The sequence below is a fragment of the Faecalibacillus sp. MSK20_93 genome (genome assembly GCF_020589945.1).
Taxonomy (GTDB): Bacteria; Bacillota_I; Bacilli_A; order Erysipelotrichales; family Coprobacillaceae; genus Faecalibacillus; species Faecalibacillus intestinalis.
Genome location: NZ_JAJDKA010000002.1, coordinates 1 through 56,596 on the forward strand (window position 1 = coordinate 1; position 56,596 = coordinate 56,596).

At 37.8% G+C, this 56,596-nt stretch carries 64 protein-coding genes, 1 pseudogene and 1 riboswitch (1 of these 66 cut by a window edge); of the genes and pseudogenes, 51 read left to right on the top strand and 14 right to left on the bottom strand.

Annotation, left to right across the window (positions count from 1 at the left end; genetic code table 11):
* Nucleotides 1-180 precede the first annotated feature (180 nt).
* Nucleotides 181-366: a hypothetical protein gene (locus LJD34_RS00795; protein ID WP_032090409.1), complete on the bottom strand. Its 186-nt coding sequence runs from the start codon at nt 364-366 to the stop codon at nt 181-183.
* 99 nt (nt 367-465) lie between these two features.
* Here LJD34_RS00795 and LJD34_RS00800 point away from each other — a divergent pair, with 99 nt between their 5' ends.
* Nucleotides 466-1,014: a D-glycero-alpha-D-manno-heptose-1,7-bisphosphate 7-phosphatase gene (locus LJD34_RS00800; RefSeq protein WP_227358951.1), complete on the top strand. Its 549-nt coding sequence runs from the start codon at nt 466-468 to the stop codon at nt 1,012-1,014.
* 5 nt (nt 1,015-1,019) lie between these two features.
* Here LJD34_RS00800 and LJD34_RS00805 read toward each other — a convergent pair whose 3' ends face one another.
* The 3 genes from LJD34_RS00805 to LJD34_RS00815 form a co-directional block, all read right to left on the bottom strand.
* The gene (locus tag LJD34_RS00805) at nt 1,020-1,880 is read right to left on the bottom strand and encodes a Cof-type HAD-IIB family hydrolase (RefSeq protein ID WP_032090408.1); all 861 of its coding nucleotides are present in this window, start codon (nt 1,878-1,880) and stop codon (nt 1,020-1,022) included.
* A 77-nt stretch (nt 1,881-1,957) separates the two neighbouring features.
* A complete protein-coding gene (locus tag LJD34_RS00810; RefSeq protein WP_227358952.1) occupies nt 1,958-2,596 on the bottom strand; it encodes a ribonuclease HIII in 639 nt (212 codons plus the stop codon).
* Nucleotides 2,597-2,644: 48 nt separating this feature from the next.
* Nucleotides 2,645-3,295 (bottom strand): Crp/Fnr family transcriptional regulator, encoded by a 651-nt coding sequence (locus tag LJD34_RS00815; protein ID WP_227358953.1) that lies wholly within the window; start codon nt 3,293-3,295, stop codon nt 2,645-2,647.
* A gap of 85 nt (nt 3,296-3,380) precedes the next feature.
* On the opposite strand from LJD34_RS00815, the gene LJD34_RS00820 reads away from it, so the two are divergent.
* From LJD34_RS00820 to LJD34_RS00840, 5 genes are all read left to right on the top strand, one after another.
* On the top strand, nt 3,381-4,232 hold the full coding sequence (locus LJD34_RS00820) for a YitT family protein (protein ID WP_227358954.1): 852 nt from the start codon (nt 3,381-3,383) through the stop codon (nt 4,230-4,232).
* Between the two features lie 64 nt (nt 4,233-4,296).
* A complete protein-coding gene (locus LJD34_RS00825; RefSeq protein WP_032090405.1) occupies nt 4,297-4,887 on the top strand; it encodes a GNAT family N-acetyltransferase in 591 nt (196 codons plus the stop codon).
* The gene (locus LJD34_RS00830) at nt 4,888-5,424 is read left to right on the top strand and encodes a prolyl-tRNA synthetase associated domain-containing protein (RefSeq protein WP_032090404.1); all 537 of its coding nucleotides are present in this window, start codon (nt 4,888-4,890) and stop codon (nt 5,422-5,424) included.
* Nucleotides 5,417-5,974 (top strand): hypothetical protein, encoded by a 558-nt coding sequence (locus tag LJD34_RS00835; RefSeq protein WP_227358955.1) that lies wholly within the window; start codon nt 5,417-5,419, stop codon nt 5,972-5,974. Before LJD34_RS00830 ends, LJD34_RS00835 begins: the two co-directional genes overlap by 8 nt.
* The gene (locus tag LJD34_RS00840) at nt 5,964-6,716 is read left to right on the top strand and encodes a hypothetical protein (RefSeq protein WP_227358956.1); all 753 of its coding nucleotides are present in this window, start codon (nt 5,964-5,966) and stop codon (nt 6,714-6,716) included. Before LJD34_RS00835 ends, LJD34_RS00840 begins: the two co-directional genes overlap by 11 nt.
* Here the strand turns inward: LJD34_RS00840 and dnaK are convergent.
* From dnaK to LJD34_RS00860, 4 genes are read right to left on the bottom strand one after another with little or no spacing between them, the layout of a single operon-like run.
* Nucleotides 6,690-8,450: a molecular chaperone DnaK gene (gene dnaK, locus LJD34_RS00845; protein ID WP_227358957.1), complete on the bottom strand. Its 1,761-nt coding sequence runs from the start codon at nt 8,448-8,450 to the stop codon at nt 6,690-6,692. The two genes, LJD34_RS00840 and dnaK, sit on opposite strands and share 27 nt — an antisense overlap.
* A gap of 12 nt (nt 8,451-8,462) precedes the next feature.
* Entirely contained in the window at nt 8,463-9,086 is a 624-nt protein-coding gene (locus LJD34_RS00850) for a J domain-containing protein (protein WP_227358958.1), read from the bottom strand.
* Nucleotides 9,083-9,916 (bottom strand): DUF5685 family protein, encoded by an 834-nt coding sequence (locus LJD34_RS00855; RefSeq protein WP_032090400.1) that lies wholly within the window; start codon nt 9,914-9,916, stop codon nt 9,083-9,085. The genes LJD34_RS00850 and LJD34_RS00855 overlap by 4 nt, the downstream gene beginning before the upstream one ends.
* 2 nt (nt 9,917-9,918) lie before the next feature.
* Nucleotides 9,919-10,311: a hypothetical protein gene (locus tag LJD34_RS00860; RefSeq protein ID WP_052010899.1), complete on the bottom strand. Its 393-nt coding sequence runs from the start codon at nt 10,309-10,311 to the stop codon at nt 9,919-9,921.
* 214 nt (nt 10,312-10,525) lie between these two features.
* Between LJD34_RS00860 and LJD34_RS00865 the strand changes: the two genes are divergently transcribed.
* From LJD34_RS00865 to LJD34_RS00915, 11 genes are all read left to right on the top strand, one after another.
* Nucleotides 10,526-12,115, top strand: a complete 1,590-nt coding sequence (locus tag LJD34_RS00865) for a vWA domain-containing protein (RefSeq protein ID WP_227358959.1) — start codon at nt 10,526-10,528, stop codon at nt 12,113-12,115.
* Nucleotides 12,116-12,160: 45 nt separating this feature from the next.
* On the top strand, nt 12,161-13,912 hold the full coding sequence (locus LJD34_RS00870) for an ABC-F family ATP-binding cassette domain-containing protein (RefSeq protein WP_227358960.1): 1,752 nt from the start codon (nt 12,161-12,163) through the stop codon (nt 13,910-13,912).
* Between the two features lie 57 nt (nt 13,913-13,969).
* Nucleotides 13,970-14,863, top strand: a complete 894-nt coding sequence (locus LJD34_RS00875; RefSeq protein WP_032090397.1) for a PEP phosphonomutase — start codon at nt 13,970-13,972, stop codon at nt 14,861-14,863.
* Nucleotides 14,864-14,969: 106 nt separating this feature from the next.
* The gene (locus LJD34_RS00880) at nt 14,970-15,149 is read left to right on the top strand and encodes a hypothetical protein (RefSeq protein ID WP_227358961.1); all 180 of its coding nucleotides are present in this window, start codon (nt 14,970-14,972) and stop codon (nt 15,147-15,149) included.
* Between the two features lie 55 nt (nt 15,150-15,204).
* Complete coding sequence (locus LJD34_RS00885; RefSeq protein WP_052010897.1) at nt 15,205-16,065, top strand: diacylglycerol/lipid kinase family protein; 861 nt, start codon at nt 15,205-15,207, stop codon at nt 16,063-16,065.
* A gap of 10 nt (nt 16,066-16,075) precedes the next feature.
* Nucleotides 16,076-17,449: a UDP-N-acetylmuramoyl-L-alanyl-D-glutamate--2,6-diaminopimelate ligase gene (locus tag LJD34_RS00890; RefSeq protein WP_227358962.1), complete on the top strand. Its 1,374-nt coding sequence runs from the start codon at nt 16,076-16,078 to the stop codon at nt 17,447-17,449.
* Nucleotides 17,442-18,242: an HAD family hydrolase gene (locus LJD34_RS00895; protein WP_227358963.1), complete on the top strand. Its 801-nt coding sequence runs from the start codon at nt 17,442-17,444 to the stop codon at nt 18,240-18,242. The genes LJD34_RS00890 and LJD34_RS00895 overlap by 8 nt, the downstream gene beginning before the upstream one ends.
* Nucleotides 18,239-18,523, top strand: coding sequence for a hypothetical protein (locus LJD34_RS00900; protein ID WP_032090393.1), 285 nt, complete (start codon nt 18,239-18,241; stop codon nt 18,521-18,523). Before LJD34_RS00895 ends, LJD34_RS00900 begins: the two co-directional genes overlap by 4 nt.
* 65 nt (nt 18,524-18,588) lie before the next feature.
* Nucleotides 18,589-19,926, top strand: coding sequence for an MATE family efflux transporter (locus LJD34_RS00905; RefSeq protein WP_318532707.1), 1,338 nt, complete (start codon nt 18,589-18,591; stop codon nt 19,924-19,926).
* Between the two features lie 10 nt (nt 19,927-19,936).
* The gene (gene pepD, locus LJD34_RS00910) at nt 19,937-21,349 is read left to right on the top strand and encodes a beta-Ala-His dipeptidase (protein ID WP_032090391.1); all 1,413 of its coding nucleotides are present in this window, start codon (nt 19,937-19,939) and stop codon (nt 21,347-21,349) included.
* Nucleotide 21,350: 1 nt separating this feature from the next.
* The gene (locus tag LJD34_RS00915) at nt 21,351-21,923 is read left to right on the top strand and encodes a PolC-type DNA polymerase III (RefSeq protein WP_147579610.1); all 573 of its coding nucleotides are present in this window, start codon (nt 21,351-21,353) and stop codon (nt 21,921-21,923) included.
* 8 nt (nt 21,924-21,931) lie between these two features.
* Here the strand turns inward: LJD34_RS00915 and LJD34_RS00920 are convergent, their stop codons facing one another.
* The 4 genes from LJD34_RS00920 to LJD34_RS00935 all read right to left on the bottom strand — a co-directional run bounded on the left by LJD34_RS00920 (nt 21,932) and on the right by LJD34_RS00935 (nt 26,403).
* On the bottom strand, nt 21,932-24,280 hold the full coding sequence (locus LJD34_RS00920) for a homocysteine S-methyltransferase family protein (protein ID WP_147579611.1): 2,349 nt from the start codon (nt 24,278-24,280) through the stop codon (nt 21,932-21,934).
* Nucleotides 24,262-24,909 (bottom strand): vitamin B12 dependent methionine synthase, encoded by a 648-nt coding sequence (locus LJD34_RS00925; protein WP_227358965.1) that lies wholly within the window; start codon nt 24,907-24,909, stop codon nt 24,262-24,264. Before LJD34_RS00925 ends, LJD34_RS00920 begins: the two co-directional genes overlap by 19 nt.
* Nucleotides 24,890-25,777, bottom strand: coding sequence for a methylenetetrahydrofolate reductase [NAD(P)H] (metF, locus tag LJD34_RS00930; RefSeq protein ID WP_227358966.1), 888 nt, complete (start codon nt 25,775-25,777; stop codon nt 24,890-24,892). The genes LJD34_RS00925 and metF overlap by 20 nt, the downstream gene beginning before the upstream one ends.
* Before the next feature lie 86 nt (nt 25,778-25,863).
* Nucleotides 25,864-26,403, bottom strand: coding sequence for a DUF1836 domain-containing protein (locus LJD34_RS00935; protein WP_227358967.1), 540 nt, complete (start codon nt 26,401-26,403; stop codon nt 25,864-25,866).
* Nucleotides 26,404-26,544: 141 nt separating this feature from the next.
* On the opposite strand from LJD34_RS00935, the gene lspA reads away from it, so the two are divergent.
* The 3 genes from lspA to LJD34_RS00950 are packed head-to-tail and all read left to right on the top strand — an operon-like array spanning nt 26,545 to nt 28,394.
* The gene (lspA, locus tag LJD34_RS00940) at nt 26,545-27,045 is read left to right on the top strand and encodes a signal peptidase II (protein ID WP_022002754.1); all 501 of its coding nucleotides are present in this window, start codon (nt 26,545-26,547) and stop codon (nt 27,043-27,045) included.
* Nucleotides 27,020-27,925 carry an RluA family pseudouridine synthase gene (locus LJD34_RS00945; protein ID WP_119363577.1) on the top strand — a complete coding sequence of 302 codons (906 nt, stop codon included), beginning with the start codon at nt 27,020-27,022 and terminating at the stop codon, nt 27,923-27,925. Before lspA ends, LJD34_RS00945 begins: the two co-directional genes overlap by 26 nt.
* 1 nt (nt 27,926) lies before the next feature.
* Nucleotides 27,927-28,394, top strand: coding sequence for a deoxycytidylate deaminase (locus tag LJD34_RS00950; protein WP_022002752.1), 468 nt, complete (start codon nt 27,927-27,929; stop codon nt 28,392-28,394).
* Between the two features lie 26 nt (nt 28,395-28,420).
* Here LJD34_RS00950 and rnhC read toward each other — a convergent pair whose 3' ends face one another.
* Nucleotides 28,421-29,179: a ribonuclease HIII gene (gene rnhC / locus LJD34_RS00955; protein WP_227358968.1), complete on the bottom strand. Its 759-nt coding sequence runs from the start codon at nt 29,177-29,179 to the stop codon at nt 28,421-28,423.
* A 99-nt stretch (nt 29,180-29,278) separates the two neighbouring features.
* Here rnhC and LJD34_RS00960 point away from each other — a divergent pair, with 99 nt between their 5' ends.
* The 30 genes and pseudogenes from LJD34_RS00960 (at nt 29,279) to LJD34_RS01105 (ending at nt 55,382) form a co-directional block, all read left to right on the top strand.
* Entirely contained in the window at nt 29,279-30,049 is a 771-nt protein-coding gene (locus tag LJD34_RS00960; protein ID WP_032090382.1) for a CvpA family protein, read from the top strand.
* Between the two features lie 2 nt (nt 30,050-30,051).
* Nucleotides 30,052-32,355: an endonuclease MutS2 gene (locus LJD34_RS00965; protein ID WP_227358969.1), complete on the top strand. Its 2,304-nt coding sequence runs from the start codon at nt 30,052-30,054 to the stop codon at nt 32,353-32,355.
* Entirely contained in the window at nt 32,355-34,118 is a 1,764-nt protein-coding gene (uvrC, locus tag LJD34_RS00970; RefSeq protein WP_227358970.1) for an excinuclease ABC subunit UvrC, read from the top strand. Before LJD34_RS00965 ends, uvrC begins: the two co-directional genes overlap by 1 nt.
* 36 nt (nt 34,119-34,154) lie before the next feature.
* Nucleotides 34,155-34,358 carry a helix-turn-helix domain-containing protein gene (locus tag LJD34_RS00975; RefSeq protein WP_022002747.1) on the top strand — a complete coding sequence of 68 codons (204 nt, stop codon included), beginning with the start codon at nt 34,155-34,157 and terminating at the stop codon, nt 34,356-34,358.
* Between the two features lie 53 nt (nt 34,359-34,411).
* Nucleotides 34,412-35,548 carry a D-alanyl-D-alanine carboxypeptidase family protein gene (locus LJD34_RS00980; protein WP_052010896.1) on the top strand — a complete coding sequence of 379 codons (1,137 nt, stop codon included), beginning with the start codon at nt 34,412-34,414 and terminating at the stop codon, nt 35,546-35,548.
* Between the two features lie 49 nt (nt 35,549-35,597).
* Nucleotides 35,598-35,759, top strand: a complete 162-nt coding sequence (locus LJD34_RS00985) for a hypothetical protein (RefSeq protein ID WP_227358971.1) — start codon at nt 35,598-35,600, stop codon at nt 35,757-35,759.
* A 47-nt stretch (nt 35,760-35,806) separates the two neighbouring features.
* Nucleotides 35,807-35,970: riboswitch (M-box (ykoK) riboswitch) on the top strand.
* A 100-nt stretch (nt 35,971-36,070) separates the two neighbouring features.
* On the top strand, nt 36,071-37,402 hold the full coding sequence (gene mgtE / locus LJD34_RS00990) for a magnesium transporter (RefSeq protein WP_227358972.1): 1,332 nt from the start codon (nt 36,071-36,073) through the stop codon (nt 37,400-37,402).
* Between the two features lie 43 nt (nt 37,403-37,445).
* Nucleotides 37,446-37,997: a ketopantoate reductase family protein gene (locus tag LJD34_RS00995; protein ID WP_227358973.1), complete on the top strand. Its 552-nt coding sequence runs from the start codon at nt 37,446-37,448 to the stop codon at nt 37,995-37,997.
* Nucleotides 37,998-38,048: 51 nt separating this feature from the next.
* Nucleotides 38,049-39,422: a ParB/RepB/Spo0J family partition protein gene (locus LJD34_RS01000; RefSeq protein ID WP_227358974.1), complete on the top strand. Its 1,374-nt coding sequence runs from the start codon at nt 38,049-38,051 to the stop codon at nt 39,420-39,422.
* A gap of 309 nt (nt 39,423-39,731) precedes the next feature.
* Complete coding sequence (locus LJD34_RS01005) at nt 39,732-40,088, top strand: hypothetical protein (RefSeq protein ID WP_009901612.1); 357 nt, start codon at nt 39,732-39,734, stop codon at nt 40,086-40,088.
* Nucleotides 40,075-40,488, top strand: a pseudogene (locus tag LJD34_RS01010) (DNA cytosine methyltransferase); the annotation flags it as partial. The gene LJD34_RS01005 and the pseudogene LJD34_RS01010, both read left to right, overlap by 14 nt.
* Nucleotides 40,489-40,818: 330 nt before the next feature.
* Nucleotides 40,819-41,160 (top strand): DNA cytosine methyltransferase, encoded by a 342-nt coding sequence (locus LJD34_RS01015; protein ID WP_227359021.1) that lies wholly within the window; start codon nt 40,819-40,821, stop codon nt 41,158-41,160.
* Between the two features lie 4 nt (nt 41,161-41,164).
* Nucleotides 41,165-41,878 carry an antirestriction protein ArdA gene (locus LJD34_RS01020; RefSeq protein WP_173763182.1) on the top strand — a complete coding sequence of 238 codons (714 nt, stop codon included), beginning with the start codon at nt 41,165-41,167 and terminating at the stop codon, nt 41,876-41,878.
* A gap of 26 nt (nt 41,879-41,904) precedes the next feature.
* A complete protein-coding gene (locus LJD34_RS01025; RefSeq protein WP_227358975.1) occupies nt 41,905-42,942 on the top strand; it encodes a hypothetical protein in 1,038 nt (345 codons plus the stop codon).
* A gap of 91 nt (nt 42,943-43,033) precedes the next feature.
* Nucleotides 43,034-43,504 (top strand): PcfB family protein, encoded by a 471-nt coding sequence (locus LJD34_RS01030; protein WP_227358976.1) that lies wholly within the window; start codon nt 43,034-43,036, stop codon nt 43,502-43,504.
* Entirely contained in the window at nt 43,501-45,324 is a 1,824-nt protein-coding gene (locus LJD34_RS01035; protein ID WP_227358977.1) for a VirD4-like conjugal transfer protein, CD1115 family, read from the top strand. The genes LJD34_RS01030 and LJD34_RS01035 overlap by 4 nt, the downstream gene beginning before the upstream one ends.
* Before the next feature lie 85 nt (nt 45,325-45,409).
* A complete protein-coding gene (locus LJD34_RS01040; protein WP_016306504.1) occupies nt 45,410-45,625 on the top strand; it encodes a Maff2 family mobile element protein in 216 nt (71 codons plus the stop codon).
* A 40-nt stretch (nt 45,626-45,665) separates the two neighbouring features.
* A complete protein-coding gene (locus LJD34_RS01045) occupies nt 45,666-46,532 on the top strand; it encodes a VirB6/TrbL-like conjugal transfer protein, CD1112 family (RefSeq protein ID WP_005927637.1) in 867 nt (288 codons plus the stop codon).
* A 42-nt stretch (nt 46,533-46,574) separates the two neighbouring features.
* Complete coding sequence (locus tag LJD34_RS01050; protein ID WP_227358978.1) at nt 46,575-47,216, top strand: septation protein SpoVG family protein; 642 nt, start codon at nt 46,575-46,577, stop codon at nt 47,214-47,216.
* Nucleotides 47,217-47,258: 42 nt separating this feature from the next.
* Complete coding sequence (locus tag LJD34_RS01055) at nt 47,259-47,879, top strand: DUF7007 domain-containing protein (RefSeq protein ID WP_227358979.1); 621 nt, start codon at nt 47,259-47,261, stop codon at nt 47,877-47,879.
* A gap of 44 nt (nt 47,880-47,923) precedes the next feature.
* Nucleotides 47,924-48,310, top strand: coding sequence for a PrgI family protein (locus tag LJD34_RS01060; protein ID WP_158400879.1), 387 nt, complete (start codon nt 47,924-47,926; stop codon nt 48,308-48,310).
* Nucleotides 48,228-50,657 carry a VirB4-like conjugal transfer ATPase, CD1110 family gene (locus LJD34_RS01065; RefSeq protein WP_412531079.1) on the top strand — a complete coding sequence of 810 codons (2,430 nt, stop codon included), beginning with the start codon at nt 48,228-48,230 and terminating at the stop codon, nt 50,655-50,657. The genes LJD34_RS01060 and LJD34_RS01065 overlap by 83 nt, the downstream gene beginning before the upstream one ends.
* A 279-nt stretch (nt 50,658-50,936) precedes the next feature.
* Entirely contained in the window at nt 50,937-52,604 is a 1,668-nt protein-coding gene (locus LJD34_RS01070; RefSeq protein WP_217212287.1) for a C40 family peptidase, read from the top strand.
* Nucleotides 52,605-52,626: 22 nt separating this feature from the next.
* Nucleotides 52,627-52,893 carry a DUF4315 family protein gene (locus tag LJD34_RS01075; RefSeq protein ID WP_227079948.1) on the top strand — a complete coding sequence of 89 codons (267 nt, stop codon included), beginning with the start codon at nt 52,627-52,629 and terminating at the stop codon, nt 52,891-52,893.
* Complete coding sequence (locus LJD34_RS01080; protein WP_227079949.1) at nt 52,880-53,527, top strand: DUF4366 domain-containing protein; 648 nt, start codon at nt 52,880-52,882, stop codon at nt 53,525-53,527. The genes LJD34_RS01075 and LJD34_RS01080 overlap by 14 nt, the downstream gene beginning before the upstream one ends.
* 2 nt (nt 53,528-53,529) lie before the next feature.
* Nucleotides 53,530-53,721 carry a hypothetical protein gene (locus LJD34_RS01085; RefSeq protein ID WP_003500082.1) on the top strand — a complete coding sequence of 64 codons (192 nt, stop codon included), beginning with the start codon at nt 53,530-53,532 and terminating at the stop codon, nt 53,719-53,721.
* Nucleotides 53,722-54,123, top strand: a complete 402-nt coding sequence (locus tag LJD34_RS01090; RefSeq protein ID WP_227079950.1) for a cysteine-rich VLP protein — start codon at nt 53,722-53,724, stop codon at nt 54,121-54,123.
* Between the two features lie 99 nt (nt 54,124-54,222).
* Nucleotides 54,223-54,846 (top strand): hypothetical protein, encoded by a 624-nt coding sequence (locus LJD34_RS01095; RefSeq protein WP_412531080.1) that lies wholly within the window; start codon nt 54,223-54,225, stop codon nt 54,844-54,846.
* A gap of 12 nt (nt 54,847-54,858) precedes the next feature.
* Nucleotides 54,859-55,041: a DUF4316 domain-containing protein gene (locus LJD34_RS01100; RefSeq protein ID WP_003500078.1), complete on the top strand. Its 183-nt coding sequence runs from the start codon at nt 54,859-54,861 to the stop codon at nt 55,039-55,041.
* Nucleotides 55,041-55,382 carry a plasmid mobilization protein gene (locus LJD34_RS01105; RefSeq protein WP_015553878.1) on the top strand — a complete coding sequence of 114 codons (342 nt, stop codon included), beginning with the start codon at nt 55,041-55,043 and terminating at the stop codon, nt 55,380-55,382. The genes LJD34_RS01100 and LJD34_RS01105 overlap by 1 nt, the downstream gene beginning before the upstream one ends.
* 47 nt (nt 55,383-55,429) lie before the next feature.
* Here LJD34_RS01105 and LJD34_RS01110 read toward each other — a convergent pair whose 3' ends face one another.
* The gene (locus LJD34_RS01110; protein ID WP_227358981.1) at nt 55,430-56,293 is read right to left on the bottom strand and encodes a hypothetical protein; all 864 of its coding nucleotides are present in this window, start codon (nt 56,291-56,293) and stop codon (nt 55,430-55,432) included.
* A 152-nt stretch (nt 56,294-56,445) separates the two neighbouring features.
* On the opposite strand from LJD34_RS01110, the gene LJD34_RS01115 reads away from it, so the two are divergent.
* A protein-coding gene (locus tag LJD34_RS01115; protein ID WP_023042378.1) for a CD1845 family protein crosses the window boundary here: on the top strand, nt 56,446-56,596 show its 5' portion. The gene runs 140 nt beyond the window's last position; only the first 151 of its 291 coding nucleotides appear in the window; the start codon lies at nt 56,446-56,448; its stop codon lies off the right edge, out of view.

Consider the following 56,596-nt stretch of genomic DNA (forward strand, 5'->3'; position numbering starts at 1 on the left):
GTATTTGTTTGTTAAATTAATGACAATTTGTCGCAAATTAAATTGTAACTTAACAATCACATTATTATTCGATTTGTATTTCATGGGAATATTATACTATCAAAAGTTATCTGACGATATGATTTATTAATAAAATCTTAAAAAAGTTGCCTTATATCTCCACAGCTAAAGCCGAGAGCTTTACGGCAACATTTGGTAATATTTAATATATTCTTCAATTGCTTTCTTTAATTTAATAGAAATAATTTTCCTGTCTGAAACGAGTTCTTGACAAATAAGGGTTCTAATTCTTTCATTTTCTACAAGCAAATGATGAAAATATAAATCATTTGAATATTTTATAAAATTTTCTCTATTTTTGTTCATATAGATTCCTCCCTATATATATTCTTTTTTGAGGAGTTTTCTTCTTTTTAGTAAAAATAAATGATAAAATTTTAGAAATAGAAGCTTTGGAGGTAAAGTATGAATCAAAAGGTTAAAATGAAGCCATCCTATTTAAAAATTGCTTTTTTGGATAGAGATGGGACTCTTATTAAAGATTATCCAGATGAAAAATGGAGAGAAATTAAAGAACCTGAATTTTTAGAAGGTTCAATAGAAGGACTCAAGAGATTAAAAGAGATGGGATATGATTTTATCATTATAACAAATCAATATCTTATTAATGATGGAATTATTTCATTGAATGATTATCAACAGTTTACAGGAAAATTTCTAAAAAAATTAAAAGAAGAAAATATAGATATTCTAAAAATCTACTTTTGTCCGCATAATGAAAAAGATCATTGTCACTGTAAAAAGCCAAAACCTGGGATGATAGAACAAGCTAAAAAAGATTTTTTAATTGATATGAATAACTCTATCTATATAGGGGATAGTCAAGTTGATTATTTACTAGCAAAACATTTTAATTTAACTTTTTATGGAATAAATTATAATGGTGATAATGTTAAAAGTTATCGTAGTATTTTAGAAATTTCCAAACAAATAAAAAAGATTCAAAATAAATGAATCTTTTATAAGTTTTCTAAAGCATATTCAATAGCTTCACTAACAGCTCCATCTTTACAACTTGAAACAACTTTATAAGCTTTTTCTTGAATAACTTTTTCAGCGTTGTTTGGCGCAAAAGAATAAGGGAAACGTTCAAAGAGAGTAATATCATTCATACCATCTCCTAAAACAATAACTTCTTCTTTTTTGATGTTTAATAGGTCAATTACTTTTTCTAAAATAAGTCCTTTTTGCGCATTTTCATTTGTGATTTCAACATTATCAGGATATGAAGATAAATACGCAATCTTTTTCATATCTTTAAAATAAGGAAGGACCTTTTGTATTTCAGATTCATCATGTGAAAAAGCTTCTACTTTGATGATGTCTAAATCTTTTTTTATGAATTCATCAATCGAATCAAATTGTTGAATTTGACAGGCAGGAGAATCACTCATTGGACCTCCTGGTAAAAAATCTTCCATTTTATTTCCAAAACGGACACTACCGCGATAAGCAAAACGATCTCTTACGTAATCAGGTTTTAAAGTACTATAAAAACCATTTGTGGTAAAAATCATATACGGTGTATTATTTTCAATAAAGACAGGAAGAATTTCTTTAAGCATTTCTTTATCTAAATAACAATCCATGATGGCTTTTCCTTCTTTATTACAATATTGAGCACCATTTCCTAAAATGGCCGAACATTTTATACCTAAAGGGTCTAAAACACTTGTCACGCCATAATAATCTCTCCCTGAAGCCACAACAAATTCAATGCCTTTCGCTTGTGCTTTTTTTATACTTTCAATACATTTAGGATTGATGTAACCATGAGATAATAAAGTTCCATCAACATCACTGACAATCATTTTAATCATTTCTCTTTCCTCCGATAATCTTATTATATAAAAAATAAAGCATTATTTTATTTTTTTACTTATTAAGAAAAAAGAGTTTATTCAACTCTCTCTAAGATCTGTTTGTAGTTTGGAAAATTTGTTTTAGAAACTTTCCATAAAATATCTTTTCCATGTTCTTGTACTAAAGAAGTTCCAGCATCATTTGCGAGAATATTAAAACCACGAGGAAGTGTTGTATTTAATGATTGACACATGTTTTGATAATATTGAAGATAAGCATACTGAGAAAGAATATGCGCACATTTCATCGCTAAAGACATTTCTTCTTTTTTAAATTCAATATGACGAACAACAACGATTTTGCTTTTTAAATAACGATAATATTTTTTAGGTGCTAAAAAATCATCAATCGTTACTTTAGAAATAGGGTGTTCAATACGTTGAATAACATTGATCATCGCTTGATTATAAAGTTTTGCTTTAATACATGAAAGTTTTTGACCTTCTTTTACATATTGATTGTAATGACTATTATCAAGCAAAAGTAAACTATAGGTGAGTTTATCTTTTAATATCTTACCAATTTTTTCAATATCATTTGTAGACATTTCTTTATCCAATTCTAGTTCATTAAGTTCTTTTTCATCTTTTTGATCAACATAACAGGCAACGACACATAATGGTCCAAAGAAATCAAGTGAACCTGTTTCATAACATCCTACATGACTTTCCATTATAAATTCCTCCTCTTTATATCTTATTATAACATAACTTATTTTTGTTTAAACTAGTGTTGATAAATATTGCTCGTAGAGTTTATCTCGTTTTAAAACTTTGATATGACCATATTCAATTGAAATCAAACCCTCATCTTTAAATTGATTTAAAACCTTTGTAACAGTTACTCTTGAAATGGCAAGTGAATCCGCAATTTCTTGATGAGTATAGGGAATATCTCCAAAAAGTAAATTTTTTTCAATATTGTTTGTAGCACTTAATTCATATAAAAAAGCAGCTACTTTTTCAAATCGGTCATAAGTTTGTGCCCATTTTAAAAGCTGAGTTAAATGATTGCAGTTATCATTAAACATCTTAAATAGAGTAATCGTCAGATCAAGTGAAGATGATAAATAAGGATAAAGATCTTCAAGATGACAAGTAATAATTTCAACATCATTAATAGCCGAAACGGTTGTTGGGCGATAAGCATTTTCATAAAGTGAAGATTCACCAAAAATACGTCCTTTATCTAAAACATCGTAATTAATTTCATCACCATTTTTAGTAATATGGTAAACCCGTACGCGACCTTTTAAAACCAGACATAATTCATCAGCATGGTCATCTTGCATATAAATAATATCATTTTTTTGATAGTGTTTAATGGTACCAGCTTGTTTAAAATAATCAAAGAGTTCGTCATTAATTTTCATTTTTTTCACCTACTTGTTTAAATTGTAACATATGTTACATTCTTAAAAAAGAAAAATTGTTAGGATATATCCCGAGGTGAGAAATATGAAAAAAATTATTCAAATTATTATTGGTAATGTTTTAATGGCTTTTGCTATTAGTACTTTGATTTTAGATAATTCCATTGTGGTAGGAGGGGTTTCTGGTATTAGTACAGTTTTTCATTTTTATACAGGAATTTCTGTTTCCCTTTGTGTAGGAATTATTAATATTGCTTTATTTATCATTGGACTTTGTTTTTTAGGAAAAGCATTTGCGATGAAAACATTGGTTTCAACATTCTTCTTTCCTATTTTATTAGAATTCTTTAATCAACAACCCTATTTACATGGTTTATTAAATGATCAATTATTAATTTGTATTTTAGGAGGATTTTTATTAGGACTAGGAATTGGTCTTGTATTAAAAGCGGGAGGATCTACAGGAGGATTTGATATTTTAGCACTTATTGTTGAAAAATATTTTAAAATACCTGTGACTTTGCTTGTTAATGGGATTGATGCAGCAATTCTTGTTCTACAAATTTCATTCCATAGTGCTCCTGAAATCATTTATGGAATCATGACAATTTTAATTACAGCCTATATGATGAATTATTTATTATCATCAGGTAAAGGATGTGTCCAAGTTCTTGTAATGTCTAAAGAAATTGAACGTATGAAAACAATGATTTTAAATGATATGGACGCAGGTGTGACTTTATTAGATGGTAAAAGTGGTTTTTATGGAAATGAAACAGAAGTTGTTTTAACGATTTTACCTTATCGTAAACTTCCTGATTTAAAAGATAAAATTAAAGAAATTGATGAAAAAGCATTTATTATTGTTTCTCATGTAGAAGAAGTTAGTGGAAATGGTTTTACATATTCTAAAGAAATGCGAGAAGTTTTATCTTAGGTGTTCATTTTTATGGACATCTTTTTTAATTTGGTAGATAATAAGACAAACGGGGGAATGAGTTATGAAAATAGAGATCAGGTATGCAAAATTAGAAGATGCTGCAAGACTAGTAGAAATCTATTGTTATTATGTTGAAAAGACAGCGATTACTTTTGAATATGAAGTACCAGCTGTTGAAGAATTTCAACAAAGAATGGTACATGTCATGGAAAAATATCCATATTTAGTAGCTAAGGTGGATGATCAAATTGTCGGCTATGCTTATGCTGGTACTTTTAATGTTAGAGCGGCTTATGATTGGTGTGTAGAAACATCGATTTATGTAGATCATACTTTAAGAAAATGTGGGGTAGGGAAAAGACTTTATCAAGCTTTGGAAAAAGCTTTAAAAGCACAAAATATTACGAATTTAAATGCATGTATTTCTTCACCAATTCAAAATGATGAATATTTAGATACCAATAGTATTGATTATCATCATCATTTAGGATATCAAATGGTGGGAGAATTTCATCAATGTGGGTATAAATTTAAACGTTGGTATAATATGGTATGGATGGAAAAGTTTATAGGGGAACATCATGAAAATCAATTACCAATGATTCAATTTAATGAAATCAAAGATCAAGTGAATTTAAATGAGGTAGATTAAATGGAATTAGTAACAGGGAGACCACAAGATAAAAGAATAGATAAAGAAGAAAGAGTTTATGATTTACTCGATCAATTAAACATTGACTATCAACGCCTTGATCATCAAGAAGCAAATACCATGGAAGTATGTTTAGAAATAGAAAAAAACTTAAAATCAACAATTTGTAAGAATTTATTTTTAGTTAATTCAAATAAAAGTCAATATTATTTACTAATGTTGAAAGGACATAAAAAATTCAAAACAAAAGTGATTTCAAAACAAATCAACAGTTCACGTCTATCCTTTGGAAGTGATGAAAAAATGTTGGAATATTTAGATATTACACCTGGTTCAGTGAGTGTTTTAGGTTTAATGAATGATCATGAACATCATGTTCAATTATTGGTGGATAAAGATTTATTAGAAGATGATTACTTAGGATGTCATCCTTGTATTAATACAAGGAGTTTAAAAATAAAAATGAAAGATGTATTTGAAAAAATTATACCGGCTCTTCATCATGAACCTATCTTTGTAGAGGTTGATGATGAATAAAAAAGGAATCATCATTTATCTTGTCATGAAAGGACAAGATGAATTTGTAGAAAAGGCAAAAACTTACTTTCAAAAGAGTTCGTATCTTTTAGAGGTTATTGAAATTAATGATTGGCAAGATGAACTTTCTCTTGAATCAAAAACAGGAAAAGCATTATTCCATACAATTGAAACAATTAAACAAAAGAATCTTTCTTTAAAATGTTATATTAGTGGTTATTCACTTGCAGGGCTTTTTAGTCTTTATGCGATGCATGAATTAGATTTAGATGGAGCAATTAGTGTATCGGGTTCTTTATGGAAAGAAGGATGGTTGGATTATTTAAAAGAACATCCCATTTATCATAAGAAAATATATTTGAGTTTAGGAAGTAAAGAACATAAAACGAGAAATGTTTTAATGAAAAATGTGTTAAAAAATACTTTAGAGACATATGAGATTTATCAAAAAGAGAATCAATGTTTCTTTGAAAAGAATGTAGGCAATCATTTTTTTCAAAGTGAACAAAGGATGATGAAAGGGTGGGATTATATTCTTTATGAAAAATAGAAAATTAACAGAGAAAAGGCTATTATTTATTAAAAAAATATTATTTGTTTTAACAATTTTATTACTGATTTATCATGTGGGATGGACAATCTTTATTTTAGCTTATCGCCATCATATTGGTGATGTTTACATAAAATATGTGACAACTATGATTTTTCGTATTTTACAGTTTAGTGCGATGTTACTTGTTTTAGCGGCACCTAAGTTTTTAAAGAAATGGTTTAAGATCAATGTTCCTTTAGCACTTTATATTGTGATTGCACTTTTTGCGTTTAATGCTTTAGTTTTAGGAGATGGACTTGATTTTTATGGAAAATATCCATGGTGGGATTCTTTTTTACATTTCCATTCGGGAATTATTCTATCTTTTGTAGCTTTATGGTTTATACATATTATGATGGCAGAAAAAAGCAAATTTATTTATATGAATAAATATTTTACATGCTTATTTTTAGTGGTTTTCTCTTTAGGAATTGGAGCGTTTTGGGAAATTTTAGAATATAGTTGTGATGGGATTTTTCATACAAATGCTCAACAATATATGGCTTCAACAAAGGGAACACTTGTTTCTAAAAATGATATTCCTTTAAAAGGGCATGAAGCATTAAAAGATACGATGAAAGATTTAATGCTTGATTTAGGCGGCTCTTTGATTGTCGCAACGTATGGATTTGTAAGACATGATGAAATTGTCAAAAAAATATCGAGAGATCATTTATCTCCCGATGATATTTTGAGCTAGAGATTCTAAATGATTTTTAGAATCTTTTATTTTTTGTATTTCTTTGGATGAAGCTGTTTCATAATTGAATTTTCTTGTCATTTTCATTAAAGAAGAAAGTTCTGCTTTAATTTGTTTTCTTAATGCTTTATCCATTTCTTTTTTATGTGAGGCAAGACCATTTTGAACATTGATAATGAGAGTATCTACTTCATTTTTTAAAAGCATATTATCTTTTGTCACTTGGTCTTGGCTTTCATACATCTTAGCTTGTCTAATTGCTTCTTCAATATCACTATCAGACATTTTAGAAGAGCCTTCAATCGTCATACTTTGACTGTTTCCAGAGGCAAGGTCTTTGGCAGAAACATGAACGATTCCGTTACTATCAATATCAAAAGTAACTTCGATTTGTGGAACACCGCGCATCGCACGTTTGATTTTTTTTAGTTTAAATTTTCTTAAAGATTGATTATCTTTTGCGAGTGGTCTTTCACCTTGTAAAACATTGATTTCTACTTGTGTTTGAAAGTTGGCTGATGTCGTAAAGACTTGACTATGACTGGTTGGAACCGTTGTATTTCTTGGAATTAAAGGTGTAGCGACACCACCAACTGTTTCAATAGAAAGTGTTAAAGGAGTGACATCTAATAAAAGAACATCATTCTCTTCACCATATAAAACCATTTCACCACTTAATTTTCCAGCTTGAATCGCAGCACCCAAAGCCACACATTCATCTGGATTTAATGATTTACTTGGTTCCATGTTCGTAATTTCTTTTACTTTTTCTTGAACCGCTAAAATACGAGAGGATCCACCAACTAAGATAATTTTATTAAGATCCTGTGGTGTAAATCTGGCATCATTTAAAGCTGTTTGCATTGGTAAAACAAGACGGTCAATAAGTCCTTTTGTAAGTTCATTGAATTTTTGTCTTGTAAGTGTGATTTCTAAGTTTTTAGGTCCGTTTGTATCTTGATAAATAAAAGGCAAATTAATGAGGGTACTTAATTGACTTGAAAGTTCGATTTTAGCTTGTTCACTGGCTTCTAAAACGCGACTATAAGCGACGGTATCTTTTCTTAAATCAATACCTTCTTGTTTTAAAAAGCTTTCTAAAATAAAATCACAGATAGCTTTATTAAAATCATCCCCACCTAAATGATTATCACCAGCTGTTGATAAAACTTCGATTACACCACTACCAATTTCAATAATCGAAACATCAAAAGTTCCACCACCTAAATCAAAAACCATCACTTTTTGCCCATAAGCATTTTCAAGCCCATAAGCCAGTGCTGCAGCGGTTGGTTCATTAATGATCCTTAAAACTTCTAATCCCGCAATTTTTCCAGCATCTTTTGTTGCTTGCCTTTGGGCATCATTAAAATATGCTGGAACAGTAATAACCGCTTGGTTGACTTCTTCTTGTAAGTAAGCTTCGGCATCATTTTTTAATTTTTGTAAGATCATTGAAGAAATAAGCTGTGGAGAAAGTTGTTTTCCATCAATTTCTACATGATAATTTTGTCCCATTTCTCTTTTAATAGATGAAATCGTACGTTTTGGATTCATTGATTGTTGACGTTTAGCCAGTTCTCCAACAAGTTTCTTTCCATCTTTATCAAAAGCAACAATACTTGGTGTTGTCTTTTGGCTTTCTTTATTTTCAATAATTTTAGCTTTTCCATTTTCATAAAAAGCCATACAACTGTTTGTTGTTCCTAAGTCAATTCCAATAACCTTTGCCATAATTTTCTCCTTCTAACAACATAAAATAGGGTAATGATATCCGCCACCACAACAACATGACATCATACAATTTAAAAGCATAATCGAATAACAACAATTCATCATACTTGCTGGATTACCGTATTGTTGACTGGTTTGACGATATTGTCTTGTATTTCCTTGTAATTGATTTAATAATAAAATATATTGCATATTCATGGGTTCCATTTGAACAGCTGTTTGAGCATATTCCTGTGCACGAATATTATTTCCTAAACTATTTTCAGCTAAAGCAGCTAAATAAAACCACATACCTGTTTTATTTTGAATTTGATTTAAAACATTTAAAGCTTCTTGATAACGTCCACCTTGAATAAAACCACTAGCTTCTTGATAAGCTTCTTGGTCATTTCCATGATACTGATAGCCGCCGGTTGTTTGACTACCATAACTTTGTTGTCTAAAACCTTTTTTTCTTTCATCCATAATAGTTTTATATGCATTTTGGACTTCTTTAAATTTTTCAGTGTATTCTGCTTGATGAGGGTTTCCAATATTAGCGTCAGGATGATATTTTTTAGAAAGTGTACGATAAGCTTTTTTGATTTCATCATCACTGGCACTAGGGGAAATTCCTAGTATTTGATAAGGATTCATGATTTTTCCTCCATTCTTTTCTTTTTAATCAGTTCAAATTTTGTCCAAATACCACTATAGATAATATTTCGTAAAAGTTCAACATTTTCAATCAAAGGAAGCTTTTCAAAATAAAAACTGCTTCTAGAAATCATCATTTCTAAAATATTAAAACAATATTCTTGAAAGTGTTCTTCTTTAAATTTATTTTTAAAAGGATTGTAAGTTTGTTTTTTGATATCTTCTTCTACATCTTCAAAAGCATCAATCAAATAAATAAATTTTCCTAAATAAAATCCCATTTGATAAAGATCATCTTTAAAAACATCTTCTTGATAAACACAAATACTTGCCATGATATGACCAAAATGACCAGCAACTTCATCTAAATCTAAACAATGTGATTTTTCTAGATAATGAATTTGGTCTAAATGTTCTTTAATTTTTTCTACTTTATCAGGATATTTCTTTTTAATTCTATTAAATTCTTTTTTTAAAAGTTGTTTAAAAGTTTTACTTTTTAAAGAATTTTCATCTAAAACATCGTCTTCTAATTTATAGTACGTTAAAACAATATTCATATCACTGACATAATCCATATATTGATTAGTACGTACACTCTTTTTATGAAAAGGATGTAATGGGCAACGAATTAAATATTGTTTATCTGTCGGTTCATACAGACTAGAAAGCAAAATTCCTACAAAGTTTAAATCATAATTTAAAGTCAATTGACCACGGCGACCATGATTTTGTTTTAAAGATTGACATAAACCACAATAATATTCTTGATATTTATCATAATCTTTAATTTTTAATTCTGGTTTATTAATAACGACATAGCCAAACATAATTAAGTTCTCTTTTCAAATTTTTGATGACAACTTGGACAAGTCACAATAATTTTTCCTTTTCCTTTAGGAAGTCTTACCATTTGTTTACAAGAGGGACAACGGTAGTATTTATGACTACGATCGGAAAATCTTTTCTTTTGAAGATTAAAAAATTGTTGAACAGGTTTAATTGCTTTTAAGTATTTTTCATTTTCTTGATAACGTTTATATGTTTGTCTAGAAAACATACGATAGATAACTAAAAGCCAAATAAGATATCCAAGTGACATAATGATTCTATTATTAAAGAATATATTAAGGATAAATAAAGCGATGACAAAAAATAATGCATGATTATTTAAAGTATCTATTCCATATCTTCCTTGCATGAATTGAATTAATTTTTCTTTCATAAACATCTCTCCTTACATTGATGAGGTGATTATATGCTTGAATTATGTATTGAACATGAACTCTAAAAAATACGATAAATTGAAAGTCTTTGACATCTTCTTACAAGATAGGGCATAGCTTGTAAAAATATTTTTAATAATTATTTAAAAAGGCAATCAATCGACATGATTTGTATTTTTTTCTTTTTATTGTAGAGATGGAAAGGAGAAAAAAATGAAAAAATTAATATGTCTTTTAACAGTTTTTGTAAGTTTATTTTTTATGCAAGTTCCTGTTAAAGCAAGTGACATCAATTGGGATATTTCTAAATCAAAAACAGCCACACAACTTGATGAAAATTATCGAAGCCAGGTGACACTTTCGCTTCCTGCTAAAAGTGAAAAACTTGTTTCAGATGTTGTTTTTGTTTTAGATAAATCAACAAGTACACAAATTGAAAATCAAACTTTAGATATGTTGGAAAATTTACAAACACAAATTTCACAAACAAATGCTAAAGTAAAAGTCGGGATTGTTATTTTTAATAAAGAGGCAAATGTTTTTGGATGGTTTGATCTAGAAAATGATTTGGATGATATCAAAAAGGCGATTTTTAAAGAAATAACATCTGGAACGAATTGTCATGCAGGATTATTAGCAGGAAAAGAATTATTGGATCAAGATCAAGAGGTAGCAGCTAAACGTAAGTATATGGTCTTTGTTAGTGATGGTATTACTTATATGTATAATCAAAAAGCAACGGTTACAGCTTGGTCGTTTGAAAATGATGGCATTGTTGCAAGTTGGCCAGGACCTGATAATTGGAATTTAAAATATGGTCAAGAAGATCTTCCTGATTGGGATAATTATTTAACAGATGTAAAAGAAAAATTAGCCATTCAAGGAGATCAGTATGATTATCTTTATGGTGAGGCTCCAACAAATATAATGCCTCTAGAAGAATCTAAAGAAGGGTTAAATTCTGTTGATAAAGCTCTTTATTATACTGTTTCTACTTACCAAGCAATGAAAGATGAAGGATATCATTGTTATTCAATGCTTGCTAATGGATATAGTAATTATCCATGGGCAACATCTTTTATGAATTATTTATCTAAAGGACAAGAAATTTCTTTTAAAGATATTCAAAATGATATTTATTATTTATTGGATCAAGGAACTTATGTAGAAGACTTTATGGGTAAAGGAAAAGACAATTATGGAAATGATTATGATTTTGACTTTATAACAGATACAAAACAATTTTATATGATGGTTGGAAATCACAAATATGTTCCAGAATTCATCGAAGAAAATCATTATGGTTTTAATCATCAAGAAAATGGTTATGCTTATGAATTATTCTATTATCCTGAAGAAAAGGAATATTTTATTTGGAAAATGAATGTACCTGTGAGTCAATTCGAACATGTTCAACTTGTTTATACTTTACAACTTATGAATCCTCAAAAAAAAGCAGGAGAATATGGGGAATACGATGAAGATGGTCATCTTTTTAAAGAAGGATTAAAAACAAATACGCAAGCTATTTTACATCCTATTGATAGTTTTTCTAAAGAATTAGAACCTGAAGAATTTTTGTTCCCAACAGTTTCATACAAAGTAATAGAAACTAATGTTGATGAACCTGAAAAGCCAAGTGAAACAATTAAAACGGAAGTTAAAAAGTCAACACCTGTAACGACAAGTCCAGTTGCTACGGGAGATGATACAAAACAAGAATTTTGGTATGCATTATTGGGATTATCAATTTCAACACTTCTTCTTTTATTAATAAAACATTACAAGACAAGACGCGAGTAGTCGCGTTTTGTTTTTGTTTGTGGTATGATAGCGTGGGTGATGAAAATGTTAGTGTCAATGACAGATTTAACAAAATATAATGGAGAAAAGTGTATTTTAGATCGTATAGAATTACATATAGAAGATAAAGATAAAGTAGGAATCTTAGGAGTTAATGGGACAGGAAAATCTACACTTTTAAAGATTATTGCCGGTGTAGAAGACTATCAAGGTAAAATAAGTTATCAAAAAGATATCCGTATCAATTATTTGCCTCAAACGCCTCTTTATAATGAAAATGATAGTATTATGGAAACGGTCCATAAGCAATTGGATTCGAAAGAGATTCATGATTATGAAATCAAAGCACAATTAGGTAAGTTTGGTATTTTAGATGAAACACAAAAGATTAAAGAACTTTCAGGAGGTCAACTTAAAAGAGTAGCTTTAGCGATTGCTTTAATTAAACCTTGTGATTTACTTATTTTAGATGAACCAACAAACCATTTAGATAATGGTATGATAGAATATTTAGAAAAGTTTTTAATTAAATGGTCTAAAGGCTTACTCATGGTAACGCATGATCGCTATTTTTTAGAAAGAGTTGTTAATCGTATTATTGAAATAGATCATGGCCAAATTTATAAATATGAAGCCAATTATTCAAAATATCTTGAACTTAAACAAGTTCGTTTAGAAACACAACTTTCTAGTCAAAGAAAGAGAAAACTCTTTTTAAAGAAAGAATTAGAATGGGTACGTGCGGGTGTACAAGCACGTACAACTAAAAGCAAAGATCGTCTGCAAAGATTTGAAGAATTATCAAAAGTTAAAGATGTAGAAGTCAATGGAAAAGTAGAAATGATTCATACGTTCTCTCGTCTTGGTAAAAAGACAATCGAACTTCATGAAATTTCTAAAAGTTTTGAACAAAAGAAACTCTTTGATGAATTTTCGTATATGTTTAAACAACATGATCGTATTGGGATATTAGGAGATAATGGAACAGGGAAATCAACTTTATTAAATATTATTACAGGAAATTTAAAGAGTGATACGGGTTATGTAGAAATTGGCGAAACTGTTCGTTTTGGTTATTTTAAACAAGGATATGATGATCTTCCAATGAATAAGAAGGTCATTGATTATATTCAAGAAATCTCCAATGACTTTAAAGTAGATGGTCAAGGATTATCTGCTAAAGATATGTTAGAAAGATTTTTATTTGATGCTAGGTTACAACATACACCAATTTCTCGACTTTCTGGTGGGGAAAGAAGAAGACTTTATTTATTGCGTGTATTAATGATGATGCCTAATGTTCTTGTCTTAGATGAACCGACAAATGATTTAGATATTGATACTCTTAATATTTTAGAAGATTATTTAGATAATTTTGAAGGTATTATTATGACTGTTAGTCATGATCGATATTTCTTGGATCGTATTTGTGATGGTTTATTTATCTTACAAAATCAACATTTAAGATATGTTAATGGGGGTTATAGTCAAAATCTTGATACTACAACTAAAGAAGAAAAAGAAAAGAGTCAAGGGGCTTTAGCTTATAAACAAAGTAAACAAAAGAAAATCAAAATGACTTATATGGAAAAGAAAGAATTTGAAGAAATTGAAGATATCATTATGGATTTAGAAACAAATTTAAGTCAAATTGAAGAAAAGATGAATGGTGTTACTGATTTTAAAGAAATTGATGAACTTTCAAAACAAAGAGATGACTTGCAAAAACAAATTGATGAGAAAAATGAAAGATATCTTTATTTATTAGAATTACAAGAACAAATTGACAATCAATAATTGACTCTTGTATATACATATAGGATAATAGAGACATGAAAAGGAAGGTTTTAAGAAATGAAAAGATTATTAAGTTGTACAAGTAGTGAAATGTTGAAAATGGATGGACAAGAATTAAAACAAGCTATTCTTGCTAGTGAAGGAAGAACTGTGATGACAGAAACAGTTGTTGCGATTGAACCTTTATTAGGAGATCTTACAAATGCTGAACTTGCTGTTTCATTTGGAAGTGACATGGTTTTATTAAATTGTTTTGATTGTAATAACCCAGAAATCAAAGGGTTACCAGAATGTGATAATCCTGTAGAAAAATTAAAAGAAATCGTTGGTCGTCCAATTGGATGTAACCTAGAACCAGTTGATTTAGAAGCTGAATTAATGGAAGAAAGACGTGTGATTTCTACAGGTAGACAAGCAAGAAAAGAAACTTATATTAAAGCTCAAGAATTAGGTTTCAACTTTATTTGTTTAACAGGAAATCCAGGAGTTGGAGTTTCAAATCATTCAATTTGCGAAGCAATTAAAGAAGCTAAAAAATATTTTAAAGGATTAATTATTGCAGGGAAAATGCATGCAGCTGGAATCGATGAACCAATCGTTGATATGAATAGTATCAAAGAGTTCATTGAAGCAGGGGCAGATGTTATTTTAATGCCAGCAGTTAATACAGTTCCAGGTTTATCTGAACAAGAAGTGACTGAAGCTTGTCGTTATATTAAAGCTCATGGGGCTTTATCATTAAGTGCGATTGGTACAAGCCAAGAAGGTGCAGATGAAGGAACAATTCGTGAAATTGCTTTATTAAATAAAAGATGTGGAATTGATATTCAACATATTGGAGATGCAGGATTCTGTGGTATTGCCTTACCTGAAAATATTATGGCATTATCAATTGCGATTCGTGGTAAAAGACATACTTATCATAAAATTGCTTCATCAATTAATAGATAGAATGTCATTTATGTTTGAAAGATGTCATTTAAGTTATAAATAATGAAAGAACGATAGATTTATGATACATTAATCATAGATCAATTGTTTTTATATGGAGGTTATTATGAAAAAGGCTCTTATTATTGTATTTATAATGTATTTATTAGGGATGATTTTTTTATCAGGAAGTATTGGTGTTTTTTTTGAACCGGTTGAAGTTTTTAATAAAGCTATTGTTGTAGCTATTTTAATTATTGCTTTTATTATTTGTTGTCTTTATAGAAAGAATAAGAAAAGAAGATAAGATGGAGAGTGTTAATTGCACTCTCTTTTATGTTATAATGGATAAGGTGATAAACATGAAACATATCTTTATATTAAAACCAGATACTTCTAAAAGTTTGATTAATTGTATAGTAACAATGATGCAAGGAAAACGTTATGAATTACGCTATACCAAAGATTTAGATGATGCAAGAAAGATAGCCTTATCTTATCAAGATGAAAAGGAAGTTTGTCGTTTATATGCGATAGGTGGCGATGGTTTTGTTCATAAGGTGGTCAATGGCATGGTAGGATCTTTTCATGAACTCGTTGTCATTCCGCAAGGAACAGGTAATGATTTTGCTAGAAGCATCTACAAAAATTTAGATGCGATAAAGATTTTTAAAGAGTCATTAAATAAGCAAGCCAAAGCAATTGATGTGATTCAATGCAAAGAAGATTTATATTGTATCAATGTCTTTTGTTGTGGTTTAGATGCTGATGTTGGAAATCTAGTGAATACAAATCGTAAGACAACCTTATTTCCAAGAATTATGCAATATAGTTTAACGATTTTAAATAAGATTTTTCATTTAAAATTTTATCCAACCGATATTTATACATATAATAAAGATATTTATCAAGGTAATGTTTTGATTTGTACCTTTTGTAATGGTCATTATTTTGGGGGTGGCTATCAAGCTGGTTATTATTCATCTTTAGAAGATGGGATGATTGATATATCGGTGGTACCAGAAATATCTAAAAAAGAATTACCATATTATTTAAAAGGACTGATCACCAATACATTACATAAAACAAAAAAATTTCAACATTTTAAAGAAGATGATGTTTGGGTCAAAACCAATCAATATGTTAATATTGATGGTGAAAAATATGAACCAGGAACATATCACTTAAAATGTTTACATAAAAAAATTCAATTAGTTTATTAAGGAGATTACTATGGAAATAGATTTAAAAACAGATTCACGTAAAGTAAAACCAGGAGATACTTTTATTGCGATTAGAAATGTTAATCGTGATGGTCATGATTACATTCCTCAAGCTATTAAAAATGGAGCAACGAAAGTCATTGTAGAAGAAGGAAACTATGATGTTGAAACCATTGTTGTTGAAGATACAAGAGCATATTTAAAAGATTATTTGTATGAACATTATTATCCTTATTTCAAAGATATGAAATTAATAGGGGTTACAGGTACAAATGGGAAAACAACGATTGGTTATATGATGTATCAAATGATGACGATGCTTGATATTCCTTGTGCTTATATGGGAACAATTGGTTTTTATTATTGTGGGAACTTTATTAAAATGGTTAATACCACACCTGATGTAGATGTACTTTATGATTATTTTATTAAAGCAAAAGATGCGGGGTGTAAAGTACTTGTGATGGAGGTTTCTTCACATGCACTTGCGAAAGATCGTATTCATGGCTTAGAATTTGATGAAGTTGCTTTTACAAACTTAACACAAGATCATTTGGATTTTCATAAAACATTAGAAAATTATGCGAATGCCAAACAACTATTATTTAAAAAGACCAGAGGAAAGAAAATTGCTGTCATAAATGGTGATGATCCACATGCTTCACATTTTGAATTAGAAGGTAATCAAAATCTTTTGATTTCTGATCAAAAAGGTGATGTTCTTATTCAAAATATTGAATTTTCTCACTTAGGGACAACCTTTACCTTTAAATATCAAGAAAAAGAATATCAAACACATATTCAAATGGTAGGAAGATACAATGTTTATAACTATCTTACAGCGATGCTTTTAATTCATGAATTAGGATATGGAATTGATGCTATTTTAGCCTTAAATACAAAACTCAAAGCACCTAAAGGAAGAATGGAGTTAATCGTTTATGGTACAAATGGTATCTTTGTAGATTATGCCCATACCCCTGATGCCACTTTAAATGTTTTAGAAAGTGCTCAAGAATTTAAAAAAGGAAGAATTATTACGATTATTGGTTGTGGGGGAGATCGTGATACGACAAAACGACCAATCATGGGGGAAATTGCCTGTAAACATAGTGATCATGTCATTATTACAGATGATAATCCACGAACAGAAGACCCTCAAAAAATCATTAATGATATTTTAGTAGGTGTTAGTGGTGATTATGAGGTCATCAATGACCGTCATCTAGCGATTGCTAAAGGAATGAGTTTATTAAAAGAAAACGATATCTTAATGATTTTAGGAAAAGGTCATGAAGATTATCAAATTATTGGAACAGAAAAGATTCATTTTTCTGATCAAGAAGAAGTAGAAAAATATATAAGGGAGCATATACATGACTAAAATTGCATTTTTTGATGTGGATGGAACGATGATCAATGTTCCTCATCAATTATTAAAACCAACAGATAAAACAATTCATGCTTTAAAAGAATTTCAAAAACAAGGAAACTATATTGTTGTAGCGAGTGCAAGAGGGGTTAAACCAGAATGTTTAGACGAAATTCCTTTTGATGGCTTTATTGGTTGTGATGGAGGCTATATTGAATTTCATCAAGAAGTTTTATTAAATAACGTTTTTAGTGTGAAAGATTTAAACTTACAAAATAGTGTTTATGAAGCAACCAATGGTCAATATATTATCAGTGAAAGAGCGACAAGTTATTTCAGTGATGTAGATGGAGAACTCATCAAAAAACATTTAAGACTTTATAATGGGACAGATAAATTACCTGAAGAGTATAATGATGATTGGCGTTTTCAAGATATTAAAGCCAATACAGTAACAGCGCTTTTCTATAATGCAAAAGACTTACATGAAGCCTTAGATATGTTACCAAAAGAATGGTCCATCAATGCTTATGATACAGGACATATTCGTATGGATGTACATCCTCAAGGTTACACAAAAGGAACAGCGTGTGAGTATTTATATCAAAAATTAAATATTCCAAAAGAAAATACTTATGCTTTTGGTGATGGTGAAAATGATATTGAAATGTTTCATCTTGTAGGAACTTCTGTTGCGATGGGCAATGCGGATGATGAAGTTAAAAAACATGCTTCTACAGTGACTTTAACAGTGGATGAAGATGGTATTGCAGATTTCTTTGAAAAGGAATTTAATATTAAATGAGAATTAGAAAAATAAATTTTCAAGAAATAAATTTTGAGTATTGTCCTTATCCTCAGTCAATGTATGATTCCATAAAGAGAATAGGTTTATCTTTTCCTATTAAAGTTAATATTATTGATGGTCAATATTATTGTAAAGACGGGAACAAACGTCTTTCAATTATTCAAGATTTATTAAAAAATGAAGAAGGCTATGAAAGAAGAAGGGCAGTTCCTTATATTATTTATAATGATGGAAGTTCTAGATCTAATGATTGTTGGCGAGATCGCAACATGCATTAGATTTTTTTCATTTTTTGAAAGCATAAAACGAGAATAAATAAGAGGTATATAATAGATGCGAGGAAGTGATTATTTTGTTATTTAGTAATAGAGATTTAAAAAAATTGATAATACCTTTAATTATTGAACAGGTATTAGCATTGACAATTGGGATTTTTGATACGATGATGGTTTCCCAATGCGGGCAAAGTGCAGTTTCAGGAGTGAGTATTGTCGATGGGTTAAATGTGTTGATTATCAATATCTTTTCGGCACTAGCTACAGGAGGAGCTGTTGTTTGTTCGCAATATATTGGTAAAAAAGATGAAAAGATGGCTTGCCATAGTGCCAAACAGCTCTTATTTACCATCTTAGGTTTATCGCTTGTTATTATGGTTTTATGTATGATTTTCAATGGGAATTTATTGAATTTGATTTTTGGACATATTGAAAGTGATGTGATGGCTTATGCAAGAACTTATTTTTTCTTTTCAGCCTTATCTTATCCTTTTATTGGTTTATTTAATGGTGGGGCTGCTTTATTTAGATCAATGGGAAATAGTAAAGTGGCTATGACAAATTCATTTTATATGAATATTGGAAATATCGTTTTAAACTACTTCTTTATTTTTATTTTAAATATGTCAGTCAAAGGAGCAGCAATTGCTACTTTACTTTCAAGAATGTTCTGTTCATTTATTATTTTATATATGTTATTAAATAAAGAACATATTGTACATATTGATACGTATTTAAAATATAAGTTTGATTTTTCAACTGTCAAAAGAATCTTAAAAATTGGTATTCCAAATGGTTTAGAAAATGGAATGTTTCAAATGGGGAAAATCCTTGTTCAACGACTTGTTTCAACTTTTGGAACAGCTGCCATTGCAGCACATGCTGTTGCCTTTAGTTTAACGTCTATTGCCGTTGTTCCAGGAATGGCTTTAGGACTTGCTATTTTAACAGTTGTAGGCCAATGTATTGGGGCTAATGATTATCAGCAAGCTAAATATTATACGAAAAAACTGATGATTATTGCTTATATTTCTACGATTATATCGGCTGGTATTTTACTTGTTGGGGTTAGATATATTTTAAGATTTTATGCTTTACCACAAGATACTGCTAATTTAGCGGTTTCCATGGTCTCTCTTCACTGCGTTTTTGATTTCTTTGTTTGGCCAATGGCATTTTCTTTCCCAAATGCCTTACGTGCAGCCAATGATGCAACTTTTACAATGATCGTTTCTACATTTTCAATGTGGACTTTCCGTTTTGCTTTAAGCTATGTTTTTGCTTTGTATTTACACATGGGTGTCATTGGTGTTTGGTGGGCTATGATTGTTGACTGGATTTTTAGGTCAATTTGTTTTATGATTAGATATAAATCCAATAAATGGATGAATAGAACATTAGTATAGGGGAATATATATGGAAAAAGTAGAATATTATTTTAGAGAAATTTCAAAGATTCCAAGAGGATCTTACAATGAAAAAGCAATTTGTGATTATGTGGAAAACTTTGCAAAAGAAAGAAATATAAAATATGTAAGGGACAAAATGCATAATATCGTGCTTTTTAAAGAAGCAACAAAAGGCTATGAAGATCATGAAACAGTCATGTTAGAAGGACATATGGATATGGTCTGTGAAAAAAATAATGATAGTGATCATGATTTTTCAAAAGATTCTATTGAACTTATTGAAGAAGATGGTTTTTTACATGCCAATAAAACAACATTAGGAGCGGATGATGGTGTTGGTGTTTGTTATATGCTTGCTTTACTAGATGATGAAAGCTTAAAACATCCAGCTTTAGAATGTGTTTTTACCGTTCAAGAAGAAGTAGGACTTAATGGAGCAATGGGTCTTGATAAAAGTATTTTAAAAGCGAAAAAGATGATTGGACTTGATAGAGGGAAAGAAAAAATTATTACTGTAAGCTGTTCTGGAGGAAGAAGAGCTGTTGTTGAAAAAGGACTTTCTTATCTAAAAAACGAATCACCTTGTTATCAACTTTATGTGGGTGGCTTACAAGGTGGACATTCAGGAGGCGTTATTCATTTAGAAAGAGGAAACGCTAATGTGATTATGACACGTGTCTATTATCATCTTTCTTTAAATAACATTGAATTTTTATTAGGAAGTTTTAAAGGTGGTTTAAAAGATAATGCGATTCCTAGAGAATGTGTCAGTGTCTTTGCTTCAAATGATGATTTTAAAAAAATCAAAGAAGTTGTTTTAAAAGTAGAAAATGATTTAAAAGAAGAATTAAAAGAAAGTGATAAACATATATTTGTTCGTTTAGAAAAAGTAGATTCTTTAAATGAAGTGATTTCAGTTAAAGAAAGCCAAGATATTATTTCAATGATGTATTTAATGCCTAATGGTTTTATGCATAAATCTTTAAAAATGGATCTTACCAATATTTCTTTAAATATGGGTGTAGTGGAAATGAATGAAAAATTCAATATTTATTTTTCAATTCGTTCACCAATGGAATCAGCTAAAGATGAATTATCAAACAAATTGAGTTTAATTGCTTCAATGTTTAAGGCAAAATATGTTTTAGATAATAACTATCCAGGATGGAATTACGATGAAGGTTCAAAACTTAGAAAACAATATGTTGATTTTGTTAAAGAAACAGAAGGAATCACTTTAAAAGAAGAAGGAACACATAGTGGTCTTGAAACAGGTATTTTCAAAGGGGCACTTCAAGATTTAGATATTATTACTTTAGGTCCAGATATGTTTGATATTCATACACCCGATGAAAGATTAAATATGAATTCATTTTATAAATGTTATCAAAGATTAATTCATTTTTTAGAGAGATTATAAGATGTTAGAACTTATTAAAGTAAAATATGATCAAGATATCAAAAAACAATTAGAAAAAAGATTTATTGCTTTTGACGTAGAAACAACAGGTTTGAATCCAAAAGAGGAAAGAATTATTGAATTAGGAGCTGTTCTTTTTGAAAATGGACAAGCTGTTCAAAAATTTAATACACTTGTTAATGCAGAAGTAGAAGTTTCTGAGTTTATTTCTAATTTAACACATATTACTAATGAAATGTTAGAAAACCAACCAAGAGAAGAAAAAGCGTATAAAATGTTTCAAGAGTTTATGAAAGAAGCGCTTCAAGGAGAAGTTCTTGTTTGTGCTCATAATGCTCAATTTGATATGTCGTTTTTAAAGAAAACATTTGATCGGCTTCAATTAACAGGAAAGATCTGTTATGTAGATACCTTACAATTATCAAGAAAATATATTCATGGACCTTATAATTATAAACAAGGAACGATTGCTCATTATTTACATATAAAAAATGAAAATGCGCATCGTGCTTATGATGATGCTTATGTTTGTGGACAAATTTTAAATCATATAGTAAAAGGAAGTTTTCAATAAACTTCCTTTTAATGTACAATTTCATTAAGTAAATTGACGGCAGCCATGGCATCTTTTGTATAGTGATCCGCATGAATATCTTGTGCGATATCTTCTGTTAATACGGCACCACCAACAAAGATTGGACACATGTTTTCTTCTTGCTTTAATAAAGTAATCGTTTCTTCCATTGAAACAACCGTTGTTGTCATTAAAGCTGAAAGACCAATAGCTTTAGGATGATGCTTATGATAGGCTTCTAAAACGACCTCTGCAGGCACATCTTTTCCTAAATCAATGACTTGATAACCGTAACTTTCTAAAACAACTTTTACAATATTTTTCCCAATATCATGGATATCACCATGGACAGTCGCAATTAAAACAGGACCTTTAGAAGATTTCGTTGTTTTAAATGTTTGTTTGATCACATCAAATGCAATTTTGCTTGCTTCTGCTGATTGGATCAATTGAGGTAAAAAGATTTTACCTGTTTCATAGTCTTTTCCAATTTGGTCAAGAGCAGGAATTAAAATGTCATTGACGATTGTTAGTCCATCTTGACTTTCTAAGGCTGTTTCTGTTGCTTTTTTGACTTCATCTTTTAAACCGTGTAAGACAACATCGTTTAAAGAAAAGGATGTTGTTTGTTTTGGTAAAACGACTTGGTTTTGTGCTTGTTTTTGAATGTAGTTTGTAGCGTCTCGGTCATAATTATAAAGTACATTGAAGGCGTCGATTGTATTCATTAATTCTTGATCTAATGGATTGATAATTGGTAAATCAAGTCCTGCCGACATGGCCATTGCTAAGAATGTTTTATTAAGTAAAGGACGATTTGGTAAACCAAAAGAAACGTTACTTACTCCTAAAACAGTATGGACACCCAATGTTTTAACCATAGAAACAGCTTTGACTGTTTCCATAACTTCTTTTTGTTGGGCAGAAGCGGTTAAAACAAGACAGTCAATAATAATGTCTTTTTTATCAATGCCATATTCTTTTGCTTTATTAATGATTTTTTTAGCGATTTCAAATCTTTGCTCAGCTTTTGGAGGAATGCCATTTTCATCTAAGGCTAAGCCAATGACAACACCACCATATTTTTTTACAACAGGGAAGACGGCTTCCATGGTTTCATCTTTCCCGTTGACAGAGTTAATAAGTGGTTTTCCATTATAATAACGACAAGCTTCTTCAATTGCTTGGAAATTAGAACTATCAATTTGTAAAGGGAGTTGAATAACTTCTTGTAATAATTTAATAACATGCTTCATCACTTTTGGTTCATCAATACCAGGTAAACCGACATTGACATCTAAAACATGAGCTCCTGCTTGTTCTTGTTTGATGGCTTCTACAACAAGTTCATCATAACGTTCTTCTTTTAAAGCAGCTTTTAATTTTTTCTTTCCTGTTGGATTTAATCTTTCTCCACAAACAACAACATGTTTTCCAAATTCAACAGTTGTTGTTCCTGAAGAGACACGTGTCAACAAAGAAACTTCTCTTGGAGTCACTGTTGTTGGGCAGTTTTCTTTTAATTTTTGAATAAATTCAGGGGTTGTTCCACAACATCCACCAACGATAGCGATTCCTTTTTTGACAAGAGGAACGATTGCCTCAATAAATTCATCTGCTTTCATTGGATAAACGGTTTGTCCATCTTCTAAAAGAGGAAGACCTGCATTTGGTTGAATCATAACAGGAAAAGAGGTACTTTCTAAAATGCTTTCAATAATTGGAGCCATTTCATTTGGTCCTAAAGAACAGTTGATCCCTAAAGCATCCACTTTTAATCCTTCTAAGACATTGACCATTGTAAGAGGATCACAGCCTGATAAACTACGACCATTTGTTTCAAAGGTCATTGTTGCAAAAACAGGAAGATCACTACACTCTTTAACGGCTAAAATACTCGCTTTTAATTCATAAATATCTGTCATTGTTTCAAATAAAACAACATCAATATCCTCTTTTACAAGTTCTACCATTTGCTTAACGCTTTGATAAACTTCATCAAAAGTTAAAGTTCCCATCGGTTCCATAAGTTTACCAATAGGTCCAATATCTAAAGCAATATAAGCATCAGGTTTGATTTTTTTAGCTTCTTTTGCATTTTGAATAGCCGCTAAAATCACTTCTTGATAACTATATTTATGTTGTTCTAATTTAAGGGGATTTGCGCCAAATGTATTGGTTGTAATAAAATCAGCGCCTGCTTTTAAATAACGATGATGGATATCAATAATCATTTCAGGATGTTCAATATTATAATATTCTGGAATTTCTCCAGCCTTCATTCCTAGTTCTTGAAGTTGTGAACCAAAACCACCATCAAAAATAAGAAGATCTTTATTTAATCTTTCGCGTAACATGTTTGACCTCTCTTTCTAAAATTACAATCTTTTATATGTAAACAATTCTGACATGTTTTTTCTTTTCTGTTATCACCTAAACCAATCAAACCAATCATTGATTTTTGCGGTAATAAAATATTACTTTCTTGAACCGTCAAACCAATTTTTTTAGAACTTTCGATAACGAAAGCAAGCTCTTTATTGAGTTCAATAGGGACACGACCATAACCTGGACAAAAACGAAACGTTCTTTTACCAATCAGTTGTTCATTTTCATATTCATTACATTGCACTTCTAAAAAACTACTTGCAACGGCATCAAAAATAGTTGCTTTGGTCATATCGATATGACTGTAATAATGAGATCTTTTTTCAACTTGCAGGCCTAAAGTACAGCCAATAATAACAACATCATGACAATTTTGAAATAAATTATTCAAGTCTGGATAATCGAGATTTAAAGAAATTTCATCAATTCTTAAAGGATGAAAAGAAAGAGGAAATTTACGATAAGTTGCTCTAAAAGAACTCATTTTTTCAATTTCCTCTATGCATTCATCAATCAAAACATTCATTTTTTCATCAAGTATTTGATGATGATATCCTAAATACTTTAAAGCATTTTCTTTAATCTTTGAAAAATTCATCACGAATATATTCTGTTCTTTTTAAAATTTCTTTTGCAATCTCTGGTTTATTCATTGTATAAATATGTATTCCATCTACACCATGAGTCATTAAATCGATGATTTGATACGTTGCATAGTGTAAACCAACTTCCCTTCCCGCTTTAGGATTTCCAGCAAAACGATCAATCATAGCTGCTAAATCAAACGGAACAGAACAATTTGACATTTTTGCGATATTTTTTAACTGTTTTGGATTATGAGCAGGCATAATTCCTGCAAGAATAGGGGCATGAATTCCAATTTTTCTTGCTTCTCTGACTAGACGATAATAATATTGATTGTCATAAAAAATTTGAGTAACAAGATATTTAGCTCCAGCATCGACTTTTTTCTTTAGGTTTAAAAGATCTTCTTCAAAGTTTTTAGCTTCATAATGTGTTTCTGGATAACATCCACCAGATAAACAAAAATCATTAGGAAAGTTTTCTTCAATGAATTCATTTAATTCACTGGCATATTTAAAATCACCATGATTAATACCATCACCATCTTTAGGGTAGTCGCCACGTAAAGAAAGGACATTTTCAATACCATTTTCTTTAAGTTCTTCTAGAATTTCTTTGATTTCATCCTTTGTATTATTCATACATGTTAAATGAGCTACAGATTCAATACCATATTTATTTTTAATGGTTGAGGCAATCTTACATGTATTTTTAGATGTAGAACCATTAGCTCCGTAAGTGACAGAAATGAAATCAGGATTCATTTTTGCTAGTTCATCAATGGTTGCATAAATAGATGTGATATCATTTTCATTATTTTTTGGTGGGAATATTTCAAAAGACAATGTTGGTCTTTTCTTTAATAATTCATTAATTTTCATATAGTACCTCGCTTTTTTTATACATTATATAGAAAAATAAATAGATAGTAAACGAAGAAAAAATAAAAGTTGGCTATTGTTTTAAACTATATCTCTTTCGTTTCAATAAGCATTTCCGCAATATTTGTTAGCGAATGACTTAATGAAGATAAAATAGCTACCAATAAAAATAAGTCTTGATAGTTTTCAATTTTTAATTGATAATCATCCATTATTTTTTGAATCATTTTTTGAAGTTGGGAATTTAAAGAGTGTTTAATATCTATAAAATGATCATAAAGATTTGATAAATCATCGTTATTTTCATAAATAGGTATCAATAGATCTTTAATTTCCTGAATGGAAAGATTATTTTTTAATTGATAGATGATCAACATTTGAATGATTTGTTCCTTAGTGTATTTTTTCCCTTTTACAGGCGTAATGACTTTTGCTTTGGAATAATTATTGATCATGGTTTTAGTAAGTAATTTATCATCTTCATTTTTTTTATGATTTGCTAGATGGGTTTCAAAAAGAGTCATAATTTGATCCATATAGAGATCTAAATCAGGAATATCTTTAGATGTAATAGAACTTTTTTGACTTTCTTTTTCAACAAGAGTTTCTAGTGTTTCTTTATTCATAATTTCACCTCATATTTATTTTATAGATTATTATATTTTTTTGCAATATAAACTATTTGAAATGGTTTTAAATACTACATATTTAAAAAAGTCATACTAGGATTTTAAAAAGCTTTATTGTATAATGTCCTTGGTGATTAGATGAAAAATATAAGTAAGAAAAATTGGGTTTTATATATTGTTACTTTTTTGGTGGTTGTTATTGGAGATCAACTTACAAAAATATTAGTGTCTTCTTCGATGATGCTAGGGCAATCGCAAGCGATTATTGATAATTTCTTTTATTATACATATTCGCATAATCAAGGAGCAGCTTGGGGAATGTTATCAGGACATATTAGTTTGTTTGTAGTTGTTTCGCTTGCTGCAGCAATTTTTATGTTTTATTACTTTAGTAAGACAACCAAAGCTCAAAGATTAACACGTTATGGAATTGTTTTAACTTTTGCAGGTCTTGTTGGAAATCTAACAGATCGTCTTTATTTTGGATATGTTAGAGATTTTATTGATTTTATTATTTTTGGTTATGATTTTCCTATTTTTAATATTGCTGATATGGCAGTAGTAATAGGAGTAGGATTGATTATTTTAGAGATTATATTTGAGGATTATATTAATGGAAAAAAGAAAATTAGAGATTAATGAAGAAAATGTACGTTTAGATAAGTTTATTATGAATTCAATTTCTGATTTATCAAGAACACTTATTCAAGAATATATTAAAGAAGGGCATGTTCTTGTAAATGGAAAAATTGAAAAAGCAAGTTATAAAATTAAAATGAATGATGCTATTGAAATCACGATTCCTGATAATAAGGAGATGGATGTTTTACCAGAAGATATTCCTTTAGATATCGTTTATGAAGATCAAGATGTTATCGTTGTCAATAAACCTTCAGGGATGATCGTTCATCCAAGTGTGGGAATTTATAGTGGTACTTTAGTAAATGCTTTACTTTATCATTGTAAAGATTTATCAGGAATCAATGGTGTGAATCGTCCTGGTATTGTTCATCGTATAGATAAAGAAACAAGTGGTTTATTAATGGTAGCAAAAAATGATAAAGCTCATAAATCATTGAGTGAACAGTTAAAAGAACATAGTGTTACACGTCGTTATGTGGCTTTAGTTCATGGTGTTATTCCACATGTTCATGGTAAAGTCAATGCACCAATTGGTAGAGATGTCAATGATCGTCAAAAAATGGCTGTCACAAAAAATAACAGTAAAGAAGCAATTACTAATTTTACAGTATTAGAAAGATATGATGATATGTCTTTAATTGAATGTCGACTTGAAACAGGAAGAACGCATCAAATTAGGGTGCATATGTCTTATATTGGTTATCCAGTTTATGGAGATCCTAAGTATGGAAAGAAAAAAGATGATCAAAGTCATGGACAATTCTTACATGCTAAAAAATTAGGATTTATTCATCCTACTACAGGTGAATATTTAGAGTTTGAATGTCCTTTACCTGATTATTTTCAAGCAAAACTTGATGAATTGAAAGGAGAATAAAATGTCTAAAAAGATTATTAGTTGGCAACAATATTTTATGGGAGTTGCTAAGCTTTCAGCTTATCGTTCAAAAGATCCTAATACACAAGTAGGAGCGTGTATTGTTTCTCCAGAAAATAAGATCGTAGGAGTAGGATATAATGGACTTCCATGGGGATGCGAAGATGATCAGTTTCCATGGGCAGCAAGAGAAGGAGATTTGTATGATACAAAATATCCTTACGTTGTTCATGCAGAATTGAATGCCATCTTAAATAGTATTTCTCATTTACAAGGATGTACGATCTATGTTTCTTTATTCCCATGTCATGAATGTGTGAAAGCCATTATTCAAAGTGGTATTAAAGAAATTATTTATGAAGATGATAAATATAATGGAACAGACAGTGATCGTGCTGCAAAACGTATGTTAGATGCCGCGGGTGTCAAATACACAAAAATTCCAGCATTTGAATTAAATAGTTTATAAAATAAAAAGGTCTTCTTTGGAAGACCTTAAATTACATCTTTAATACGCTTATAATTAGTCATATTAGTTTTTGTTACTTTAAGTAACATTTTTTTACCATACTTTTTAGCAATACTTACAGCAACATGATTGACAACTGAGCTTGTATTACCACGAGGCAATTTCACTTTCAAGCTTCTAGACATGTTATTAAAATATTGGTAAAAGGCATATTTTGAAAGAATAGACGAACACATAATTGCAAAGTATTGTTCTTCTCCTTTTTGTTCAAAAGATAAATCCTTAACAACGATTACTTCACTCTTTAAATAATTATAATACGTTTTAGGTGAAACAAATTGATTTACGACTTTTTTATCAACTTTCATTGCAACTTTTTGCATTACATTTGTAACGGCTTGATTATAAAGTTTTGCTTTAATGTTTGCTAGATTATTACCAGCAGCTGCCATTTGATTGTAGTGAGAATTGTCAAGAATCAACAAACTATAAACAAGTCGATCTTTGATCTCTCTAGCAATTTCAATAACTTCTTGAGGTGTCATGAGTTTAGGATCACGAACATTTAAGCTCGCTAACCAATCATAATCACGTTCATCGATATAGCATGCAACAACACATAATGGTCCAAAAAAATCACCTGATCCTGTTTCATCACAGCCAATGTGAGAATAAGGATAATATTGTTTTTCTTGGTTTGATGGACCACCATTACTTAAAGGGGCATAGTTTTCAACATGCATATCCATAATATTCATTGGTTTGTTATTATTTGCTACATTCATGTCATTTCTTTCCTCCTACCATATATACTAATTATAGCATATTTTTCAAATTTTGACACTATATTTTTGTTTTGATACAATAATTGCAAGGAGGTATTTATGGCTTTATTAAATAATCCCTACATAATCGATATAATTATAGGTCTATTCCTTATTATATATACATTTATTGGTTATCTAAAAGGATTCATTATTCGACTTTATGACTTTTTTAGTCTTTTTATAGCTTATTTTCTAACAATTAATTTTTCTTTTCCTTTATCTAAATTGATTACACTTTATCAATTAGAAGGTTTATTAGAACCAATTGGTATAAAGGTCAATCAATTGTTAGTTGCTGTTATTTTATTTATTGTTGGTTATTTCATTTTAAAGGGAATTGGTGTTTTATTAAAACCGTTTTTAAAGAAAATTGTTTCTTTATTAAAAATGACAAAATTATTAGATCATTTATTAGGTTTGATTTTATCAATTATTGAAGGAATCATTATTGTATATTTTGTTCTTTCAATGATTTTTATTCCTTTTATCAATCAAGGAAAAGAAACAATTGAACAAACGTATATAGGCTCTTTTATAATTGATACCATGCCTCATTATTTTTCATCTATTGCTGATTTTAAAGATTTAAATCAATTAACACATCTAGATGTTTCTTTATCTGATGAAAAACAAGTATCTATGGTGACAAATTTTATAGAAGAAGCAAGTCAAAATAAATGGTTAGATGATGAAACAATAAAAGATTTTATTTATAACTATTATAGTGAAATAGATTTACAAACAGTAGATCAAGAAGATTATCAAAGAATATCTTCTTTATGTCAAAATTATGATATTGATATCAATCTTTTAACGAAAGGACATTAGAAATGAAAAAGAGTTATCGAACATTGGAGTTTTCATTTATTCAAGATTATATTAAAAACTATTGTTTTAGTGAAATGGCTAAAAAGCGAATTGATCAAATACAGCCTTTTCAAGATATAGATGATTTAAAACTCTATCAAGATGATATTTCAAGTGCTATGAAAATCATCTATGCTTATGGACGTATTCCTTTAGCCCCTTATGAAGATATTAAAGAAATACTTCAAAAAGCACAAAAAGGTGGTGTTTGTTATCCTCAAGATTTATTAAAAATCGTACAAATATTAAAAAATGTACAAGAGGTACAAACTTATTTGGATCAAGAAATTGAACAAAGTCATTTACTTGAAATACTTTCATTACTTTATTTACCTAAAGATTTATATAATGAAATTTTAAAATGCGTCGATCCAAGTGGAAATATTTATGATCATGCAAGTCATGAGCTTTATCGTTTAAGAAGACAAATTTCAGCGATTGAAGCCAATATGAGAAAGAAAATTGAATCATTAAGAGCACAAAATAAAGATTATTTATCTCATGATGTTATTTCAACAAGAAATGATCATTTTGTTTTACCTGTCAATGTTTCTTATAAAACTCAAATCAAGGGAATTCATCATGGACATTCTTCTTCAGGAAGAACAACATATGTAGAACCAGAAGAAATTGTTTCTTACAACAATCAACTTTCACAAATTAAACAAGATGAACAACTAGAAATTCATCGTATTTTATTAGAACTAACAAAAAAGGTAAGAAGTTATGATCGTGTTTTAAATGAAGATTTAGAAATCATGATAGAAATGGATGCTGTTTTTGCTATTAGTGAATATGGCAAAAAGTTAGATATGGTGATGCCAGTTGTTGATGAAAATTGTCAGGAAATTGAGTTACTTAAAGCGAGACATCCTTTGATTGATCAAAAAGAAGTTGTTGCTAATGATATTGTTTTAAAGAAACCACAAGATATTTTACTCATTAGTGGAAGTAACACAGGAGGTAAAACAGTTGCTTTAAAAACAGCGGGTTTACTTTCTTTAATGGCTATTTGTGGACTTCCAATTCCTGTCACTCAAGCGAAACTTCCATTATTTGATGATGTTTTTGTAGATGTAGGAGATGAACAATCTATTGAACAATCGCTTTCTACTTTTTCATCGCATATGAAAAGATTGGTTTTTATTACGCAATATGCGACAAAAAATAGTTTGGTTATAATTGATGAAATTTGTTCAGGAACTGATCCTAAAGAAGGTGAAAGTTTAGCAGAAGCTATTTTAACTTATTTACATAAAAAAGGTGCTTATATTTTAGCTTCTACTCACTATAGTGCATTAAAAGAATTTGCGAAAGAATCAGATTATATTAAGATTGCTTCGGTTGAATTTGATCAAGAAAAAATGCAACCTACTTATCGTTTATTGGATGGTAGCGTAGGAAATTCTTATGCTATTGAAATTTCAAAACATTTAGGTTTAAATCAAGACATTATTCAACATGCTTTCATCATCAAAGATGAAAGTATGACAACATCACAAAAGTTATTAGAAAAATTACAATCAGAATTATCAGCTGTTTTACAAGAAAAAGAAGCTCTTGAAAAATTACAAAAAGAAACAGCAGATAAAGAAAAGCATTATCAACAATTGATTGATAATTATCAATCTAAAAAAGAAAAAATGATTGAAGAGGCTCAAAGCGATGCGAATAAGATTCTTGAAGAAGCACAAAATAAAGCAGATGCAATTTTAAAAGAATTACAAGGACAAATTAAGCCGCATCAAGTTATTCAAGCTAAAAAACAATTAGGTGATTTAAAACATCAAAAGAAACAAGTTGAAAACCATGAAGATCATGATTATAAAATAGGTGATATTGTTAAAGTATTATCTGTCAATCGACAAGGAGAAGTTGTTGACATCAATAAAAAAGGAATGTTGACGATCTCAATGGGTGGTTTAAAATTGAATGCTAAAAAAACAGAAGTTCAATTTATGCATGAAAAAGTTCCAGAAAAGAAAGAAACATCTAATATCCGTTCATTACGAAGAGCTAATAAACAAAGTTATGAACTTAATATTATTGGTATGCGTTATGAAGAAGCAATGAATGCAGTAGATAAATTTATTGATGGAGCACTCGTATCAAATTATTCAACAGTACGAATTATCCATGGAATGGGAACAGGTGTTTTAAGAAAAGGTGTTCGAAAGTTATTGGATAAAAATAAATATGTAAAATCTTATCAAGATGGTGGACCAAATGAAGGTGGATTAGGTGCAACAGTGGTATATTTTGAATAATGGATCTTCAATATATTAAAGATAAGCTATCACTTTTACCAATGCAACCAGGCTGTTATTTAATGAAAGATAAAGATGGTACGGTGATTTATGTTGGAAAAGCAAAAAAATTAAAAAATAGGGTTTCTTCTTATTTTGTAGGAAGTCATAATTATAAAACAACAAAGCTTGTTCAAGAAATTGTTGATTTTGAATATATTGTGACAGATAGTGAAAAGGAAGCCCTTTTATTAGAAATCAATCTAATTAAAGATTATGCACCTAAATACAATATTAGTTTTATGGATAATAAATATTATCCATATATCCAATTAACAAAAGAAAGACACCCACGATTGAAAATCGTTCGAAACGCTAAGGATAAAAAACATAAACACTTTGGCCCTTTTCCAGATGGTACAGCAGCTAGAGAAACATTTAAATTATTAAATCGTCTGTATCCTCTAAGAAAATGTAATCATATTCCAAAAAAAACATGCCTTTACTATCAATTGAATCAATGTTTAGGGCCATGTGTCAATGAAGTAGATGAAGAAGAATATAAAAAAATAACCAAACAAATTACACAGTTTATTCAAGGAGATACCAAAGAAATCATCGATGATTTACAAAATAAAATGATGCAAGCTTCAGAAAGTTTAAATTTTGAACTTGCAAAAGAATACCGTGATTTGATTCAGCATATCAATCATGTTACAAGTAAACAACATGTTCAATTTGCCGATCAAATTGATCGAGATATTTTTGGCTATTATCAAGATAAAGGGTATCTTTCTTTACAACTTTTCTTTATGAGAAATGGAAAATTACTTGCAAGAGATTTAAATCTAGTACCTTTACAAGATGTCCATGAACAAATTACACAATTTATTGTTGGTTTTTATCAAGAAAATACATATCCTAAAGAGATTCTATTACCAGAGGATATTGATACAACTTTGTTAGAAGAAATAGTTGAATGCAAGATCATTAAACCTCAAAAAGGTCAAAAAGCAAAACTTGTAGAAATGGCAACAAATAATGCAAAAGAAGCTTTAGAAAAGAAATTTTTATTGATTGAAAAGAATCAAAAGGCAACGGTAGGTGCTATTAAACAATTAGGAGAAAAATTAAATATGGTTACTCCTAGAAGAATTGAATTGTTTGATAACTCTAATATCCAAGGAGCTTATGCGGTTGCAGGAATGGTTTGCTTTGTTGATGGAGTACCTTCTAAAAAAGATTATCGTAAATTTAAAATCAAAACAGTTGAAGGACCAGATGATTACGGTAGTATGAAAGAAGTTATTTATCGTCGATATTATCGAGTACTTGTAGAAGGATTAAAAAAACCAGACTTGATTATTGTTGATGGTGGTAAAGGACAGATTAAAGTTGCAAAAGAAGTCATTGATAGCTTAAATATTGGTATTAAAGTATGTGGGCTAGCCAAAGATGATCATCATTCAACTGCTGTTTTAATTGATAGTGACTTTAATGAAATTAGTATTGATAAAAAAAGTGAACTCTTCTTTTTACTAACACGTATGCAAGATGAAGTCCATCGCTATGCGATTTCATTTCATAAAAATGTTCGTTCTAAATCTTTATTTCAGTCTATTTTAGATGATGTTGAAGGTATTGGACCAAAACGTAAAAAAGAATTATTAAAACATTTTGGTTCTGTTAAAAAATTAAAAGAAGCGACGCTTGAACAATTAGAAGAAGTCTTACCTAAAGAAGTGGCAAAAAATTTATTTACTGTTTTACAAAACACCAAATAATATAATTTTCATATACTACTATTAAGGAAGTGGACTATGAATATTATATTAACCCCAAGAGAAAAAGAAATATTTCATTTATTAGTCAAGAATTATTCTACAAAAGATATTGCTAGAAAGTTAAATATTAGTGAAAAAACAGTGAGAAATCATATATCAAATGTAATTCAAAAATTAGGTGTAAAATCGCGTATACAAGCAGTATTTGAATTGATTAGGTTAAAGGAATTACAGCTTTAGCTAATTCCTTTATTTTTTTTCTATAATTCTATATAATAGGGATGGTGATGAAGATGAAATTAAAAAGCTGGCATCTTTATGTTCTAGCAACCTTATGTTTTCTATTTGCTTTTACATCATTAAATATGAAATATGATCGTTTTTATCGAGTAAATGGTATAGATAATGATAATCGATCTTTAATAGAAAAGTATTTAGATAAAGAAGAACAGGATTATTTAATTGATCATGGAATATCAGTAGATGAGTTTATTGATTATATTACATATGATCAATTTCATTTACAATATTATCAATATTATAATGAGTTAAAAGAAGCTAAAAAATATGATTCATTAGAAAATTTAATTAATGATGTCAATAGTGTTGTTGATCGTCTTACAGTAGAATTTGGAACGCAAACAGATACATATTTTAAAACACTAATTAAAAATGATTTATTTTATGCTTATCAAAAAAGTACGTATTTTGATTTTGATAATGTGCGTTATTATCAATTGTTAAGGACACTTTATAGTGATGATGATTATAGTTATATTATACTTACAAATAATTATGTAAATACTTTGGAAAATGAAAAAGATGATACATATAAGCTCTTTAAAGAAATGGTAAGTACGTATGATGCACAAGGTCTTTATATTTTGATGAATACAGAATTAAAAGCGAATGCTTCTCGACTATATAAAATAGATACAATGTCTCAAGTAATTGATGATACAACTTTTATTGGTGGTTATGAATCTAAACATATGACAATGATTGAAAATATTTCAAGATTATCTTATTCCATGTATTTAAATGAAGAAGCTTATAATGCTTTAAAACAAATGTATGATGATTTATATAAAAATACTAAAAAAAGATTTTTAGTGACAAGTGCTTATAAAAGCTATGATGTTTTAAATTTAGAAGAAAATACGTCACAAGCTGGATATAGTGAATTTCAATTAGGAACATCTGTTTCTTTAAAAGTAAATGGGATAAAAGATGTTGAATTTGTTTCAACAGATGTTTATCAATGGCTTTTAGAACATAGTTATGAATATGGATATGTTTTAAGGTATCCAAGTGATAAAGTAACAATTACACAAAAAGAAAGTTGTAATATTTTTAGATATGTTGGCAAAGAAAATGCGCAAAAGATGCATAATCAAAATTTATGCTTAGAAGAATTAAATAATCAATAATTATTAGATCGTTATTCTAATTTAAGGAGATACTTATGAATAAAAAGGGTTGGTATTTGTACTAATATTAGGTTTTTTATTAGTAATAATATGGCTAGGTAAATGGATAGGTTTACAAAGTCAAATGGATTTTATTGATCTAGCATTAGGACTAATGACGGGAATAGGACTTATTGTTGCTGCAAGTATTAAAATCAAAAGAGAAAGATAAATTTTTATTGACAAGTGTATTTTAATAAATATAATGAACATGAATTGAATAAACAACGGTAGGTGAGGTTACCGCAGGGATTTGGATATCCTAAGATTACTGCCGCAAAATTGTGGAGACACAATGCGCTGGTTAGCAGATAAAGTCGCAAAGGCTTTGTTTAATGTAATTGATATGCCCTGTGATACTAAAGCTTGAACGGATGAAATGAAGAATAGAACATCGCTCAAGCAGCGATGTTTTTTTTTGTGAGGTGAGTTATATGGACGAGGGTTGTCAAAGGCAAATTCAAAGAAGGAGGAAATATAAAAATGAAAAAAGAATTAATGCTAGAATTATTAAATACAAAACAATACAAACAATTACATACTTTATTAATAGAAAACAATGCTGTCGATATAGCTTATCTTTTACAACAAATAGAAATTGATGATTGTGCTATTGCTTTTCGTTTACTTTCTAAAAAGAAAGCAGCACAAGTATTTTCAAATATGGATATTAAAACGCAAAGTCAACTTGTAGAATTGTTTAGTGAAAAAGAGTTAGAATCATTGATTGAAAATCAATATATGGATGATCTTGTAGATTTAATCGAAGAATTACCTGCAAATTTAGTAACAAGACTTTTAAAACATGTTGATGAAAATCAAAGACAAGTCATCAATCAACTTTTGAGTTATCCTAAAGATAGTGCTGGAACAATTATGATTACTGAATTTCTTTCTTTAAAGAAAGAAACTCAACTTGAAGATGCTTTAAATTATATTAAACAAAATGGAAATCATTGTAAAAGCATTTATACAAGTTATGTTTGTCAAGATAAAAAATTAATAGGAATTGTTTCGACGAAAGATATTTTATTAAATGATGAAAATAAAAGTATTGATGAAATTATGAAAGAAGATTTTCAATATGTTTATACTCATACAGATCAAGAAGAAGTTGTTAATATTTTTAGAAAATATGATTTAGTTGTTTTACCTGTTTTAGATGATGAAAAAATGCTTGTAGGAATTGTAACAGTTGATGATGTCATGGATGTTATGGTCGATGAAACAAGTGAAGATATTTCTAAAATGGCTGCTGTAGAACCACATGATAAAAGTTATTTTGAAACATCTGTTTTTGAACATGCTAAACATCGTATTATTTGGTTACTTGTATTGATGTTTTCTGCAACGCTTACAGGAAGTATTATTACAAGATATGAAAATGCTTTTCAAGCAGTTCCTTTATTAGTCTCATTTATTCCTATGTTAATGGATACGGGAGGAAATTGTGGCTCTCAAAGTTCTACTTTAATTATTAGAGGGATTGCTTTAAATGAAATTCGTTTTAAAAAAATTTTTAAAGTGATGTTTAAAGAATTTAGAATTGCATTAGTAGTAGGGGTGATTTTAGCAATTGCGAATGGACTTAGAATTTATGTGATGTATCAAGACCTTAATATTGCTTTTGTGATTGCTTTATCTTTAATTGTAACAGTTATTTTATCTAAATTAATTGGTTGTATTCTTCCTTTAGTTGCCAATCAAATTGGTTTAGATCCAGCAATTATGGCTTCACCACTTATTACAACAATTGTAGATACATGTTCTATTCTTGTTTATTTCAATATTGCTGTACACATTTTTAACTTATAAATTTTGTGCTACAATATAGAAAAATAAATGGGGGAATGAAAAAATGGAAATAAAAACAATTGCTGTTTTAGGTGCTGGAGCAGTAGGTTCATATATTATTTGGGGACTAGATAAAAAAGTAAAATTAGGTGTTATTGGCGAAGGGGAACGTGCTAAACGTCTACAAAAGGGATGTTTGATCAATGATCAAATGTATTATCCTGAAGTATGGTCACCGACAGAAGCACATGGAGTGGATTTATTGATTGTTTCTTTAAAATATGGTGCTTTAAAAGATGCCTTAAAATCTATTCAAACGATCGTTGATGATCATACAATTGTCATGTCTTTAATGAATGGCGTAGATAGTGAAGAAATCATTGGAGAAGCCATTGGAAAAGAACATCTTATGCCATCTTTAATTAAGATTGCTTCACGTAAAGAAAATGGTTATCGTTTTGATCCTGAAACAACTATTGCAACGGTGTACAAAGGGAACATAATAAAAAACTTAATAATGGACTGCCAATCTTACACAAAGTACCGCCCAAACGAGACTACGGGCGGTATTTTTGTATCATGGCGGAGAAAGGAGGAACTTCCCACGGGGGCTTGACTGAAAAGTCGAGCCCCTTTTTTCATGCCCAAAAACAGGAGGTAAATGCTTATGGCAGATGATAAAACCACAAAAACGCCGGAACAGCCGGTAACGGATAGCGGGCCGGGCAAGGAAACACCGCCTACTCCCCCAAAAGAGCCGGAGAAAGTTTCCGTTTCCCCGGAGCCGGAAAAAAAGACGGAACCAGAGGTAAAGAACCCACAGGTTTCTGTCTATAACTTCGCTGAAATTATGAAGGAAAAGAAAGCCGAGGAACGGGCGGCAGCTCCCGGCGGGGAAAAGCCTGACCCGGCAAAAGCGGAGAAACCGGAAAAGCAGCCGGAGGCTCCGAAGAAAGCGGAGGAAAAACCCAAAGAGCCGGAACAGCCGAAGCGCCGGGGCCGTCCCCCGAAAGCAGATAAGGACAAGGACGCAGCCTCGAAGTCCAAAACTCCCGCACAGAAACCGGAAAAGGCGGTCAAAAAGGAACCGGAGAAAAAAACGGCTCCAACGGTGCAGACCGCTCCCACTCCGAAGGAACCCGAAAAGCCGAAGGATGCACCACGCCGGGGCAAGGAGCAAATCGTCTATATCAAGCTGAACGAGCTCTACGCCTTCAAAAACCATCCCTTTGAAGTCCGGGATGATGAAGAAATGCGGGCTATGGTGTCCAGCGTCAAGGACAAGGGCGTGACTCAGCCCGCTATCGTCCGTCCCCGTGAGGATGGCGGCTATGAGATCGTGTCCGGCCACCGCCGCCAGAAAGCCAGCGAGCTTGCCGGGTATGCGGATATGCCCTGTATCGTCCGAAACCTGACAGACGATGAAGCCATCACACAGATGGTCGAGGACAATCTGAACCAGCGTGAAGAAATCCTCCCCAGTGAGCGGGCCAAAGCCTTGAAAATGCAGCTTGAGGCTATCAAGCACCAGGGCTCCCGCACTTCGGGCCAGATTGACCCGAAGGACGCAGGCAAACGCTCCAACGAGATCGTGGCCGAGCGCAATAAGATGGCGGTCAAGCAGGTGCAGCGGTATATCCGTCTCAATGAGCTGGTTCCCGACCTGATGAAGCTGATGGATGAAAAAAAGCTGGGTTTTACTACGGCGGTGGAGCTTTCCTATATCGGCAAGAAGAACCAGAACTATATCGCCGTCGCCATTGACAGCCAGCAGTCCTCGCCTTCACAGGCGCAGGCAAAGCGTATGCGTGAGCTGGACGAAAAGAAGCTGCTCAACGGGGATGTGATCGACGGCATTATGATGGAGGACAAAAAGGAGGTAGACAAAGTGATTTTGACAGGTGCGGAACTGAGCAAGTATTTCGGCAAGGAAACTACGCCGCGGGAAATGAAGGACCAGATCATCAAGCTGCTGGACGACTGGAAGGGTCAGCAGAAGGAACACGAAAAGCCGGAGAAGAAAACCGAACAGGAAAAGTAAGCCCAAACTTCGGGTCAGCATGGCCCGAGGATTGCGGGGCTCTGCCCCGCGCCCCGAAGCTCTGGAGATATAAATTATTCCCCGTCGCCAGTTATTCCGTAGCATAGCCGGGAAAATCAGTCAAGGGCAGCGCCGCCGCAGGCGGTGCCAGAGGCACCCTTGACGGATTTCTCCCGGTTATGCTTTTTCCGGGTCAAGCGACGGGGATATAAATTCTCCAGAGCCGTTCCCCTTCCCGGGGGAAGGGGCGGAGGGGTTGGGCGATACCTTGCTTTTCCCTAAACCAAAACAGAAATGGAGGCTCAACCAATGAAACGACCTTTAGCGTACCTGACCGCCGCATGGAGCGGCGAGCCGGATGTTGATATGGAGCTGGCGGCCCACTACTGCCGCCTTGCTTATGAGGCGGGCTTTTCCCCAATCTGCCCGCTCTTGTATCTGCCGCTGTTTTTGAATGACAGCGTTCCCGAGGAACACAAGGCCGGGATTGATATGCGGCGGGATATGCTGCGGCGCTCCCATACCCTGATCGTCTGCGGCAGCGTTGTGGACGAGGATGTAAAAAACGATATTGCGGTTGCCGGGCGGCTGGGCATTGCGGCGACCACACTGGAAGGGGTGCTTGCCGTGAAGGGACACGGCACCCCGGGCCATGCCGGACATTAAGCTGGGAAGCCTTTTCGACGGGATCGGCGTGTTCCCTCTGGCTGCTTCCCGGTGCGGTATCCGTCCGGTATGGGCCAGTGAGATTGAAAAAGCGCCCATCTCCATAACCAAAAGGCACTTTCCCGACATGGTGCATTTGGGGGATATTACGAAGGTGGACGGCGGGAAAATCCCACCTGTCCATATAATTACCTTCGGTTCCCCCTGTCAGAACCTTTCTCTGATCGGCAACCGCTCCGGCCTTGCCGGGGCAAAATCAAGCCTGTTCTATCAGGCGTTTCGTATCATACAGGAAATGAGGGATGCTACTGATAACCTATATCCAGCTATCGCTGTTTGGGAAAACGTCATGGGAGCGTTTTCTACAAATGACCGGATGGACTTTAGAGCCGTCCTATCCGCCTTCTCGGACACCGAAGTTCCAATGCCTCCTTCGGGAAGATGGGGAAACGCCGGAATGGTGCGAGGGGGAACGCCTGATGTGTGCTGGCGGCTCATGGACGCCCAGTATTGGGCAGGCTCCCGAAGGCTGGCACGAAGGCAGCGGATTTTCGTCGTGGCGGATTTTGGAGGCAGACGTGCCGCAGACATACTATTTAAGCCCCGTCCAATGCTCCCACTTCCTCCGCCTTGCGGAGAGGGCGGGCGGGCCGCCGCCGAAGGAGATCGAACAGCTTCTTTTGAAACAGGGTGGCAGATACCAGTCATCCACCCCTTTCAGTGCTTCCGTATGCGGGGAGCGGCAAAAAGGCAGGAAGAAACGGCCTTCCGAAACAGCTTCGGATTACCAACTGACCCTTTTCCCACTCTTTTAGCCAGTGATGTAACGCCCTTTGCCTTCTGGTATGAGGGCGACCCGGAGGGCGGCTGTATCCGTTTTCTGACGGAAACGGAAAGCGAACGGCTGATGGGGCTGCCGGAGGGCTGGACAAAGTACGGGGCGGACGGCGTGGAGATCCGGCCTCTGCAACGTTACAAGGCGCTGGGAAATGCGATTGCCCTCCCTTGCGCCGATTACATTATGGCCGGGATTTATGAGGTGCTGGCTGACCGGGCCGGAAAGGAGGAATGAGCCCATGTTTGAAGCCTATATAACCAATACAGCCCTATACCCCTTAATGGGGATTGAGGTAGGGACAACGGTACATTTCCCCATGACGACACAGGAGTTGCAGGCCGCCCTTGCCAAAATCGGGATAGACGGGAAACGGTACAGCGAAGTGTTCTTTACCAGCTTTGACAGTGATGTGCTGGGGCTCTACGATTATCTCTACGAATGTGAGAACATCGACGAGCTGAACGAGCTGGGCCACGCCCTGCTGGAAGTACGGGATAAGGGCGGACTGGAAACCTTTGAAGCCGCTCTTGTCTTAGGAAACCACACAAGGAGCGTGAAGGATTTGATAAACCTGACGCAGAACCTTGACCTTTACCGCTTTTACCCGGATATTTCCGATGATGAAGGGCTGGGCCATCTTTACGCCGACGAGCTGGGGACCATCGACATACCGGAGCACATTCAGAACTACTTCGATTATGAAGCATACGGGCGGGATGTGCGTATCAACGAGGGCGGCGTATTCGCTCCCGGTGGGTATGTGTCGGCAGTCCCGGAGGGCTTCAAGGAGTATTACCACGGGCCGCAGGACATTCCGCCGGAACACCGGATATTTGCCTATCCTGAAAAGGCCGAGCCTGTCCACTCCATTCTCGCTGCACTCAAACGGTTTCAAGAAGCCCCGCCCGCTCCGAAAAAGGACAAGGCGGGGCCTTCCCATGAAGAACGGTAAGACTTCGGGCCAGCATGGCCCGAAGCATGAAGGAGGTGCATACCATCAACTATTACCCTATCAATGAAGGGGCCGCCCGCCGGGCAAAAGAAATGAACAGCTTTTCCGACTACAAGGAAGGGAGCGCAACGGCGGAATACCGGGCAATGGTAGACAAGGCCGCCGCCATAGCGGAACAGCAGAAATCCCGGGTGGACCCCATGTACCATGAGAAGATCGACCATCTGTTAGACACCTACGCCCGCAAGCTGGCCGAAAACATGAACCAGAGCTTTGCCATTGACGCAAGGGTTCCCTCTGTGATGATCGCCGGACCTGCCAATTTCCCGGTAGGAAAGAAGGAAAAACAGAACCGGGCCAGGGATAGCAACATGGAGGAATGGCGGTATATTCAAGGGCTGCTGGATAAGATACGCAGCACCGGTATGGGCGGGATCAGCGCCGATGACCCGGCAGCGATTGAAAAGCTCCAGAAGAAGCTGGACGGGCTGGAACGCTCCCAGCTCATTATGAAGGAGGTCAACGCCTATTACCGCAAGCATGGCAAGCTGGATGGCTGTGCGCTGCTGTCGCCAGACCAGATCGAAAAGCTGAAAGCAAGCATGGCGTCAAGCTGGCGGAGCGACCCGAGGCCCTTTGAAAGCTACCAGCTTACTAACAACAATGCGGAGATCCGCCGGGTAAAGGCCCGTATCGAACAGCTTTCCAAACAGGCACAGCGGGAGTTTTCCGGCTGGGAGTTCGATGGGGGCCGTGTGGAGATGAACCGGGAGGACAACCGCTTGCAGGTATTCTTTGATGGAAAGCCTGACGCGGACACCCGGGCCGAGCTGAAAAGCAGCGGCTTTCGCTGGGCTCCCAGCGTGGGCGCATGGCAGAGGCAGCTCACGGACAACGCCATCCGGGCGGCTGACCGACTGGAATGTATCAAGCCACTGTCCGGCGAAAAGCCCTCCCAGCTTCAAAAGAAGCCCTCTATCTTGCAGACCATGCGGGAACAGGGCGAAAAAGTCCAGACGGAGCCGGAAAAGAAAGCTTCGTCCGGCAGGGATGCCGAGCGGTAAGCCTCGGGCCACATTGACCCGAGGTTTTCTGTTCCCCGAGATTGTACGGGGGCCTCCCGGATAGCGGGAACCCCGACGGAAAGGAGGTTTTATGCAGGAAGAAGTAAACCAAAAAACGGTTGCCCTTTCGATCAGGGCAACGAAGCTCACGGGAAAAGTGCTGGCTACCGCTCTTGGGAAGGTAGCGCGGGCGCTGCAAAAGCACCACCGGAAGGCGCTGACCCCGCAGGGACGCCAGAGTGTAAAAAAGCTGATGAACCACTATGGCGGCAAAAGCGCCATGCCCTATGTGGGAGCCCCAAAGGATTTTGACCGGATCGCAAAGGAGTTCCATGTGGACTACGCTTTCCATAAAGTGAGCCACGGTCATTACCTGCTGTTTTTCAAGGCTAATCAGGCGGACGCTATCACGGCGGCCTTCCAGAAGTACAGCGCAAAGGTGCTGAACAAAGAGCAGGACAAGGCTTCCATCCTCGGCCAGCTTCGGAAATTCACGGAGCAGATCAGGACACAGGCAAAGGAAAAGCAGCAGACCAGAGAGGCGGTGAAGGACGGACGTTGAGTGACAAGATCAGAAAATATGTGCTCCCAAACCTGCCGTACCTCTTTGTGTTCTGGTTCTTCTCCAAAATCGGGACGGCCTACCGGATCGCCCCCGGCACAGACTTCGGGACAAAGCTCATGGGGATGCTCGATACCTTCCCCAAAGCCTTTGAAACCTACTGGTCGGGGCTGGGCGGTATTGACCTGCTGGTGGGCCTTGCCGGTGCGGCTGGGGTGTATCTGCTGATACAGTCAAAGATCAGGCAGGCGAAAAAATTCCGGCGGGATGCGGAATACGGCACCGCCCGCTTTGGAACAAAGGAGGATATAAAGCCGTTTGTTGACCCTAAATTTCAGAACAATGTCATTCTGACCGGGACGGAGTTCCTTACCATGAACACCCGTCCGAAGATACCCGCCAATGCCCGGAACCTGAACGCCTGCGTTATCGGCTCGTCCGGTTCGGGCAAGACAAGGTTCTGGCTGACCCCGCAGCTCCTTCAAGCCCATTCCTCGTATGTGGTGGTAGACCCGAAGGGCGGCACCCTCGACCAGTGCGGGCGGTTTCTGCAACGGGAGAAATACAGGGTGCGGGTGTTCAACAGTATCGACTTTTCAAAATCCATGCACTACAATCCGCTGGCCTATATCAAGACAGAAAGCGATGTTTTGAAATTTGTTACCGCCCTGATCGCCAACACCAAAGGCGACGGCAAGGAGGGCGACGAGTTCTGGACCAAAGCCGAAACCCTTTTGTACTGCGCCCTTGTGGCTTACATCGTGTTTGAGGGGCCGGAGGAAGAACGCAACATGAATACGCTGGTGGAAATGATAAACAGCATGGAAGTCCGGGAGGATGACGAAACCTTCAAAAACGCGGTGGACTATATGTTTGACGGGTTGGAACGTCGCAGCCCCCAGCACTTCGCCGTGAGGCAGTATAAGAAATACAAGCTCGCCAGCGGCAAGACAGCCAAAAGCATTTTGATTTCCTGCGGTGCAAGACTGGCTTCCTTTGACATTCCACAGCTCCGGGAGATCATGTCCTATGACGAGCTGGAGCTTGATAAGCTGGGGGACGAAAAATCGGCGCTGTTCTTTCTTATCAGCGACACGGACACCACCTACAACTTTTTGGTTGCCCTCGCTTTTTCGCAGATGTTCAACCTTCTGTGTGAACGGGCTGATAACACCTATGGCGGGCGTCTGCCCTACCATGTGCGGGTGCTATGGGACGAGGCTGCCAACACCGGGCAGGTGCCGGGGCTGGAAAAGATCGTGGCTGTCATCCGCTCCCGTGAGATCAGCCTGACGCTCTTTTATCAGGCTATGAGCCAGTGCAAGGCATTGTACAAAGACCATTCCGAAACCATCATGGGAAACATGGACAGCATCGTGTTCCTCGGAGGCCGGGAGGCTTCCACCCTAAAGGATATTTCGGAAAACTGGCTGGGCAAGGCCACCATCTCCATGCAGACCGAGGGCCGAAGCCGTGGACAGTCTGAAAGTTACAGCCAGAATATGCAGCGGCTTGGCCGGGAGCTGATGACCACCAGCGAGATCACCACCATGCCCGGGGATAAATGTATCTTGCAGCTTCGGGGGCTCCCGCCCTTCCTGTCCCCGAAGTATGACTTGAAAAAGCACCCGAATTACAAGTACACAGCCGAATTTGATAAAAAGAAAAACGCCTTCCGCTTGGAAAGCCTGTTCCGCCACCGGCCATTGAGACTAAAGCCGGAGGACGAATACACGGTGTACGAAGTGGACGGCTCCGACACGGACGAAGAAGCTGACCTGTTGAATTTCGATGATCTGGACAGCGACGAGTTTGTGTAACTTCGGGCCATGATGACCCGAAGCGCCGCCGATGTGGGCGGCTTTTTTTGTACCCAAAACCATCAAACAAAATGGAGGAACGTATATGGAATTTTTCAATCAGGCAATCGACATTCTTAAAATTCTGGTCATGGCTCTTGGCGCCGGTCTGGCGGTGTGGGGCGTCATCAACCTTCTGGAAGGTTACGGGTCGGACAACCCTGCGGCAAAATCACAGGGCATTAAGCAGCTCATGGCGGGCGGCGGTGTCGTTCTGATCGGCCTTCAGCTTATCCCTCTGCTGTCCGGCCTGTTCAGCTAAGTGTCACCCGTTGTCCCTTTTCCAGAAAAGGAGCTGATGTATGGACTTTATCATCGACGCAATCGTTGAATGGCTGAAAGGTCTGCTCGTCGATGGTATCATGGGAAATCTGGATGGCCTTTTCGATAACGTCAATCAGAGCGTTGGCGAAATCGCCACACAGGTAGGCACGACCCCGGCGGACTGGAACGCCGGGGTCTTTTCCATGATACGACAGATCTCCGAAACTGCCATTCTGCCAATCGCCGGGGTCATCCTCACTTTTGTTATGACCTATGAACTGATACAGATGCTCATAGAACGCAACAACCTACATGAAGTTGACACATGGATGTTTTTTAAGTGGGTGTTCAAAACCTTTGTGGCTGTGATGATCCTGACGAATACCTTCAATATCGTGCTGGCGGTCTTTGATGTGAGCCAGCATGTGATACAGCAGTCAGCGGGCATTATCCAGAACGGGACAGAGATCACGCCGGATGTGCTGGACAGTCTGCGGACAGAGCTTGAGGCGATGGAGTTAGGCCCTCTGTTCGGACTCTGGCTCCAGTCCTTCCTGATCCAGCTTACCATGATTGCCTTAAACATCGTGATTTTCGTCATCGTATATGGCCGTATGATTGAAATTTATTTACTCACAAGTTTAGCGCCTATCCCGTTTGCCACAGTCCCCAACAGGGAAACCGGACACATGGGGCAGAACTATTTCCGCTCCCTCTTTGCGGTGGGCTTTCAAGGTCTATTGATCTTAGTCTGTGTCGCCATCTATGCGGTGCTGATCCAGAGTATCGCCACCGACGGCGACCCCATCGGGGCGATCTGGGGATGCGTGGGATATACGGTGCTGCTGTGTTTTACCTTATTCAAAACAGGCAGTCTTGCAAAATCCATCTTCGGCTGCCATTAAGAGACTTCGGGCCATGCTGACCCGAAGCGGAAAGGAGGCGGTATGCCTCGGCGTTACAAACAGGGTGCGGACGGACAGCCGCACCCGGCTTTCTATGGAAAGCTCCCCGAAGAATTTTCTAAAGCAGACACCATGCGCTTTATGGTGGAAACCGATCTGAAACTGTCCGGGTGCGTATCGGCGGACATGCTGGCGGCACTCCGGGCGGAAGGCTATGACTACAAGGACGGGAACCTTGTTCCCGCCGGAAAGGAGGAAACCATGCAGGAAAAGGTTGCAAACACCACCCCGGCCGCACCGTTGAAGCTGGATGTAAGCGTGCGGGTCATCGAACCTGTGAAAAATCTGATGGGCTTTGCCAGCGTGAAATTCAATGACTGCTTTGTGGTGGAAAATCTGAAAATCGTACAGGGCAGCAAGGGCCTCTTTCTTGGGATGCCCAGCCAGCCGGACGGCAAAGGCGGCTATCGGGATATGGCCTACCCTGTCACAAAGGAGTTCCGGGAACAGCTCAATACTGCTGTTCTGCAAGCCTATGAGGCAAAGCTGGAACAGATGGCGGAGCGCGGCTCTGTGGGGCGTGTGTCCATCAGCGACCAGCTCAAAGCCGGAAAAGCGGCTGCCGAACAGGCAAAGGCAGAGCGGCCTCCGAAGGAAAAGCCCAGCCGCAGTGCAGAGCGTTGACCTCGGGCCATGCTGGCACGAAGCAGAAAGGAGGCGGGAACCATGCCACGCAAACGGACGGGCTATGACGCGGCCTGCTATTACGACGGAAAACTGCTGGGCCGCTGTACCAAAGCGGACAGCGACGCCTATACCCTGTTGATGAACGCCTGCGGTGGGGAGGCCGCCCGTGTCCTGCGGGAATACGCCTACTTTTCCCCGGAACTGAAAGCCATCTTGGAAAAGGCGGCGCTCATGCAGGCGGACCGGAGCCGGACGGGCGGAATGTTCCATGCGCCGAAAAGCTCCCCGTGGGGCGAGGTGCAGAATTGTGAAACCCTCTGTCCGGGGGTGTTTCTGGTATCTACCGCCAGCCACGGCGGAACGATGGTGGCAAACGAGGTAGCCGCCGTTCTCTCCCCAGCGGCCAAAAAATGCGGCTTCAAGGACAAGGGCTATATCTGCTATGAGGAGGACGCACAGGAAAGCGTAGTGCTCCGGGAGCTGCTGGACAAAAAGCTGTGGAAAATCCCTGACCGCATTAAGGACAAAGGACAGTTTGAAGAAAAACTCAATCAGTCCATCCGGCAGTATCACCCCGAATACTGGCGGGCAAGGCAGAGCGGACGAGAGGCCGCCGAAGCTGCCCGCAGCACAGCCCCGGCCAAAGAGGCCGCAAGATAACCTCGGGTCATGCTGGCCCGAAGCAATAAAGGAGGTGTACCAAAATGGCCTATGTGCCAGTACCAAAAGACCTTTCCAAAATCAAGACAAAGCTGGCCTTCAACCTAACGAAGCGCCAGCTTGTTTGTTTTTCCAGCGCGGCGGCGGTGGGCCTCCCGGCCTACCTGTTTTCCCGTGGCAGTATCGGGAACAGCGCCGCCATGTTCCTGATGATCGGCCTCATGCTCCCGTTCTTCTTTCTGGCTATGTATGAGCGGGACGGTCTGCCGCTGGAAAAAGTGCTGAAAAACATCATCCGCACCCGGTTCCTCTATCCCCGTGTGCGGCCTTACAAAACCGAAAACTTCTATGCGCTGCTTAGCGCCAGAAAGGAGGCGCAGCCGATTGCGAAACAGCAGAAGGGCCGGAAAGCCCGCAGGCAGAAAACCTGAAAAGCAGGGCCTTACCGGCCTGTTCACGAAAGGAAAGAACATTCCCACCACCGCCCAGCAGACCCTCCCTTACCGGGAAATGTACCGGGACGGGGTGTGCCGGTTAGCGGACCGCTATTACACCAAAACCATTGAATACGAGGACATCAACTACCAGCTCGCACAGTCCGAAGATCAGGCAGCCATCTTTGACGGGTGGAGCGCCTGCCTCAACTACTTTGACAGCAGCCTTCCGTTCCAGCTTTCCTTCCTCAACCACCGGAGCCGCCCGGGCAGCCGGTACAGCGTGAACATCCCCATGCAGGACGATGATTACAACAGCGTCCGGTGTGAGTATGTGGAAATGCTGGAAAACCAGATCGCCAAAAGCAACAACGGCATTGTCCGCACAAAGCTCCTGACCTTCGGCGTGAATGTGGACGACCTTCCCACCGCCAGGGCAAGGCTGGAACGTGTAGAGGCGGACATTTGCGGGAACTTCAAAAAGCTGGGCGTCAAGTGCCGCTCCCTTTCGGGGCTGGAACGGCTGGAGCTTCTTCACGGGCAGCTCCACCCCGGCAGCGGCTCCCCCTTCCGGTTTTCATGGGATATGATCCCCAAAACCGGGCTTTCCACCAAAGACTTTATCGCCCCGGACAGTTTCGATTTTCGTTTCAGCCGTCTGTTCCGGGTGGGGACGACTTGGGGCGCTGCCTCCTACTTGCAGATTTTGGCCTCAGAGCTCTCGGACAAGCTGCTGGCGGAGCTTTTGGAAATGGATGCGGAAATGACCATCACTCTCCATATCCAAACCGTCGATCAGGCCGCTGCCGTAAAATCCATCAAGGCCAAAGTCTCCGACATTGACAAGATGAAGGTGGAGGAACAGAAGAAAGCCGCCCGGGCCGGGTATGACATGGACATACTCCCGCCCGACCTTGTGACGTACAGCAACGACGCAAAGACTCTCTTGGAAGATTTGCAGAGCCGGAACGAGCGAATGTTCCTGCTGACCTTACTTGTAGTGAACATGGCCCCGACCCGCCGGGAGCTGGACAACGACCTGTTCACGGTATCTGGTATCGTTCAGAAATACAACTGCACCTTGAAGCGGCTGGACTTCCAGCAGGAGGATGGTTTTCTTTCCAGCCTTCCGCTGGGCCATAACGGCATTGAGATCAAGCGCGGCATGACGACCAGCTCCACGGCCATTTTCGTTCCCTTTATGACGCAGGAGCTCCGCATGGATGGCGAAGCCGTCTATTACGGGCTCAACGCACTTTCCCATAACGTCATCATGGCAAACCGGAAAAAGCTCAAAAACCCCAACGGCCTGTTCCTCGGCGTGCCGGGCTCCGGCAAATCCTTTGCCGCAAAGCGGGAGCTTGTGAACGTGTTCCTTGCCACCCGTGACCGGATCATTGTGGTGGACCCGATGGGCGAATACTCGCCCCTTATCAAGCGGCTGGGCGGACAGGTCATCGAGATCGCCCCGGACAGCCCCCACCACATCAATCCGATGGACATTGACCTGAGCTTTGACGAGGAAAACCCGATGGCGCTGAAAGCCGACTTTATCCTGTCGCTGATGGAGCTGATTGTTGGCGGCAAGGATGGCTTGCAGCCGGTGGAGCGGACCGTCATTGACCGCTGTGTACGCCAGATGTACCGGGAACATTTGCAGGACCCGGAAACAAGCAAAATGCCGACCCTCCAAACCCTGTATGACCTGCTCTGTTCCCAGCCGGAGGGCGAGGCGGTACGGCTGGCAACTGCCCTTGAAATCTATGTGTCGGGTTCCCTTAACGTGTTCAACCATGAAACCAATGTGGACTTAAACCGCCGTCTGGTATGTCTTGACTTAAAAAAGCTGGGGGCCGGGCTTCGGACGATTGCCATGCTCATTATGCAGGACTTGGTAAACTCGCAGGTGTCCATGAATTTCCTCCGCGGTATCGCTACATGGTGCTACTTCGACGAGTTTCATGTGCTGCTCCGTGACCGTCTGACGGCAAGCTACTGTGTGGCGATCTGGAAAATGCTCCGTAAGAAGGGCTGCGTACCCAGCGCCTTAACGCAGAACGTGAAGGATTTTCTGGCAAGCCCGGAGATCGAGAACATCTTTGAAAACTCGGACTTCCTTGTGCTGCTCTCGCAGGCACAGGGCGACCGGCAGATTTTAGCCAAACAGCTTGGGATCAGCCCCCACCAGCTTTCCTATGTGACCCATACCAATTCCGGCGAAGGGCTGCTGTTCTTCGGGAATACCACCATCCCGTTTGTTGACCGCTTCCCGCAGAATACCGAGCTGTACGCCATTATGACCACCCGCCCGGAGGACAAAAAACAGGAAATGAACCGGGCATAACGCACTTCGGGCCATGATGGCCCGAGGTTTGGAAAGGAGGGATACATCATCGGAAAGAAACCGGATAAACGGAATTTTCAGAGGACGGGGCCGACGGAGGATACCGGGGGCAATCGCCCCGGACCGGCTGAACGGGAAGGGCCTTCCCCCGCACCGTCCCGACGCCTGCGGTTTGAGGACGAGGATACCGGACCGGACAGCCCTTCGGGCCATGATGGCCCGAAGTCCAAAAGCGGCAAGTTTCAAGAGGACAGCCGGAAAAGCCGTCCCTCTGACCGCATGAGGCAGGAGGATGAAGCGGGCGGGCCGCAGGATACCGGCAAGGCACAGGAGCCGGAGGGCTCTGCCGAGAAGGCCGGGAGCAAAAAGGATAAGTACCAGAAAGCACAGGCAAAAGCGGAACACGCCGGGGAAAAGCTGGGAAAGGCTCGGGAGAAACTGGACAAGACCGAGGCAAAACGGGCAGCGAAGAAACCGCCGGGGCTTGCGAAGAAAGCTGTCCGGGGAGCCCGCACCGAAGCGTGGTTTTATCTCCACAACAAAATTCACGAAGTTGAGCATGAAAATGTGGGTGTGGAAGGAGCCCATAAGTCGGAACTTGTGGCCGAGGCCGGAGCCCGGAAACTGACTCGGTATGCCAAACGGAGATACCGGGAGCACCCGGCCCGGAAGGTGGCAAAGTGGGAACGGAAGGACATAAAAGCCCGGGCCAATGTGGATTTTCAAAAGATGGCCTCCGATCACCCGGAGCTTGCCAGCAATCCGCTTTCCCGTGTGCAGCAGAAATGGAAACTGAAACGCCGGTATTCCAAAGAAGCAAATGCGGCTGCAAAACAGGGCGCAAAGGCCGCAAAGAAAACCGCTGCCGCTTCGGGAACTGCGACCCGGCGGGCGGCGCAGTTTGTGACCCGCCATCCCGTGGCGGTGCTGGTCCTGCTCCTGCTGTTGCTGCTCTGTTTTCTTGTGTCGGCGGTAAGCTCCATCTTCCCCACGCTTGGCAGCGGCCTTGCCAATGCGTTATCCGGCACCTCCTACGCCTCGGAGGATACGGACCTGCTGGGCGTAGACGAGGACTACACGGCACTGGAAAACGAGCTGGCGCAGACGGTAGCGAACATTGAAAGCACCCATCCCGGCTATGACGAGTACCGCTATTCCGTGGACGAGATCGGCCATAACCCCTATGAGCTGGCGTCCTATCTCTCGGCAAAGTACCATGTGTATTTCCGGGAACAGGTGCAGGACGAACTGCGAGAAATCTTCGAGGCACAGTATGAGCTGACCTTGACAGAGGAAGTCGAGATACGCTACCGTACCGAAACCAGCACCGACCCGGAGACCGGGGAAACCACCACCGAGGAAGTCCCCTATGAGTATTACATCTTAAATGTGACCCTAACAAACAAAACGCTGCCTGCCGTGATCCTGCCGAGGCTTAACGAACAGCAGCGGGAAATCTACACCGTCATGCAGCAGCTCAAAGGCAACAAGCCCTATCTGTGGGAAGGGATTTACAACGGCGGCGAAGATACCGGCCCCAGCTATGAGATACCCGGCGAGGCGCTGGATGACCCGGCTTTTGCGGCGCTCATGGAAGAAGCCACAAAGTACATCGGCTGGCCCTATGTGTGGGGCGGCTCCAGCCCGTCCACCTCCTTCGACTGTTCGGGCTTTGTCTGCTGGGTGTACACGGCCAGCGGCGTCCACAACCTGCCCCGTACCACAGCGCAGGGCATTTACAACCAGTGCGCTATCATTTCCCCCTCCGAGGCAAAGCCCGGCGACATTATCTTTTTCACGGGAACCTATGACAGCCCCGGCCCTGTGTCCCATGTGGGGATTTATGTGGGCGACGGGATGATGCTTCATTGTGGTTCGCCCATCCAATACGCAAACATCAATTCAAGCTACTGGCAGACACATTTCTATGCCTTCGGGCGTTTGTGAGCCAGAGGAAAGGAGTCCTTGCATGAACAAGATCGACAAGCTCGATAAGGAACTGGAAAAAGCCCGGGAGAAGGCTGCCGAGTGGCAGACCAAAATCCGGGAGCTGGAAAAGCAGAAACAGGAGGAAGAAAACAGCCAGATCGTGCAGGCGGTGCGCTCCCTCAAACTGACGCCCGCCCAGCTTATGGCTTTTCTGAATGACCCCAAAAATAGCCTTACCACTTCGGGCCATACTGACCCGAAGCCGAAGGCACCCGAAAAGGAGGACACAGCCCATGAAGAAAACTAAATTTCGCAGGCTGGCGGCGATGGCTGCCAGCCTTTTGTGTTGCCTGATCTTTACAGTCCCGGCTTATGCACAGAGCAGCGAGCCGCAGCCGGAGACAGCTCCCTCCCCGGCAGAAACCGAAGCAGAGCCGGAAACCCAGAACCCCTTTACCCCGGACGGGACGGGAACCGTGGTGGATAACGCCACCGACGAGGATGGAAAGGAGTTCTACACCATCACCACCGCAGACGAGAGCGTGTTTTATCTGGTGATCGACAAACAGAAAACCAGCGAGAACGTCTATTTCCTCAATACCGTTACCACAGACGACCTTCTGCCTCTTGCCGAACAGGGTAAGGAACCGCCCAAAGAAGTGACCCCGGAGCCAGAGCCAAAGCCCACCGAACCGGTGGAGGAAGTACCGGAACTCGAGCCGGAGAAAAAGGACAGACCCCTTCTCTCTCTGCTCCTGATCGGTGCGGTGGTGCTGGCCGGCGGTGGAATTGGTTACTATTTCAAGATTTACAAGCCGAAGCATGAAGCCCCGGATTTGGAGGATGATTACTGCGAATATGAGGACGGGGAGCTGGAGGAGATCGCAGAGGAACCCGAGGACGAAGATACCCCGCCGTGGGAGGAAGATACGGAGGAATGAGAATGAATTTTACAAGCAGCCCTTTTGAACGAATGATGAAAGAAGTACCGCACCCCGGCTGGGACAATGACGACCCTTGTAAGGGATGCCGTTATTACAAGGAGTGCAAAGGAAAGAAAAAACAGTGCCGGAAGAAGTTCCGGGCGCTGATCGTGGAGCCCCGCCCTTCGGGCCATCGTGGCCCGAAGTCATAAATGGACGCCCGGGAGCTGACCCGTGACGAGAAGAAAAAAATCCGCACTCTGGTCACGGGGATGTGCGCCAACTATGACCGGGAAAGCGGCCTGTGCTTTCCTCTTGACTGTGCCTGCTATATGCTGCACAAGTGCTGGACAGGGGCGTACTGCCGTTATTTCCGTGAGGCTGTCCTGCCCCTTAACCCGGAGCTTCAAGCGGCGCTGACAACGGAAGGCATCTCCCCGGAGCTGCGGGCCTGTGCGGTCTGCGGAAAGGCATTTTTGCCCGAGGGGCGTCAAGCCTACTGCTCCGACGCCTGCAAGGCCGAAGGGAACCGCCGGAAAAGCCGGGAACGCATGAGGAAAATGCGGGAGAAAAGGCCGGGCGGCTGTTACGATTTGCCGCCTCCAAAGGCTTGACATTCCGGGCTTTTTTGAGGGTGTTTCCGGGGTAGGAATATCTTATTACATTCCTCCCCGGTCTGCCCTCTTATTTCGTAACATCCAGCACTTCGGGTCATGTTAGCCCGAGGCACAGAAAGGAGGTATCTCTTGGAGACAGTACAAGGATATGTGATTTTGAAAGCTACCACCTTTGAAACCGGACACGGCTTTGCGCTGGGGCATAATCCGGGAGCGCCGAGCCCCTTTGTGACCTGGCAGTTTACCGAGGGGGAAAACGGCCATCGGGATTACTACTGGGGCCGCTATGGAACCAGTCAGGCGTGGGCGCAGAGGGACTTTGACCGCCGGGTGGACGACTATCAGCAGCTTTACCATGCGGCGGTCAAGCATACCGAGCTGGGACCGGAGGGCGTTTACCGATATTATTCCACCCAGCGGCCCGTGGACATAGGCACCTACCCGAAGCCGCCGGATAACCAGCCTCTTTCCATCGTCAACTATGATGATGACAGGCGGCGTCCTGTGGCAGACGGCAGGCTGATGGCATGGGGCGAACTGACCTACGCAAAGCCGCTGACCGAAAAGCAGATGGGGGATTATGAACTGAAACCAGCACCGGGCAATCCTGACCGGGTGCGCCCATCCATTACCGCCCGGCTCAAAGAAGGAACCAGAGGGCAGGAACCCCCGAAGGAGTCCGGACAGAAGCGGAGCCATAAAAACCATGAGGACCGATAAAGGAGGATCGCCATGCACGAAAAAGACAACTATCTGAAAACCGCCGAGCTCTCCACAGAGCAGAACTGCAACATGATCGACGGCGTACCCAACAACACGCCCATCCCGCCCACGCCCCCGGAGCTGGACGCAAAACCGCTTGATAAGGTAAAGGAGCCCAAAGAGCGCCGGAAAGGCCGGGAGCTGGAACGCTGATGGAGAACCGCAAGCGGAATGTCCATCTGCACGTCATGGTAACGCCGGACGAGCTGGCAGCCATCCATGAACGGATGGCCGAGGCGGGCATTTCCAACGCCGGGGCTTATGTACGGAAAATGGCTCTGAACGGGTATATCCTGCACATCGACCTTGCGCCCGTAAAAGAGCTGATCTCTCTGCAACGGCGCTGTTCCAACAATCTCAATCAGGTCGCCGTACACGCGCATACCTATGGCGTGTACCCGGAGGAAATCGACGGATTGAAGCGGGACTATGAAAAACTGTGGGGCGAGGTGTCAAAGGTGCTGCGGGAGCTCTCCGAGCTGGTGGCAAAGTAAGACGAGGGCGGCAGGTTCCGATGTTGGGACCTGCCGCCTTGTTCTTTTTACCATCTATATCTATGTTTCCGAAAATGTAATTCCCGAAGTCCAGCCTCTTTACAAATAGACGATAGAATTTTTAGTATTTCTTCTCGTGTAGAATTAAGCCATTCAGCAAGCTCACGATCATAGAAACAATAAGCGACATCTTCGCCTGTGCCATATGTCGAATAGGCGTTTTCCTTTTTGGCTATTTTCAATCGTCTGCGAATTGCTGTTAGCATATCAGTGATAGTATAGAGTTTTTCTCTCCATAAAGAGTTTTGGACAGAAGATTTTCCATCAGCCTGTTTTAATATGGAGCCATCACGAGTTCTTAGTACCCCTGTATTCAAGGCAATTAGCGTATCTTCAATCGCTTTATCAAAATCCTCCATTCGACCTTCTTGATAAATGTCATCTTGAAAGGCTGGACGATCAAAGCACTCCAAATAAAATTGGACAAGCTCTTTATCTTTTTCAAAGGCAGGTGTGGAAGAAGTAGTTTCGACTTCTAAAATTGCTGTCTGTTCTGCAAGCTGCTTCCAACTTTGTAGCAGTTCTTTAGGATAACGAGTAATATCCGTATCAATCAATTTAGAACAAGACTGGCATAACCAAATTCCATTTTCAAACGACTTTCTTTCTTCGGGTGTCATAGAAGCGTCATAGCGTGGACCGCCTTGAGCCGCTGCACAGATATGAGCTGCTACCCCTATATTTGTAATTTTTTCAGGATTGGTATTTGCCCCACAAGTCAACTTTCGGCAAGCAGGATTACTACATCTTCTACCAACCCGATTTGCCAGTAATTCCTTTGTTGCTGAAGTAAAGTCGTCTCTGCTGTTCCCCATGTTCATCACCTCGTCTAACCAAAATATTGATTTCATTATATCATAACTTTTTAGATAAAACCATCAAACTTCTGGCCAGCATGACCCGAAGTTTTGGGACAGGATTCACTAATCTTTCGCAACATTTATGTCCCCGGGCAGGCATGATAAAATAGAGGTAGGAAGGATAGATAAAGGAGGTTTTGAAGATGAAGATACTGCTGAAAATATTGGTTGCTCCCTTTGCGTTGGCGCTGTCCCTTTTGGCGGCTCTGCTGGTGTTCCTGTTTGATATTTGTGCCGTCCTGCTGACGATTGCCTCTGTGATCCTGGTGGTGCTGGGTGTCGCTCTCTTTTTCA

Coding starts and splice junctions, on each gene's coding strand:
- LJD34_RS01105 (WP_015553878.1), top strand. CDS start 55,041: ATGGAGAACCGCAAGCGGAATGTCCATCTGCACGTCATGGTAACGCCG.
- LJD34_RS00890 (WP_227358962.1), top strand. CDS start 16,076: ATGGAAATAGATTTAAAAACAGATTCACGTAAAGTAAAACCAGGAGAT.
- LJD34_RS01075 (WP_227079948.1), top strand. CDS start 52,627: ATGAACAAGATCGACAAGCTCGATAAGGAACTGGAAAAAGCCCGGGAG.
- LJD34_RS01005 (WP_009901612.1), top strand. CDS start 39,732: ATGAAACGACCTTTAGCGTACCTGACCGCCGCATGGAGCGGCGAGCCG.
- LJD34_RS01060 (WP_158400879.1), top strand. CDS start 47,924: ATGGCCTATGTGCCAGTACCAAAAGACCTTTCCAAAATCAAGACAAAG.
- LJD34_RS00795 (WP_032090409.1), bottom strand. CDS start 366: ATGAACAAAAATAGAGAAAATTTTATAAAATATTCAAATGATTTATAT.
- LJD34_RS00815 (WP_227358953.1), bottom strand. CDS start 3,295: ATGAAAATTAATGACGAACTCTTTGATTATTTTAAACAAGCTGGTACC.
- LJD34_RS00920 (WP_147579611.1), bottom strand. CDS start 24,280: ATGTTACGCGAAAGATTAAATAAAGATCTTCTTATTTTTGATGGTGGT.
- LJD34_RS00875 (WP_032090397.1), top strand. CDS start 13,970: ATGAAAAGATTATTAAGTTGTACAAGTAGTGAAATGTTGAAAATGGAT.
- LJD34_RS00960 (WP_032090382.1), top strand. CDS start 29,279: ATGGCTTTATTAAATAATCCCTACATAATCGATATAATTATAGGTCTA.
- LJD34_RS01065 (WP_412531079.1), top strand. CDS start 48,228: ATGCGCTGCTTAGCGCCAGAAAGGAGGCGCAGCCGATTGCGAAACAGC.
- LJD34_RS00865 (WP_227358959.1), top strand. CDS start 10,526: ATGAAAAAATTAATATGTCTTTTAACAGTTTTTGTAAGTTTATTTTTT.
- LJD34_RS00835 (WP_227358955.1), top strand. CDS start 5,417: ATGAATAAAAAAGGAATCATCATTTATCTTGTCATGAAAGGACAAGAT.
- LJD34_RS00840 (WP_227358956.1), top strand. CDS start 5,964: ATGAAAAATAGAAAATTAACAGAGAAAAGGCTATTATTTATTAAAAAA.
- LJD34_RS00915 (WP_147579610.1), top strand. CDS start 21,351: ATGTTAGAACTTATTAAAGTAAAATATGATCAAGATATCAAAAAACAA.
- LJD34_RS01080 (WP_227079949.1), top strand. CDS start 52,880: ATGAAGAAAACTAAATTTCGCAGGCTGGCGGCGATGGCTGCCAGCCTT.
- LJD34_RS01050 (WP_227358978.1), top strand. CDS start 46,575: ATGCCTCGGCGTTACAAACAGGGTGCGGACGGACAGCCGCACCCGGCT.
- LJD34_RS00995 (WP_227358973.1), top strand. CDS start 37,446: ATGGAAATAAAAACAATTGCTGTTTTAGGTGCTGGAGCAGTAGGTTCA.
- LJD34_RS00810 (WP_227358952.1), bottom strand. CDS start 2,596: ATGGAAAGTCATGTAGGATGTTATGAAACAGGTTCACTTGATTTCTTT.
- LJD34_RS01070 (WP_217212287.1), top strand. CDS start 50,937: ATGAGGCAGGAGGATGAAGCGGGCGGGCCGCAGGATACCGGCAAGGCA.
- LJD34_RS01085 (WP_003500082.1), top strand. CDS start 53,530: ATGAATTTTACAAGCAGCCCTTTTGAACGAATGATGAAAGAAGTACCG.
- uvrC (WP_227358970.1), top strand. CDS start 32,355: ATGGATCTTCAATATATTAAAGATAAGCTATCACTTTTACCAATGCAA.
- LJD34_RS00850 (WP_227358958.1), bottom strand. CDS start 9,086: ATGAATCCTTATCAAATACTAGGAATTTCCCCTAGTGCCAGTGATGAT.
- LJD34_RS00870 (WP_227358960.1), top strand. CDS start 12,161: ATGTTAGTGTCAATGACAGATTTAACAAAATATAATGGAGAAAAGTGT.
- dnaK (WP_227358957.1), bottom strand. CDS start 8,450: ATGGCAAAGGTTATTGGAATTGACTTAGGAACAACAAACAGTTGTATG.
- LJD34_RS00900 (WP_032090393.1), top strand. CDS start 18,239: ATGAGAATTAGAAAAATAAATTTTCAAGAAATAAATTTTGAGTATTGT.
- LJD34_RS00805 (WP_032090408.1), bottom strand. CDS start 1,880: ATGATTAAAATGATTGTCAGTGATGTTGATGGAACTTTATTATCTCAT.
- LJD34_RS00830 (WP_032090404.1), top strand. CDS start 4,888: ATGGAATTAGTAACAGGGAGACCACAAGATAAAAGAATAGATAAAGAA.
- LJD34_RS01095 (WP_412531080.1), top strand. CDS start 54,223: ATGTTAGCCCGAGGCACAGAAAGGAGGTATCTCTTGGAGACAGTACAA.
- LJD34_RS00945 (WP_119363577.1), top strand. CDS start 27,020: ATGGAAAAAAGAAAATTAGAGATTAATGAAGAAAATGTACGTTTAGAT.
- LJD34_RS01030 (WP_227358976.1), top strand. CDS start 43,034: ATGCAGGAAGAAGTAAACCAAAAAACGGTTGCCCTTTCGATCAGGGCA.
- lspA (WP_022002754.1), top strand. CDS start 26,545: ATGAAAAATATAAGTAAGAAAAATTGGGTTTTATATATTGTTACTTTT.
- LJD34_RS00885 (WP_052010897.1), top strand. CDS start 15,205: ATGAAACATATCTTTATATTAAAACCAGATACTTCTAAAAGTTTGATT.
- LJD34_RS01090 (WP_227079950.1), top strand. CDS start 53,722: ATGGACGCCCGGGAGCTGACCCGTGACGAGAAGAAAAAAATCCGCACT.
- LJD34_RS01100 (WP_003500078.1), top strand. CDS start 54,859: ATGCACGAAAAAGACAACTATCTGAAAACCGCCGAGCTCTCCACAGAG.
- mgtE (WP_227358972.1), top strand. CDS start 36,071: ATGAAAAAAGAATTAATGCTAGAATTATTAAATACAAAACAATACAAA.
- metF (WP_227358966.1), bottom strand. CDS start 25,777: ATGAAAATTAATGAATTATTAAAGAAAAGACCAACATTGTCTTTTGAA.
- LJD34_RS00855 (WP_032090400.1), bottom strand. CDS start 9,916: ATGTTTGGCTATGTCGTTATTAATAAACCAGAATTAAAAATTAAAGAT.
- LJD34_RS00880 (WP_227358961.1), top strand. CDS start 14,970: ATGAAAAAGGCTCTTATTATTGTATTTATAATGTATTTATTAGGGATG.
- LJD34_RS00925 (WP_227358965.1), bottom strand. CDS start 24,909: ATGAATTTTTCAAAGATTAAAGAAAATGCTTTAAAGTATTTAGGATAT.
- LJD34_RS00800 (WP_227358951.1), top strand. CDS start 466: ATGAATCAAAAGGTTAAAATGAAGCCATCCTATTTAAAAATTGCTTTT.
- LJD34_RS00950 (WP_022002752.1), top strand. CDS start 27,927: ATGTCTAAAAAGATTATTAGTTGGCAACAATATTTTATGGGAGTTGCT.
- LJD34_RS00980 (WP_052010896.1), top strand. CDS start 34,412: ATGAAATTAAAAAGCTGGCATCTTTATGTTCTAGCAACCTTATGTTTT.
- LJD34_RS01045 (WP_005927637.1), top strand. CDS start 45,666: ATGGACTTTATCATCGACGCAATCGTTGAATGGCTGAAAGGTCTGCTC.
- pepD (WP_032090391.1), top strand. CDS start 19,937: ATGGAAAAAGTAGAATATTATTTTAGAGAAATTTCAAAGATTCCAAGA.
- LJD34_RS00860 (WP_052010899.1), bottom strand. CDS start 10,311: ATGAAAGAAAAATTAATTCAATTCATGCAAGGAAGATATGGAATAGAT.
- LJD34_RS01040 (WP_016306504.1), top strand. CDS start 45,410: ATGGAATTTTTCAATCAGGCAATCGACATTCTTAAAATTCTGGTCATG.
- LJD34_RS00975 (WP_022002747.1), top strand. CDS start 34,155: ATGAATATTATATTAACCCCAAGAGAAAAAGAAATATTTCATTTATTA.
- rnhC (WP_227358968.1), bottom strand. CDS start 29,179: ATGAATGTAGCAAATAATAACAAACCAATGAATATTATGGATATGCAT.
- LJD34_RS00820 (WP_227358954.1), top strand. CDS start 3,381: ATGAAAAAAATTATTCAAATTATTATTGGTAATGTTTTAATGGCTTTT.
- LJD34_RS01025 (WP_227358975.1), top strand. CDS start 41,905: ATGAAGGAGGTGCATACCATCAACTATTACCCTATCAATGAAGGGGCC.
- LJD34_RS00825 (WP_032090405.1), top strand. CDS start 4,297: ATGAAAATAGAGATCAGGTATGCAAAATTAGAAGATGCTGCAAGACTA.
- LJD34_RS00965 (WP_227358969.1), top strand. CDS start 30,052: ATGAAAAAGAGTTATCGAACATTGGAGTTTTCATTTATTCAAGATTAT.
- LJD34_RS00935 (WP_227358967.1), bottom strand. CDS start 26,403: ATGAATAAAGAAACACTAGAAACTCTTGTTGAAAAAGAAAGTCAAAAA.
- LJD34_RS01015 (WP_227359021.1), top strand. CDS start 40,819: ATGCGGGGAGCGGCAAAAAGGCAGGAAGAAACGGCCTTCCGAAACAGC.
- LJD34_RS00895 (WP_227358963.1), top strand. CDS start 17,442: ATGACTAAAATTGCATTTTTTGATGTGGATGGAACGATGATCAATGTT.
- LJD34_RS01000 (WP_227358974.1), top strand. CDS start 38,049: ATGGCAGATGATAAAACCACAAAAACGCCGGAACAGCCGGTAACGGAT.
- LJD34_RS01055 (WP_227358979.1), top strand. CDS start 47,259: ATGCCACGCAAACGGACGGGCTATGACGCGGCCTGCTATTACGACGGA.
- LJD34_RS01020 (WP_173763182.1), top strand. CDS start 41,165: ATGTTTGAAGCCTATATAACCAATACAGCCCTATACCCCTTAATGGGG.
- LJD34_RS01110 (WP_227358981.1), bottom strand. CDS start 56,293: ATGAAATCAATATTTTGGTTAGACGAGGTGATGAACATGGGGAACAGC.